A 48,943-nucleotide genomic window follows, 5' to 3' on the forward strand; every position below is an offset into this window, starting at 1 on the left:
GAGGCCTGCCAATCGATGGGCGGCGACCGGCTTGCGGAGCGCGCCAAGGTGCTTCTCGGGATCGATTTCCATGAGACGACGCCGGACGGCGCCGTGACGCTTGAGCCGGTCTACTGTCTCGGACTCTGTTCCTGCTCGCCGTCGGCGATGCTCGACGGCGAGGTTCATGCGCGCCTCGACGAAGCAGAGCTCGAGGCGCTGGTTGCGGAGGCGCGCCGATGACCGTCAGGATCTACATTCCCCTGGATGCGGCGGCCATTGCGCTTGGCGCCGAAAAGGTGGTGGAGGCGATGGCCGGCGAGATCGCCGCACGCGGGCTCGACGTCACGATCGTGCGCAACGGCTCGCGCGGCATGCACTGGCTGGAGCCGCTGGTCGAAGTCGAAACGGCCGCAGGGCGCGTCGCCTACGGCCCGGTGAAGGCGCGCGATGTCGCCTCGCTTCTCGATGCCGGGCTGATTTCGGGTGGCGCGCATCCTCTCTGCCTCGGCAAGACCGAGGAAATTCCGTTTCTCAAGCGACAGACCCGGCTTACCTTTGCCCGTTGCGGCGTCATCGATCCTCTCTCGCTCGAAGACTATCGCGCCCATCGGGGCTTGCTCGGTCTCGAGCGGGCGATCGCAATGCAACCGGCGGCGATCGTTGCCGAGGTCACGGAAAGCGGCCTTCGCGGCCGCGGCGGCGCCGGCTTCCCGACCGGCATCAAATGGAAGACCGTCCTGGAAGCACGAGGGCCGCGGAAATACATCGTCTGCAATGCCGACGAGGGCGACAGCGGGACCTTTGCGGACCGGATGATCATGGAAGGCGATCCCTTCGTGCTGATCGAGGGGATGGCGATCGCCGGTATCGCGACCGGTGCGACCAAGGGCTACATCTATACCCGTTCGGAATATCCGCATGCGATCGCGGTGATGAGCGCGGCGATCGAGATCGCCCGTGCCGCCGGTGTGCTCGGTGCGTCGGTGCTCGGCTCGGCGCACGCCTTCGACATGGAAGTGCGCACCGGCGCCGGCGCCTATGTCTGCGGCGAGGAGACCTCGCTCCTGAACAGCCTCGAAGGCAAGCGCGGGCTCGTGCGCGCCAAGCCGCCGCTGCCGGCACACAAGGGCCTTTTCGACCGCCCGACCGTCATCAACAACGTCATCTCGCTCGCTTCCGTGCCGGTGATCCTCGACAGGGGCGCCGGTTACTATCGCGATTTCGGCATGGGCCGGTCGCGCGGAACGATCCCGCTGCAGATCGCCGGCAACGTCAAGCATGGCGGCCTCTTCGAGACCGCATTCGGCCTGACGCTCGGCGAGATCGTCGACGGGATCGGCGGCGGCACGGCGAGCGCCCGGCCGGTCAAGGCCGTCCAGGTTGGCGGCCCGCTCGGTGCCTATTTCCCGCGGGCGCTCTTCGATACGCCTTTCGACTACGAGGCATTTGCCGCCAGAGACGGGCTCATCGGTCATGCCGGCATCGTCGTCTTCGACGACACGGCCGACATGTTGAAACAGGCGCGTTTCGCCATGGAGTTCTGTGCGGTCGAAAGCTGCGGCAAGTGCACCCCATGCCGTATCGGTTCGACGCGCGGCGTCGAGGTGGCCGACAGGATCGCCGCCGGCATCGAGCCGGAGAAGAACCGCGAACTGCTCGCCGATCTCTGCAACACGATGAAGTTCGGCTCCCTCTGCGCCCTTGGCGGCTTCACGCCCTATCCGGTGATGAGCGCCATGACGCATTTTCCGGAGGATTTTTCACCGGTGCCGGTCGTGGAGGCTGCGGAATGATGGCTGCGATGGCACTTGAATTTTTGCCCCTCACCCTAACCCTCTCCCCGCAGGCGGGGAGAGGGGACCGGAAGGGCACGGCATATCCCTTCTCCCCGCGAGCGGGGAGAAGGTGGCGGCAGCCGGATGAGGGGCGGAAGCCGGTATCGGCGGCGGCGCGTACCCCCCTCTGGCCTGCCGGCCATCTCCCCCACAGGGGGGGAGAATGGATGCGGCGCGCTCGGCGTCTTGACCGGAGCGCCCCACGTGCAGAAGCGTTTGTTTTGGAGCGAGTGGCCGGCCACGATTCGATCTCCCCGCTTGTGGGGGAGATGCCCGGCAGGGCAGAGGGGGGTGAAGCCGCCCCCTTGAACGCAATTTCTCAGGAGGCCCGCTAATGTCTCTCATTCACGAAATCGACTACGGCACCCCTGCCTCCAAGTCCGAGAAGACGGTGACGCTGACGATAGACGGGCGCGAGATCACGGTTCCGGAAGGCACGTCGATCATGCGTGCGGCAATGGAAGCGGGCATCGAGGTGCCGAAGCTTTGCGCTTCCGACATGATGGATGCCTTCGGCTCCTGCCGGCTCTGTCTCGTAGAGATCGAGGGACGCGCCGGCATGCCGGCCTCCTGCACGACGCCGGTGGCGGCAGGCATCAGCGTTTCGACGCAGACGCAGCGGCTGAAGGATGTCCGCCGCGGCGTCATGGAGCTCTATATTTCCGACCATCCGCTCGACTGCCTCACCTGCGCAGCCAATGGCGATTGCGAGCTGCAGGACATGGCCGGTGCCGTGGGCCTGCGCGACGTGCGCTACGGCTATGACGGCGAGAACCATGTGACGGCGCGCAACAATGGCGAGATCAACGCAAAATGGGCGCCGAAGGACGAGTCGAATCCGTATTTCACCTATGATCCGGCGAAGTGCATCGTCTGTTCGCGCTGCGTGCGGGCCTGCGAGGAAGTGCAGGGCACCTTCGCGCTGACGATCAGCGGCCGCGGCTTCGATTCGCGCGTCTCCGCCGGCATGAACGAGGATTTCGTTTCCTCCGAATGCGTCTCCTGCGGCGCCTGCGTGCAGGCTTGCCCCACGGCGACGCTGACGGAAAAATCGGTGATCGAGATCGGCCAGCCGGAGCACTCGGTCGTCACCACCTGCGCCTATTGCGGCGTGGGCTGCTCGTTCAAGGCGGAGATGCGTGGCGAGGAGCTGGTGCGCATGGTGCCCTGGAAGGACGGCCAGGCGAATCGCGGCCATTCCTGCGTCAAGGGCCGCTTCGCCTATGGTTATTCCAACCACAGGGACCGCATCCTCAATCCGATGGTTCGCGAGAAGGTCACCGATCCCTGGCGCGAGGTCACCTGGGAAGAGGCTTTCGCGCATATCGCCTCCGAGTTCCGCCGCATCCAGTATCAGTATGGCCGCGATTCGGTGGGAGGCATTACGTCTTCGCGCTGCACCAATGAGGAAACCTTTCTGGTGCAGAAGCTGGTGCGCGCCGGTTTCGGCAACAACAATGTCGACACCTGCGCTCGCGTCTGCCATTCGCCAACCGGTTACGGCCTCAACCAGACCTTCGGCACCTCCGCCGGTACGCAGGATTTCGACAGTGTCGAACACACGGATGTTGCGGTCATCATCGGTGCCAACCCGACCGACGGCCACCCGGTCTTCGCCTCGCGGCTGAAGAAGCGGCTGCGCCAGGGCGCCAAGCTGATCGTCATCGATCCGCGCCGAATCGACCTCGTCCGCTCCGCCCATGTCGAAGCGTCGTACCACCTGCCGCTGAAGCCCGGCACCAACGTTGCCATCTTGACGGCGATTGCGCATGTCATCGTCACGGAAGGCCTTGCCAACGAAGCCTTCATTCGCGAGCGCTGCGACTGGTCGGAATTCGAGGATTGGGCGGCCTTCGTGGCAGAGCCCCATCACAGCCCGGAAGCAACCGAAGCCTATACCGGCGTTTCACCGGAACTTGTGCGCAGGGCTGCGCGGCTTTACGCCACCGGCGGCAACGGCGCGATCTATTACGGCCTTGGCGTCACGGAGCACAGCCAGGGTTCGACGACGGTGATGGCGATCGCCAACCTCGCCATGCTCACCGGCAACATCGGCCGGCCGGGCGTCGGCGTCAATCCGCTGCGCGGCCAGAACAACGTCCAGGGCTCCTGCGACATGGGATCCTTCCCGCACGAGCTTCCCGGTTACCGACATATTTCGGACGATGCGACGCGCGAGATCTTCGAGAAGCTCTGGGGCGTGACGCTCAATCACGAGCCCGGCCTGCGCATCCCCAATATGCTCGACGCGGCCGTCGAGGGCACCTTCAAGGGCCTCTACGTGCAGGGCGAGGACATCCTGCAGTCGGATCCGGACACCAAGCACGTCGCCGCCGGCCTTGCGGCGATGGAATGCGTCGTGGTGCACGATCTCTTCCTCAACGAGACGGCTAATTACGCCCATGTCTTCCTGCCCGGATCGACCTTCCTCGAAAAGGACGGAACCTTCACCAATGCCGAGCGCCGCATCAACCGCGTCCGGCGCGTCATGCGGCCGAAGAACGGCTATGCCGATTGGGAGGTGACGCAGAAGATGGCGCAAGCCATGGGGCTTGCCTGGAACTATCGCCATCCGTCCGAGATCATGGACGAGATCGCGGCGACGACGCCGAGCTTTGCCATGGTCTCCTACGACTATCTGGACAAGATGGGCTCGGTGCAGTGGCCGTGCAATGAGAAGGCGCCGCTCGGCTCGCCCATCATGCATGTCGACGGTTTCGTGCGCGGCAAGGGCAAGTTCATCCGCACCGAATACGTGGCGACCGACGAAAGGACCGGTCCGCGCTTCCCGCTGCTTCTGACGACCGGCCGTATTCTCAGTCAGTACAATGTCGGCGCCCAGACGCGTCGCACGGAGAACGTCGTCTGGCATGCGGAAGACCGGCTGGAAATCCACCCGCACGACGCCGAGCAGCGCGGCATCCGCGACGGCGACTGGGTCAGGCTCGCCAGCCGCTCGGGCGATACGACGCTCCGCGCGTTGATCACCGATCGCGTCGCGCCGGGTGTCGTCTATACGACCTTCCATCACCCCTCGACTCAGGCGAACGTCATCACCACCGACTTTACCGATTGGGCGACCAACTGCCCGGAATACAAGGTGACCGCGGTGCAGGTCTCGCCGTCGAACGGTCCTTCCGACTGGCAGCGCGACTATGACGAGCAGGCTCGCCGGTCGCGTCGCATTTCCGGCAAGCTGGAGGCGGCGGAATAGGAGCGAGAATGGCGGGCAAGCGAGTTTCGTCCTCTCCATCCGGAACGACGGCGACGGTGCCGGAGGCTGCAAGGCGGGGCGGCATCCTCGTCGCGCAGTCGCGCGTCGTGCCCGAGGAAACGCCGGTTGCCTTCACCTATGGTGGTTCGACGCATGCGGTGATGATGGCGACACCTGCCGATCTCGAGGATTTCGCCATCGGCTTCAGCCTGACCGAAGGGATCATCACCCGTCCAGAACAGATCGACGACATAGACATCGTCGTCGAGGACAAGGGCATCGATCTGCAGATCAGGCTCGAGGACGAACAGAACGATATTCTGCGCCTCAGACGTCGCCACATGGCCGGGCCGGTCGGTTGCGGTCTCTGCGGTATAGAGTCGATCGAGGAGGCCGTTCGCCCGACGCCCGATGTCTCCGCCTCGCTGCTTCGCCTTTCCGATCAGGACGTGGTGGACGCAGTTGCGCTTCTCAATGGACAACAGCCGCTGCATTTCGAGACACGGGCGGTGCACGGTGCCGCTTTCTACGTGCCCGGACGCGGACTGATCGCGGTCCGCGAGGATGTCGGGCGTCACAACGCGCTGGACAAGCTGACCGGAGCGGCCGCGCGCGCCGGGTTCAGGGGCGCTCAGGGCGCGGTTGTCGTCACGTCCCGGGTATCGGTCGAGATGGTGCAGAAAACCGCGATCGTCGGGAGCCCGGTGATCATTGCCATTTCTGCGCCGACGGCGCTCGCCATCCGCACGGCGGAAGGGGCGGGCATGACCCTCATCGCACTTGTCCGCGGCGACGAGTTTGAAATCTTCACCCATGCGGAGCGCATCATCCGGAATGACGAGGAGCCTGCGTCCTTGTCCGCCCGCGTGCCGCTATTCTGAATGCGGAGCAATCGTCCATGTCTGAAAACCACCCCAACGCCAAGCTCGTCTATATGGCGAACCAGATTGCCACCTTCTTCCTGACCCAGCCGGCGGAGGGGGCGGCCGAGGGCGTGGCCACGCATATCAACAAATATTGGGAGCCGCGCATGCGCCGCAAGCTCTTGGAGCATATCGCGCATGGCGGTGAAGGGTTGAACCCGCTGGTGCTCGAGGCGGCTGAGAAGATCCGCCGTCCGGAGGCGGTTTAAGGCCTGTTGGTCTGGCTGGATTCCTGTGACAAGCACAGGAATGAGGAAATCAAACAAGCGGCGGCGGGTGGCCCGAATCTCGACACGCCCTTAGAGCGCTTCCAGGAAGTTTGTCCTTCGATCCTCGTTCCTGTGCCTTCACAGGAATCGAGCCAGCCCAAGTCCTTGGGCTGGAAAAGACCCTTTCCGCCCCGCAGGCGCGTCGCTGCCCTCATCCCGGTGACAGGTAGAGGAGGGAGAAGCTTGTGCTCTTCCCGACGGGAGCCGTTGCGTTCGAAGAAGAGCGCGGGCGGGAGTGCGGTCAGAAATTCTCCCAGTTGTCCGAAGCGGGAGCGAGCGCGAGATTGGACCTCGTGCCGCTACGCAGCGCCTTTGCAGTTGCGTGCAGACGCGTGGGCGAATGGGGCGCTTCCATCCTGTTGTCGCTTGCGGGCGAAGCGTTCCGTCCGATGCGGAACTGACGCAGCAGGGCGTGCAACGCGTCCGCCTCCTGCGACATCCGATGGCTCGCGGCCGTGCTTTCCTCCACCATGGCGGCGTTCTGCTGCGTCGTCTGATCCATCGCATTGACCGCCTGGTTGATTTCCTTGAGACCGGTCGACTGTTCGCGGGCGGCTTCCACGATCGCCGAGACGTTGTGATTTATCTCCTGCACCTGCGCCAGGATGGTTTCCAGGGCGGTGCCGGTCTGGCCGACCAGCGATACGCCGTTCCTCACATGCTCGCCTGAAGCGGTGATCAGGGATTTGATGTCCTTTGCCGCGCTGGCCGATCGCTGCGCCAGTTCGCGGACCTCCTGGGCCACGACGGCGAAGCCCTTGCCGGCTTCTCCGGCACGCGCCGCCTCGACACCGGCATTGAGGGCCAGCAGGTTCGTCTGGAAGGCGATGTCGTCGATGACGCCGATGATGTTGCTGATTTCGCGCGAGGATTGCTCGATCTGGCCCATGGCGCCGATCGCGCTTTTGACGACAAGTCCGGAGCGCTCGGCGCCATCCTTCGTCTTTGCGACCAGATTGCCCGCTTCCTCGGCACGGCGGCTGGAATCCGCGACGGTCGTGGTGATCTCGTCCAGCGCTGCGGCCGTTTCTTCGACGGAGGCCGCCTGCTGTTCTGTGCGTTTCGACAGATCGTCGGCTGCAGACCGGATCTCGCGTGCGCCGCCGGCGATCGCGCTGGCATTTTCGCCGACCGTCTGCATGGCCCGACAGAGGCGGACAAGCGCTTCGTTGAAGTCCTTGCGCACCGTTTCCATGCTGGGAACGAAGGGCGTGTCGAGCGATTGTGCCAGATCGCCGTCGGCAAGCGCTCGCAAGCCGGCTCCGAGCGCATTGATCGCGGCCATGCGTTCGGTAACGTCTGTCGCGAATTTGACCACCTTGTAAACCCGGCCGTTCGGATCGCGAATGGGGTTGTAGGCGGCCTGGATCCAGACCTCCTTGCCGGCCTTGCCATAGCGCACGAATTCGTTGGAGATGAATTCGCCCTGGGCCAGGCGCTTCCAGAAATCGGCATATTCGGCCGTGCCGGTATAACCGGGCTCGCAGAACATGCTGTGGTGCCGGCCCTGGATTTCGGAGAGCTGATAGCCGAGCGTGTTGCAGAAGTTCTCGTTGGCTGTGAGCACCTCGCCGGCAGGCGTGAACTCGATCATCGCCTGCGAGCGGGAAATGGCGTCGAGCTTGCCCGCATCTTCCGTGGCCCGCATCTTGACGGCGGTGATGTCGGTTGCGAACTTGACCACCTTGTAGGGCTTGCCGTTTCGGGAGACCGGGTTGTAACTCGCCTGGATCCAGATCTCCCGTCCGCCCTTGGCGAGGCGCCGGTAGCTGTTGCTGTCGAATTCGCCGCGGCCGAGGCGTGCCCAGAACTCACGATACTCCTCAGTCGCCACGTATTCCGGCGCGCAGAAGATGCGATGGTGCTGTCCGACGATTTCCTCCAGACTATAGCCGAGCGCCTTGCAGAAGTTCTCGTTGGCGTCGAGGACGTTGCCGGCGAGATCGAATTGAATGATGGCCTGCGATTTGGACAAGGCTTCGATGATCTGCCGTGCGTCACGGCTTCTGGTAAATGAAAACATGATCCCCTCTGAAATTTTCGCGTAAAACGGCCGCGGAGCGGGCGTTTGTGATCTGCTTCGCCGTCCTTCAGGAAAGGGCGGCTGGCGGTTGCTGGGGAGATTTCGAAATCACGAAGGGCTTCATGCCGCTGTGCGATAAATTAGTAAAGCGAGCTTAAAATCGCGTTAAAATAGAATTTTTGCTTACATACTCGTAATAAGATGTGGTCCTTTGCAGCACAGAGCGACTCAACTGTTTCAAGGAAATAGTGAGTCGCTCCCGATATGCAGATGCGCAGGCTCAGGCCGCCAGTTCTTCGGTTTCCCGCTCCTTGAACATGCGGGCGAGATTGAGGAAGCAGATCATGCCCGATTCATTGGCGATGATGCCTTCCGCAAAGCTCTTGTCGAAGGATGCGGTGACTTCAGGCACAGGCTGTACCTGACTGCCCTGCACGGTCAGAATGTCGGAAACGCGGTCGACGACGAGACCGATGACCATGTTGTGGACCTCGGCGACGACGATCGCGCTGCGTTCGTTGGTGACGGTCGATTTCATGCCGAGCTTATGGGCGAGATCGATGATCGGGATCACCGTCCCGCGCAGGTTCATCACGCCGATCACTTCCGGCGGGGCATGCGGGATGGGCGTCGAGGGGGCCCAGCCGCGTATCTCGCGGATCGTCGTGGTCTTGACGCAAAATTCCTGATCGTGGAGGCGAAACGCTATGATTTCGAGCGTCTCGCCGTCGAATCCGGTTGCTCTCTGCGTGCTTGTCATCGAAGGTCCTTCCAGCTTTCCGGTCGTGGTGGTCCGCCGATGACATCCGGCGAGGCGCAAGCCGCTTCATGCGCGGAAAATCCGCCTTGCGCGCTGTATGCCTATACTAGGCGCGGATTCGTTAAGCCTTTGCTGAACGTTCCCCCCTCGCAGGAGAGCGGGCGGAGCGTGGCTTCAGGCCGCGCGTGTCGGCCGGTCGAGGATACGGCGTCCGAAGAGGCTTGCCGTCAGTTCGACCAGAATGCGCGCGCTCTTGCCCCGGTCGTCGAGGAACGGGTTGAGCTCGACCACATCGAGGGAAGAGACGAGGCCGCTGTCGCACAACACTTCCATGATGAGGTGAGCCTCGCGGAAGGTCGCGCCGCCCGGGACCGTCGTCCCTACGCCGGGGGCAAGTTCCGGATCCATGAAATCGACGTCGAGGCTCACATGCAGCAGACCGTTGGCCGCGCGAACGTCATCGACGATCTGGCGGATGATATGGGCCATGCCCATCTCGTCGAGGGTCCGCATATCGAAGACATTGACGCCGTGCTCGGCAATTTCCTCGCGCTCACGTGCGTCGACCGAGCGGATTCCGACCTGATAGACCTTCTTCGGGTCCACCAGCGGCCGGTCCTTCGGGAGGATCGGAGCGAACTCCGCTTCGCCGCAGAAGAAGGCGACGGGCATGCCGTGCATGTTTCCGGAGGGCGAGGTCGCCGGCGAGTTGAAGTCGGCATGCGCGTCCAGCCATAGGACGAAGAGGGGCCGGCCGACGTCCTGGGCATGACGCGCCATGCCGGAGACGCTGCCCATCGAGAGCGCGTGGTCGCCGCCGAGAATGATGGGGAAATGTCCCTTGCGCGCGGTTTCATGCACGGCTTCGTCGAGCGCGCGCGCGAAAGCTGCGACGGATTGCAGATTGTTGGCGCCGGGATGATTGGCGAGATCGCGTGCCGGCAGCGGCCTCAGATCCCCCTCGTCATTAACCGTATGGCCGAGTTCGGCGAGGACCGTGTCTATGCCTGCGATTCTGAGCGCCGTCGGCCCCATGGCCGCGCCGCGGCGGCCCGAGCCTTCCTCGATGGGTGCGCCGATCAATGTGATGGTTTTCATGTCCGCCTGGTCCCTTCGCCCGGTTGCCGGGAAGCTCGGTTCCCGTGAAGTTCGGCGGATTATCGTCAAAAAGCGTGGCGGCAAAAAGATGGAAAACTGTCGATTGGGAAGATAAGATGCGCAAAGTGTAAGGTCCCTTTGACGAAGTGATAAGATGGATGATCTCGATCAGGCGCTCATCGGCGCTCTCCGGCAAAATTCCCGTATGCCCGTCTCCGCGCTTTCGGCGATGACCGGCGTCTCGCGTGCCACGGTCGCTGCGCGCATCGACCGGCTCGTCGCGAATGGGACCATTGCCGCTTTCACCATCCGCACAGGCGCGGAAATCCCCGCCTCCGGAGTCAGGGCCGTGGTGATGATCGAGGTTCACGGAAAGATGGCGGACCGCGTCGCCGAACAATTGCGCGGGCTGCCGCAGGTGCGGGCGCTGCATAGCACCAACGGAAGGTGGGATTTCATTGCCGAACTCGAGGACCGGGACCTCGCGAGCTTCGACGAGACCTTGCGGCGCATTCGTTTGATCGACGGCATCAACGTGACCGAAACGAACATTCTGCTGAAGACCAGCAAGTTGACCGGGTCTTCGTGAGGCGATCGCCGCGGCGCGAATTGGCGACGCACGGCTGCTTTTGTTCTTGATTTGTTCTTGTCTTCGGATAAGATGTTCCTCTCAGCAAACAAGAGAGGCATGAGCACGGGCGCGGTCTCCGCGGCATGCGGTCTCATTTTGAACGATGGCGTATTTGATCGCGGGTTCCACCCGCTCGACATCATTGCGATCCAGGGAGATTGCCATGGCTAGTTATTCCGGCGGCCCGTCGGTACGGCAGATCTGCATAAAGCTCTTCGTCAGGCATGGTGACGAGGAGCGGGCGATTGCGTTCTACCGCGATGTCTTCGGCGCCGAGCTGCTGCAGCGGCACGAGTGGAGCGGCATTCTGACGAGTGCCGACCTCTGCATCGGCGACTCGGTCTTCCGGGTGGCCGGCGCCAACCCACGCCGGGACGCCGAACCGAGGCTCGGCGGACCGCGATCGCCGCACGCGCTCGGAACAACCGCGGCGATCCTGGAACTGCACGTCGACGACGTGGACCGCGTGCTCGAAAGGGCGATGGGCTCCGGCGCCAGTCTGCGCAATGTCGCCGAAACGCTGCCGACCGGCGACCGGGTCGGCGCCCTCATCGACCCGTTCGGTCATATCTGGGCGCTCTTCACGGCAACGAACGAGAGCGAAGTACTGGATGAATTCGGGGTCGATCGCAATGCGGCGTGAAGGGGCGCTCCTTCACGCCTGACCCGAGCTCGCCTGTTCGCTTCAGAAAAATTCGTCCAGCAGCCGGTAAAGGGCGAATCGGATCATTTCACTGAGACAGCGAAATGATCCAGCCCTTGAGAGTACGCACTTCCGGACTGAAAACCGTTATACACTTTTCCTGGAAGTGCTCTGACCATTTGATCCAACGCACTTCCGGACGGAAAACCGTTATACACTTTTCCTGGAAGTGCTTTGGAAGCGGGTGAATCCCGCAAGTGGTTTCATGATGTGTCCGCGGCCGTCGCCGAAGAATTGGGATAGGCCGGCTGCGACCTCGTCGCTCGGATTGCCGTAAATCTCGAACTTCTCGACGCTGCAATGCTTCGATACCGCTCGGATGTGAGGGTCCGATATTTCCCAATGGCGCAGAACGTCTTCGCAATTCCGATAGAGCTGAAAGCTGACCGCACGCATCTCCTGCTCGTCGATGAATGTCTGGACCATGAGTTGAGGTCCGTTTCGCTCGACGAACTCGATCGCTTGCTTCACCGCTTCGCGAAAGGGTTCCAGACTGCCTTCCGTGATCTTCATCACGTTCCGGAAGAGTATCTGCTCAATCATGTCGTACCTCCGTGTCCGTTACACGGAGTGATTTCTGCAACCTCAACCGTGCTTGAGGTCAAGACTCCGGTTCGAAAAATAATGGGACGGCCGAGATGATGAACCCGTCCGCCGGATCGGCCGGCGGGCGGCATCGTCAGGCATCAATATTCCCTCTCGAAGAAGATGCCTCCGGCGGCCGAGCCGTCGCCGGCCGCTTCTCCCTTCAGCTTCACGCCGCGGCCGATGTCGAGGTTGATGACCGCCTTGCTGGACGCGGAGTCCGAGCCCTGCTGCAATTCGAGATAGGTGCGGTCGTTGAGATATTTGCCGGCGCGGACCTGGGCGCCGCCGCTCTCGTCGGTCGTGATGTCGAGATCGTCGACGCCGAGCTTGTTGCGCAGGCCGTCGAGCAGCGACGTCGATCCGCCGCCGGCAAGCTGGCCCACGGCCGAGGCGAGCTGCGCGATCTGGAAGGCGGAGAGATTGTTCAGCGACCGGTTGAAGATGAGCTGCGCCAGGATCTCGTCCTGCGGCAGGGCCGGCGACGAGGAGAAGGTCACCGTCGGGTTGTTGGCCGGGCCTGCAACGTTGACCGTGATCGTCGTCGATCCGGCGCTCGAGGTCGCGTCGAGATCGAGCGTCGGGATGAGGTCACCGCCAAAGCCGATGTGACCGTCGGTGAAGGTCAGGCGCTTGCCGAGGATCTCCAGGCGCCCGCGACGCATGTCGAATCCACCGGAAACGATCGGCTGGACGGCGGTGCCGCGGATGGTCAGATCGCCGCCGAGTTCGGCATCGATGCCGCGACCGCGTACGAAGAACTGGCCCGGGGAATTGACGGCGAGGTCGAAGGCGATCGCGCCGCTTGCCTCGGCGCCGGCGGACGTATCCCGGCGCAGATCTTTCGTCATCCGCTGCACGCGTGCCGGGGCGTTGCGGTGCTTGATGTCGATCTGCGAGAGCGAGGCCGGCAGCTTCTCCGGTATGGTGATCGCGGCCCTGCGGATCGTCAGCCTTCCGCCAAGCACGGGCGTCGAGACGAGCGGCCCGTTGAGCGTCAGGTCGCCTGCAAGGTTGGCGGTGAACAGCGTGCCGTCCACATAGGTCGCATCGTTGAGCCGGATTCTGAGATCCGCCGGGAAGCCGGAATCGGGAACGATGCCCACGGTGCCGCTCGCCTCGATCGATCCGCCGCTTGCCAGATTGGCCGAGAGCCGAGAGATCGTCGCCTGCCTGCCGTCCAGTGCGACATTGGCGGTGAGGTCGTTGAGGGCGAGATTGCGGCGAACGTCCACGAGCCGGGCGCCGGCGGTCGAGACCGTGCCGGCGATCTGCGGCGCCTTGGCCGGGCCGGAGAGCGAAAGGTCGACCTTGGCCGATCCGGTCAGGGTGAAGCCCTGTTGCGCCATGATATTGGCGAGCAGCGCGAAAGGTACGTCGCCGGCGAATTTCATCGAGATCGGCATGTCGCCGCCAAGCTCGACATTGCCGCCGCCTCGGAAGGAAAGGTCTCCGGGGCCGGAGACCGTGGCATCGACGGTGACCCTGTTGTCGGCGAAGCGCCCCTTTGCAGCAATCGCCAGCGACGATACGCCGGCGCCGCGCGCCGCTGCGACCGAGGCGTTGCTCCATCTGAGGTCGTAGACGACCACCGGAGCCGCCGCAGTTCCGTCCACGTCCACCGTCCCGGCGATCGTGCCTTCCGCCCCGAGGGTCGGGGCGAAGGTGTTGATCAGTGCGGCAGGCAGCTCGTTGAGTCTTGCCGAAATATCGAGCGTCGGTCCGGCAGAACCGGCGACCGTGATCGTTCCCCTCGAAGCCTCGATGGTCAGGGCATCGAGGAGCACCGTGCCGTTCTCGATCGCGACGACGGTCGGGCGTGCAAGCTTCAGCGGTATCCGCTTGGGCGTTGCCGCGAAAGAGGCGAGGCGGACTTCGGTGCGCCCGCCGCTTGCGACCATGTCGCCTTTGGCCGAAAGAGGGCCGCCGTCATATCTGCCGTCGACGGTGAAGCCGGTCCTGCCGCCCTGCTGATCGAAGGTGAGATTGAAGCCGGTGACACGGTTTTGACCCTGAGCGACGTTTTCCGCCTTGACGCTTCCCCGGATCGCGAGTGCCGCCACATCGGCGATGCTGATATCGGCAACCGGCTTTGTGATCGTCAGATCGCCGCGCTTGATTCCGCTGCCGTTCGCTTTCAGCGAAAGGGAGGTCACACCGCCCGCCGTTTTGATCGCTGCCGAGCCGGAGAGGTCTCCCGAGACCTTCTCGCCGGCCATGGCGGCAAGAAGGCCGAGATCGGGCAGATTGAAGTCGATGGTGCCCTCGGGCTTGAAGTCTGCCGTCAGATCGATCGCACCCGTCAATCTGTTGTCGCCGACCTTCGCCTCCAGGGTCGGGATCGAGGTGCGGCCGTCCTTCGAGACCACCTCGGCCTTCACGTCGATCGCCTGGCCGTCCAGAGCTCCCGTCGCCGTCAGCTTGGCCTGCGGACTGCCGGGTTTCGCCGTCGCATCGGCGGTGATCACGAAGTCCGAAAGCGTGCGTCCGGCGAGGACCGCGCCGCTGGAGGTCACTTCCGCCTTGACGCCGAGCGCGTCGAGCGGCCCGGACAGGTCGGCGCTGAAGGCTGCCTTGCCTTCTGCCTCGGCGAGCAGCTTGCCGAGATCCGGTAATGCGCCCTTTATCTTGGCCGTCAACGCGCCCTCGGCAAGGGCGGCCGAACCGGTGGCGTTGACCGTCCCGGATTTGACTTCGAGTGCGCTCAGTTCGACGGCGCCGCCGGCCCCTGTCTCGACCTTGCCGGAGACGGTGATCGGCGCATCGAATTTTGCGCCGATGCCGGGCGGCAGCGCGGCGGGTTCGGCAACGAACCGGAAATTCGCCTCGGCCGTGTCGCCGGCGCGGTCGAGGCTAGCCGTCACATCGCCGCGAAAGCCGGCGCGTTCGATGACCAAGGGATCGAGGCGGATGGTGTCGTCAGCGACGGTCACGGTTCCCTTCGCCAACAGGTCTTCCGCCGTTATGCCGGCCGACCGCACGGAGGCGATCGAGGCGCCGCTCCAGGTGAGATCGTAGCGGACGACCGGTGCCGCGCCGTTCCCGGCAATGTCCACCTTGCCCGCAATCGTGCCCTCGGCCCCGAGCGTCGGTGCGACGGTGTGGATCAAGGTGGCTGGCAGCTCGCTGATATCCGCCGAAATATCAAGCGTCTCGCCTGCCGTACCGGTGACGGCGACCGTACCCGTCGATGCCTGGATCGTCAGCCCATCGATATGCACGACGCCGTTCTCGATGGCGATGACGGTCGGCCGGGCAAGCTGCAAGGGGATGCGCTTGGCTGTCGCCGAGGCCGATGCAAGGCTTATCTCGGTCCGGCCGTCACGGCTCGCCAGATCGCCGGTCGCTGCGAGCGGAGAGCCCTCATATTCGGCACCGACCGAGAAGCCGGTTCTTTCCGCCTGTTGCTCGAAGGCGATATCGATGTCCGTCAGGCGGTTTTCGCCTTGGACGACGCTTTCGGCCCTGACACCGCCCTTGATCGCCAGGCTGGCAAGATCGGCGACGTCGACGTCGACCACCGGCTTGGCAATGGTCAATGCGTCCCGCCTGATGCTTTCGCCGCGGGCCGTCAGCGCGAGCGACGTGACGCCGTCGGCGGTCCGGATTGTCGCGGAGCCGGCAAGGTCGCCCGATGCCTGCTGCCCGGCCATGGCGGCAAGGAGGCCGAGATCGGGCAGGTTGAAGTCGATCGTCCCGTTCGGCTTGAAGTCGGCTGTAAGCTCCATCGCACCGGTCAGGCGGTTTTCGCCGATCTTTGCCTCGAGGGCGGGGATCGAGGTGCGGCCATCCCGGGTGACGACGTCGGCGCGGACGTCGATCGCCTGGCCGTCGAGGGTACCGGTTGCCGTCAGCTTCGCTTCGGGGCTCCCCGGCGTCACGGTAGCGTCGGCATTGACGACGAGATCGTCCAGTGTGCGGCCAGCGAGCGTCGCTCCGCTTGAGGTTATCTCTGCTTCGATACCGAGCTTGTTCAGAGGACCGGAGGCGACCGCGTGGAAGGCGGCCGAGCCCTTCGCATCGGCGAGCAGCCGTCCGAGATCGGGCAGCGTCCCCTGGATGTCCGCAGTCAATGTGCTTCCGGCAAGCGCAACGGAGCCGGAGGCGTCGAGCGCACCGGACTTTATGTCGAGTTCGCTCAACCGGACGCTGCCGTCCTGTTCCACGACCGCATTGCCCGCAAGAGCGATGGTCCTGTCGAACTTGTCGGCGAGCCCCGGCGGCAGGACCTCTCTGACGGCAAAGGCCTTGAATGCCGCCTCGAGCGTCGTTTCTACGCGATCGAAGCTGCCGGTGACGGTGCCGCCGATGCTCGCGCTTTCGATCTCCAGCGGGTCGAAACGGATGTCTTCCGGAGTAACGGCGATGGTGCCGTCGAGCTTCAGGGGCGCCTGCACCGCCCGATCGAGATCGGCATTTGCAAAGCGGCTCTCGGCGATTTCTACGGTCGTCTTCAGGGGACCGGACCGGGTCGCCAGATTGAAGGCGTCGCTCTGTGCCGACAGCCGGATGCCGCCCAATCGTCCCGGCGGCAGGTTCACGGAGGGCACATTGGCGGCGATGTCGAGGATTGCCGACTGCCCGTCGCCGATCAGCGACAGGTTTGCGGTCTCGACGAGCGCCTGCAACTCGCCGTCTTTCAGCGGCCAGCGGAAATCGAAAGGTCCGCTCGTACCGGCGAGCCTTGCCTGGAGGTTGTTCTCGCCGCGGCTGTCGACCGTGCCGGAGATATCGAGCGTCATGGCGCCGGTCGAAATCTTGCCCGCATCGATCCGGACCTTGCTCGTGCCGTCGAAGGCGGCCCTCAGGTCGATCCTGCTCTCCCCTTCGAAGAGCGGCCTGAAGGCCGGCGGCGTCAGCGTGGCGAAAGCGCCGCCGCCGGATACGGTAAGCATGTGCATTCCGTCGGCCGCGAGCACGTGCTGCCCGTCGAGCCGAAGGATCTCGCTTTCGTCGAGCGTAACCGTGCCCGAGCCCGCCCAATCGGAAAGCGGTCCCTGTCCGGTCACGGTCATGTTGACGGCAGGTTCTCCCGGCAGGCGGAGCAGCCTCGCCAGAAGGCCGCCCTTCGGCTCCGCGAGCTCGGCTTCAAGCTTCAGCTGGTTGCCGGCCGGGTTGAAGACGAGATCGGCTGTCGCGCGCGCATCAGGGCGGTCCCGTTCGGCGGCATCGAGCTCGAGAGCGATGCTGGAATTCGTCGCGTAGAGCTTGCCCTTGGCCGTCAGGAAATGATCTTCGCCGGCGATCTGTTTGCCGAGCACGATTTCCTTGAGGTCGAAGGCATCGATCTTCACGTCCACCGGAAGGGCAAATGTCGAGCGCACTTCCTGGGTCTCGGTCGAGGGGACGGGCAACCGTTCGACGCGGACCGTGCCGGCCGAAATCCTGCTGGCGTCGAAGCGAAGCGAGAATAGTTCTGCGGGCGTCCAGTCCACCGAAAGGTCGCGGACCTCCGCATAAATGCCTTCGCCATCGAAGAGCGTAATGGTGCCGGCCGTGAAGTCGCCGGTCAGAAGCGCGCCCGGGTCGGCGATGCGTACGATCTGGTCGGGGGTTGCCGCATATTTCTCGATCGCCCAGGCGACGACGCGGGCGCCGGGCACCGTGAAGCCCAGAAAGCCGACGAGCAGGAGGAGCACGACCACGAGCGTGCCGAGGGCGGCGAAGAAGTACCGCAGCGCAGATCGAAGGAAAAAGGTGACCTGATTCATGTCCTATCCATAGTCCATGTTGCGCCGCTCTGGAATCGGTAGAGTGCTGGCACATCGCCCGGCAGGCGGGACTTCGCTCATCTTACCACGGTGTCGCGCGCATGCAGCAAATAGTCCGGGCATTAGAAGGACTGGCCGATACCGGCATAGATTCCGTAAGTGGTGCCCCCCGGATATTTGTTGAGCGGCACGGCGAAGTCGAGCCGGATCGGGCCGAAGGGCGTCGCATAGCGCAGACCGATGCCCGCGCCGGCCCGGATGTCGGAGAAATTGGGCGCCGTGTTTTCCGAAACGGTTCCGGCGTCGATGAACGGCACGATGCCGATCGTATCGGTGACGGCGATGCGGGCTTCGAGGGAGCCGCTCACATAGGAGCGTCCGCCGGTCAGTTCGTCATCGGCGTCGCGGGGGCTGATCTCCTGATAGGAATAGCCGCGCACCGAGCCGCCACCGCCGAGGAAAAACCGCCGGGTCGCGGGAATATCGGAGAGTTCGTCGCCACCGACGAGCACGCCGGCGCCGAGCTTGCCGGCCAGCACGAAGCGCTTTTCCGTTCCAAACGCGTAATAGCCGGACGCGGAAGCTTCGAAGGAGCTGAAAAAGGTCTTTCCTTCGATTTCGTAGCTCGGTTTGGCATTGATCAGCGCCCGGTAGCCCTCCGTCGGGTTCAGCTTGTCGTCGCGTGCGTCGCGGACATATTCGAACGGGAGGGCGGCGGTGATATAGGAATTCGAACCGAAAGCGTCGTCGACATCCGCCCAGCCCACTTCCGCGCCGACGGAGAACGTGTCTTCGGGCGAAAGCTCGAAAGCGGCGCCAGCCGCAGCGGTAACCGTTTTGGCACTATAGGCGTCCGGATCGACGATCGCGGCCTTGACGCTTGCGGTAAAGGTCGATGCCGGTCCGAAGGCGCCAGGTTTCGCAAAGAGAATGCCGGCCGAATAATCGAGCCCGGCGACATCGGTGGTCTCGCCGAGGCGGTCGACCGAGCCTTCGATTCGAAGCGATTCTGCGCGTCCGAAGAGATTGCGGTGTCCCCAATAGCCCTGAAGGCCAAGGCCGTCCGTGGTCGAGACCTGTCCGCCGAAACCGAAATAGCGGTGCTTGCCTTCGGATACCTGGATGTTCATCGGGATCGTGCCGTCGGGCGCGAGCCCGTCGGCTTCGTTGATGGTGACGCTGGAAAAGACGTTCAACTGCCGCAGCCGCTCGGCGGCCTTGCGAATATTCTCCGGCGAATATGGGCGGCCGTGGTTCAGGCGGGAATAATCCTTGACGAATTCCGGGTCGACCGTTCTGGCGCCGCTGACGGTCAGGTCGCCGACGGGCGCGACCGGCCCGCCATCGGCACGGATCGTTACATCGACCGTGGAAGTCGCGTGATCGGCAACGACGCTGCGCTCGGCGAGCTTTGCCAGCGGCCTGCTCTGTTCCTTGAGATCGTTCACGATCTGCTCGCCCGCCTTGATAATCAAGGTCGAGTCGGCGCGGGCGCCACGCTTGAGGTCGTAGGCGGCTGGGTCGAGCCGCGCGGCGTCTCCCTCGAGCCTGACCGAGCCCAGCGTGAATGCCGCCCCGGGAGCAACGCGAACCACGACCGGTACGGGTTGGCCGTCGGGGAAAGACGGGTCCGGGGGGAGGCTGTCGATGTCCTGGCCGTTGACCAGAATGCTGACCGTGCCGCCGTAACGCGCCTTTTCGTAGAGGACGGCGAGGAGCCGATCGCGGTCGTCGCGCGCCTTGATCGCCAGGCCAAGATCGCCCGAGACCGGTTCCTCCTGATCCTGAACGAGCCGCGAGCCGTTTTCCAGCGCCTCCCGGAGCTCCTCGTCATCCGTTCCCGGCTCGAAAGTCAGCGTATAGCGAACCGGGTCTATGACCTGAACTTCTTCTTCCGCGCTTTCGAAGAAGCGCATGCCGAAGATCTTGAACGCGTGGGCCTGCTCGACGGAAACCGGGCCGAGCACGGCCGATGCCACGATTGCGAGCGCGGTCGCTGTCTTCCAGTGCGCAATACTCGATCGTGGTGGAGACATTCCTCTCCGCATCCCGTTTCAGGCGACTCTGTACCAACTGCCTGCATACGCGGCGTCGGCCAAGCTAGCAGGACATAGTTTTCCATCTGTTAACGATGACCGCTCGCCGCATCCACCCCGAAGCGGCGATTCGAAGACGATTTTTTGGCAGAAAGGACTCGTCTGTGGTGCTTCAGGCACAACGGAAATGCTTTTAAGCGGCAAGCGGCTTCTGCCACGAAGCAGGCCGGTCGACGCTCAGCTTAAGTAGGAAGCGAGGGCGTCATTTTGCCAAAGCGCGCGAGAGGAAATCTCGGCAGAGGGAGACGACCTCGGACAGGTTGGTCTCCAGCAACCAGTGGCCGCCGTCGATGAGATGCAGTTCGGCATCCGGCAGGTCGCGGAGATAGGCTCGGGCGGAGGCCTCGGGCATGTAGCCGTCCTGCGGACCCCAGACGATCAGCGTCGGCGGTCGATGTTCGCGCAGGTAACTCTGGTAGCGATCGAACCAGGCGAGATTTTCCCGCAGCCCCGCGATTACGTCTATGGCGATCTCACGCCGCCTGGCCGTTGTCATGGACCAATGGAGCTTCCACAGGTCGGGAGAAATCCGCTCGGCAAGCTCGGGCCGGACGTCGTTGAGGTACTCGTCGCGGTATCCTTCTTCGCTTACGGCTTCGCCGAGTTTGGCCCGGCCCTCCGGCGTGGGATTGCGGAAATACTCCTGCAACGGTGCGTATTTAGGTCCGAGCTCATCCTCGTAGATGTCGCCGTTTTGAATGATCAGTGCGGAAATGCGCTCCGGCCGGCGAATGGCCAGCCGAAGGCCGATCTGAGAGCCGAAGTCATGTAGATAAAGTGCGAAACGATCGAGGCCCAGGCGCCGAATGAAGGCTTCGAGAAAATCTGCGAAGCCGTCGAAGCCGTAGGCGAAGTCGTCCGGCGTGTCGCTGTATCCGGATCCGGGGAAATCCGGAGCGACAAGCCTCCACCGGTCGGCCAGCAGGGGCATGAAATTGCGAAACTCGTAGGATGAGCACGGGTAGCCGTGGGGAAGGAGCACGATCGGCGCGTCCGGCGGTCCTGCCTCGCGGTAGAAGACCCGGATGCCGTCCAGATCGAGGAAGCGGTGTTTCACGGAGCCTGGAGAATTGATCATAGGAGCACCTCGCATGCGCTGACCAGTGCCGAACAATGAGCGCATGCGATGGTTCCATGCCTGTCGGCAGGCGGCTCCGCAGCTTCTTTTCAAGTGGATGCTAATTTAGATAGGCGATCACGTCAGGGTGCTATAGAATCGCCCTGGACCGCTTGAACCCGGGAGTCCGGAAGAAGGTGCTCCCGCCAAACGTTTGTTGGCAAACCGATGGAACAGAGACTAGCTGCAGTGCTGGCAGCCGATATGGCTGGCTATAGCCGCCTGATGGAGGCCGATGAAGCCGGTACGATCGCCCGCCTCAGGACACATCGGATTGAACTGATCGATCCGGCCATTGCGAAGAACAAGGGCCACCTCATCAAGACCGCGGGCGACGGCATGCTGGTCGAATTCCAGAGCGTGACCGACGCGGTAAAATGCGCCGTCGAGATCCAGAGCCGCATGAAGCGGCGCAATGCCGACGTGGCGCAGGACCGGCGAATCGAATTCAGGATCGGCATAAATCTCGGCGACATCATCTTCGAGGAGGACGACATCTTCGGCGACGGCGTGAACATCGCCGCCCGTATCGAGCAGCTGGCCGATGTGGGCGGCATCTGCGTGACGGCTGCGGTGGCGACGCAAGTCGCCGACCGGATCGATGTCCCCATCGAGGATCTGGGCGAAAAGATGCTTAAGAACATCAGCCGCCCGATTCATCTCTTCCGAGTCGGGATCGAGGGGCCTGTCCTGCCATCCTTCCCGGAGGCCACGGATGCGCCGCGCTCCGTTTCCAAACCTTCGATCGTGGTGCTGCCGTTCGACAATATGAGCGGCGATCCCGACCAGGAGTTTTTCGCAGACGGCCTGACGGAGGACATCATCACCGAGCTGTCCCGCCGGCACGAGCTGTTCGTCATCTCGCGCAACTCCAGCTTCGTCTACAAGAACCAGCCGGTAAACGTGCGCGAGGCGGCCGAGAAACTCGGAGCGCAATATCTGGTGGAGGGCAGCGTCCGCAAGATCGGCGACCGGGTGCGCGTGACGGTCCAGCTCATCGACGCGGTCAACGACGCTCATATCTGGGCCGACAAATACGACCGGAGACTGGACGACATCTTCGCCATCCAGGACGAGGTGACGGCGGCGATAGCGGCAACGCTCCCGGGGCGCGTCGAGGCCGCGCAGCGGGACCTGCTCGCCCGCACGAAGCCGGCCAATATGGCCGCCTACGAATGTGCCCTTGCCGCCAAGGTGCTGCATCACCGGAGCACGGTTGCGGATAACGAGCAGGCCCGGGCCCTCATCGACAGGGCTGTCGCGCTCGATCCCGACTATGCGCATGCCCATGCCTGGCGGGCCTGCATCCTCGGCCAAGCCTGGGTCCACGGCTGGTGCGAAGACAAGGATGCGGTCTGGGCCGAGATCGTTGCGGAGCTGGACCGGGCGCTGGCGCTCGACGACAACGACGCCGACGTGCATCGCATCCTCGCGGCGGTAAACGTGAACAACAATGCGCTGACGACGGCGCGCTACCATCAGGAGCGGGCCCTTTCCCTCAATCCCAATTACGACCTGGTTGTGGTTCAGCAGGGCGAACTGCTGACCTGGCTGGGGCGACCGGAAGAGGGCGTCGAGTGGATCCGCAAGGCCATGCAGCTCAATCCTCATCATCCGGAACGCTTCTGGAGCCACCTCGGCAAGGCTCATTTCGCCGCCCGGCAGTATGGAGAGGCGGTCGAGGCCTTCATGCACCTCTCGGTGATGGACCACGTCCAGCATGCATTCGTCGCGGCCTGCTACGGCTGGCTCGGGGATGACATTGCGGCTCACGCCCATATGGAGAAGGTCCGGGCGCTCGCCCCGGACTTCGACCTCGACGCGTTTCTAGCCACGCAGCATTACGTCCAGGAATCGGACCTGCAACACCTCAGCGAAGGGCTTGTCAAAGCGGGAGTGAAGGGCGGATCGGCGGCGGCGAACGGGATCGCAGCGCAATAGCGCACCTTCGGTAACATTCCGGCGGACATGAAGGGCCCCGGATCGTTCCGGGGCCGTCGATCCGGCCGTTGCGGCACTCAGCAGCGGTCGATGTAGCGGCGGCCGTAGCGGTCGCGGTAGTAGCACTGGCCCGGCTGGTCGGTGACGTGGCCGATCACGGCGCCGGATACGCCGCCGATCGCCGCGCCGACAGCCGCGCCGCGGACGTCACCGGTGACCGCGCCCCCGATGATTGCGCCCGATACGGCGCCGATACCGGCACCCTTTTCGGTTTGCGTGCAGCTCGCGACCGACAGGGCGACCAACACAAGCGCGATGGCTTTCTTCATGATGTCCTCTCCGATTTCGACGGATTCAGCGTCCGCCTCGTCCGTCCTATAGTGATGGGAGGGTGCGAACCGCGGCCCTCCACTTGAACTTGCATTCGGAACATAACCCGCCGCCGAGGAAAATGCACGGATACGGCGAGATTGTTCTTATGCCACATAATGCGATCTTTCCTGAACGGAACATGAAGGCGCTGTTGCCGGGGTTACATGCGCGCTCGCATTTTTTTGCCCCTTGTGGCGCGAAACGGTTGCGGCAGCCCGAAAAAAAGACAAATGTTACAACGTCGCCACGCGGGCTCGGGAGGAGTGGACCGCTGGCGGAAGGGCAATCGATATCGGTCGGCGCGTACTTCGAGTCGCGTGAACGCATCTCACCCGATTTGAAGCCGCGCTCGACTCTGGACCGACCCGGAGGAGCGAAATGGCGAAAATAACGATGACGGTCAACGGCCGCCAGGTAAGTGGTACCTGCGACGACCGAACGCTGCTGGTGCACTTTATCCGCGAAAATCTCGGCCTGACCGGGACGCATGTCGGCTGCGACACGACGCAGTGCGGCGCTTGCGTCATTCACATGGACGGGCAATCGGTGAAAAGCTGTTCCATCCTTGCCGCCCAGGCGGCCGGCTCGACGATCACGACGATCGAGGGCCTGGCGTCGAACGGCGAGCTTCACCCGGTTCAGGCGGCTTTCAAGACGTATCACGGACTGCAATGCGGCTTCTGCACGCCGGGAATGGTCATGACCGCCGTCGACATGATCCGTCGACATGGCGGCAATCTTGACGAGGCGACGGTACGCGCCGAGCTGGAAGGCAACATCTGTCGCTGCACCGGCTATCACAACATCGTCCAGGCGATCCTGGCCGCCGCGGCCGGGGCGGGCGGCGTTCGCCAGGCGGCAGAATGAGGAAACCCAAAGGGAGCGCGATGCCAGGCAAGCATCGCACGTGATTTTCGTCATTCCGCTCGAGCGGAAATTCGTTGCAGGACTTCGGGAGGAGATAGGCAATGGGCGTTGAAGGCATCGGCGCGCGGGTGGCGCGCAAGGAAGACAAGCGCTTTCTGACCGGCAAGGGGCGTTATACGGACGACATGGTCGTGCCCGGCATGAAGTATGCGGTTTTCGTGCGCAGCCCGCATGCGCATGCGACCATCAGGAGCATCGACGCGACGTCGGCCAAGGCGATGCCGGGCGTTGTCGACGTGCTCGACGGCAAGCAACTGCTGGCGGATGGGATCGGCAATCTCATTTGCGGTTGGATGATCCACTCGAAGGACGGCTCACCGATGCGCATGGGCGCATGGCGGCCGCTTGCCCACGAGACCGTGCGCTATGTCGGCGACGCGGTGGCGATCGTCGTCGCCGACAGTGTCGCGCAAGCCCGCGACGCGGCGGAAGCGGTGGTCGTGGATTACGAAACCCTGCCGGTCGTCACCGATACGCTCCAGGCTCTGGGCGAGGGCGAGCCGCAGATCCATCCGGAAGCGCCGGGCAATCTGATCTTTGATTGGGAGCTTGGCGACGCGGGTGCGGCCGACCAGGCGATCGCTGCTGCGGCGCATGTCACGGAACTGAAGGTCATCAACAACCGCCTGTCGCCGAATGCGATGGAGCCGCGCGCGACGCTCGGGATCTATGATGCCGGCGACGACCATTTCACCTGCTATACCACCAGCCAGAACCCGCATCTTGCCCGGCTGGTGATGAGCGCCTTCTACAATGTCGCGCCGGAGAACAAGCTCCGGGTGATCGCTCCGGACGTCGGCGGTGGCTTCGGCTCCAAGATTTTCATCTATCCGGAAGAGATCGTCTGTCTGTGGGCCTCGAAGCGTACCGGCGTGCCGGTGAAATGGACCGCGGACCGCACCGAGGCCTTCCTGACGGACGCGCACGGCCGCGACCATGTATCGACGGTGAAGATGGCATTCGACAGCAGCAATCGGATCACCGCGCTGAAGGTCGACACCATCGCCAATCTCGGCGCGTATATGTCTCTCTTCTCCTCCTGCGTGCCGACCTATCTCTATGCGACGCTCCTCTCCGGGCAGTATGCGATCCCGGCGATCCATGCCAATGTCCGCACCGTCTATACCAATACGGCGCCGGTCGACGCCTATCGCGGCGCCGGGCGGCCGGAGGCCACATACCTGCTGGAGCGCACGATCGAGACGGCCGCGCGCGAGCTCGGCGTTTCCCCTGCGGAACTCAGGCGCATCAACTTCATCCGCACCTTCCCCCATCAGACGCCGGTGATCATGAACTACGATGCGGGCGATTACGAAGCGTCGCTCAAGGGGGCGATGGAGGCGGCCGATTGGGACGGCTTCGCCGCGCGCAAGGCGGAAGCCGAGCGGCGGGGAATGAAGCGCGGCATCGGCATGAGCTGCTATATCGAAGCCTGCGGACTGGCGCCTTCCGCCGCCGTCGGATCGCTCGGCGCCGGCGTCGGCCTGTGGGAATCGGCCGAAGTCAGGGTCAACGCGGTCGGCACGATCGAGGTGATGACCGGCTCGCACAGCCACGGCCAGGGACACGAAACGACCTTCGCCCAGGTGGTTGCGGAGCGTTTCGGCGTGCCGATCGACCGCGTCAATATCGTCCATGGCGATACCGACAAGGTGCAGATGGGCATGGGCACCTATGGTTCCCGCTCCGGTGCCGTCGGAATGTCGGCCGTCTTCAAGGCGCTCGACAAGGTCGAGGCCAAGGCAAAAAGGATTGCGGCCCATCTGATGGAGGCGGACGAGAGCGACATCGTCATCGAGGACGGCGCGCTCAAGGTGGCCGGCACCGACAGGTCGGTCCCCTGGTCGCAGGTGGCGCTTGCTTCCTATACCGCGCATAACCTGCCGCCCGGCATGGAGCCGGGCCTCAAGGAGGGCGCCTTCTACGATCCCAGCAACTTCACCTTCCCGGCGGGTTGCTATATCTGCGAAGTGGAAGTGGATCCGGAAACCGGCCAGACGAAGATCGTGCAGTTCGTCGCGGCGGACGATTTCGGAAATATCATCAATCCGCTGATCGTCGAGGGCCAGGTGCATGGCGGGCTGGCGCAGGGCATAGGCCAGGCGCTGCTCGAAGGGGTGCATTACGACCAGAGCGGGCAGCTGCTGACGGCGAGCTACATGGACTACGCCATGCCGCGCGCCGACGACCTGCCTTCGTTCACGGTGACGACCTCGAACACGCCCTGCCCGAGCAACCCGCTCGGCGTCAAGGGCTGCGGCGAGGCGGGGGCGATCGGCTCGCCGCCGGCGCTGATCAACGCCATCACGGACGCGATCGGCACCAACGAGCTCACCATGCCGGCGACCTCGCAAAAGGTCTGGGCCGCGGTGCATAGCGCGCATTGATCGGGAGGACTTGAGATGTATGAGACCAACTATCATCGGGCCTCCTCGGTCGAAGAGGCAGCGAAGCTGATGGGGACCGCCGCGGAGGGAAAATATCTCTCCGGCGGCATGACGCTCATCCCGACGATGAAGCAGCGGCTCGCCGCCCCGAGCGACCTTGTCGATCTCAGGCACATTGCCGAGATGAAGGGTATCACCGTCGACGGCCGGTCGGTCAGGATCGGCGCGGCGACGACGCATGAGGAGGTCGCGACCTCCGCCGCGCTCGCCGCGGTCTGTCCGGCCATTTGCGGGCTTGCCAGCCACATAGGTGATCCGCATGTCCGCCACATGGGTACGATCGGCGGCTCCATCGCCAACAACGATCCGGCGGCGGACTATCCGGCCGCGATGCTGGCGCTCGATGCGGTGATCGTCACCGACAGGCGCGAGGTCAAGGCCGAAGACTTCTTCACCGGTCTCTTCGAAACGGCGCTCGAAGACGGTGAGATCGTGACCGCCGTCCGCTTCGAAGCGCCGGCGAAGGCGGCCTATCGGAAGTTCCCCAATCCGGCATCGCGCTATGCGATGACCGGCGTCTTCGTCGTCCGTCGCGACGATGGCGCAGTGCGCGTTGCCGTGACCGGAGCCGGGTCGGACGGCGTCTTCCGCCATCGGGACCTCGAGGCGGCGCTTGCCGCCAACTGGTCGCCGGGTGCCGTCGACAATGTCAAGGTGGACGATTCGGACCTGCTTTCCGATATTCATGCAAGCGCCGCCTATCGCGCCAATCTCGTCAAGGTGATGACGAAACGCGCCGTGGCGGCCGCCTGACGGACCAACTTTGGTATCGAAAAAGGGCGGCAGCGGCCGTCCTTTTTCCGCAATTGCTTGACTTCGATCGATGTTCGGGAGAATGAAGTTTTGCTAGCCATTTTGGAATGGTTCAAAACTGGACTCTCGGACTCCGTGTTGAGGTCGAGCCTGATTACCGCGGAAAGGTTTGAAAATGTGTCGTCATTTTCCATCGCCTTTCCCGCTTGCCAGGCACGACACGCGCCGCGCAGAATAACCGGGGTCTGGGGGCCGAGAGGCCTTTTGCCGCAGCCCGCGCGTCGGAGCCTGTCCGGGGTTGACCACTGATCGCTTTGTAGGAAGAAAGGCGACAGGGCACTGGAGATGATGATGGATTTCGAGAGTTTCTTCAAAAACGAGCTGGACGGGCTGCATCAGGAAGGCCGTTACCGGGTTTTCGCCGATCTCGCCCGCCATCGCGGCAGCTTCCCCAAGGCGACGCGCTACACGGACGATGGCGCCCAGGAAGTGACCGTATGGTGCTCGAACGACTATCTCGGCATGGGCCAGTGTCCCATCGTCACCGAGGCGATGAAGAACGCGATCGACGAATGCGGCGCCGGCGCCGGCGGCACCCGCAACATCTCCGGCACCAACCATTACCATGTGCTGCTCGAGCGCGAGCTCGCCGACCTGCATGGCAAGGAATCGGCTCTTCTGTTCACCTCCGGTTACGTTTCGAACTGGGCCGCGCTCGGGACGCTCTGTTCCAAAATTCCCGGCGTTATCGTCTTTTCGGATGCCGGCAACCACGCTTCGATGATCGAGGGCATCCGCCATTCGAAATGCGAGCGGGTCATCTTCAAGCACAATTCGGTGGCGGACCTCGAGGCCAAGCTTGCAGCCGCCGATCCGCGCGCGCCTAAAATCATCGCCTTCGAATCCGTCTATTCGATGGATGGCGACATCGCGCCGATCGAGGAATTCTGCGATCTCGCCGACAAATACGGCGCGATGACCTATCTGGACGAAGTTCATGCGGTCGGCATGTACGGCCCGCGGGGCGGCGGCATTGCCGAGCGCGAGGGGCTGATGCACCGGCTGACGGTCATCGAAGGAACGCTCGGCAAGGCCTTCGGCGTCATGGGCGGCTACATCACCGGATCGGCGGCGCTCTGCGACTTCATCCGCTCCTTCGCTTCCGGTTTCATCTTTACGACGGCGCTGCCGCCCGCGCTCGCCGCCGGGGCGCTCGCCTCCATTCGCCACCTGAAGGAAAGCCAGGTCGAACGCTTCGCGCATCAGGAGCGCGTGCGCCGGCTTCGTTCGCTGCTCGACCAGCGCGGTATTCCGCATATGGTCAATCCGAGCCATATCGTGCCGGTCATCGTCGGCGACGCCGCCAAGTGCAAGTGGATCTCCGACCTGCTGCTCGACAATTTCGGCATCTACGTCCAGCCGATCAATTACCCGACCGTGCCGAAGAAGACCGAGCGCCTGCGCATCACGCCGACCCCCCTGCATTCTGACGCCGATATCGACCATCTGGTCGGCGCGCTGCATTCGCTCTGGTCGCGCTGTGCGCTGGCGAGGGCCGTGGCGTAAGCTCCGGCGATCTCTGGCGGGGAGAGGGACTTCCTCGCCCGAACCTCTGTTTCGTAGCAGCGCTCGTGTGGTGCAAGGCGCTGCCACTTGTCCCCTTCGCCCCGCCTACGGGCCAGCAGGCTGGATGAGGGCGGATTCACCCGCAACAACTCTCTACCGGATCATCTCGGCAGCCGCCCGCCGCGCTTTTTCATCCGCGGCAAAGACGTCGTCCATGCTCGTCGCGGCCGGCAGGCCGGCAAGCGCGTCCATCACTCTCTCGACGATTTCCGCCATGGCCAGGAAGCCGATGCGGCCTTTGATGAACGCCTCGAGTGCGGTCTCCTTGGCGCCGTTCAGCACGGCACCCTGGACGCCGCCTTCCTCCATGGCGCGGCGCGCGAGCCTCAGCGCCGGGAAGCGGACTTCGTCCGGGGCTTCGAAATCGAGCCGGGCGAGCCTGGCGAAGTCCAGGCGCTCGACCGGCAGACTGCAGCGCTCGGGGTAGGAAAGCGCATAGCCGATGGCCGTGCGCATGTCGGGGCAGCCGAGTTGGGCGAGGACGGACCCGTCCGTATAGCCGACCATCGAGTGGACCACGGATTGCGGGTGGACGATCACCTCGATCTGCTCCGGCCTCAGGCGGAAGAGGTGGCGCGCCTCGATCATCTCGAGCGCCTTGTTGAACATGGAGGCGCTGTCGATCGAGATCTTGAGGCCCATCGACCAGTTCGGATGGGCGCGGGCCGTATCCGCCGTCACATGCCGCATTTCGTCGAGGGTGCTGGTGCGGAACGGACCGCCGGAGGCGGTGAGCACGATGCGCTCGACGGCATGGCGCTGGTCGTTCTCCAGCACCTGGAAGATCGCATTGTGCTCGCTGTCGACCGGCAGCAGCCGTCCGCCGCCCGCGCTGACGGCTTCGATGAAAAGGCTGCCGGCGGAAACGAGGCATTCCTTGTTGGCGAGTGCGATGTCGGCGCCGCGGCGGGCGGCGGCAAGTGTCGGACCAAGACCGGCATTGCCGACGATCGCCGCCATAACCCAGCCGGCGTCCCGTTCGGCCGCCTCGATCAGGCCGCTGCGCCCGGCGGCGACGTCGATACCGCTGCCGCTCAGCGCCTCCCTGAGTTCGCCGTAGCGATGCTCGTCGGCGGTGACTGCGAGCTCCGCGCCGACGCGGCGGGCCTGCTCCGCAAGCAACGGGATGTTGCCGTTGCCGGTCAGCGCGGCAACGGCGAATCGATCGCGCCCGCCGAGCCGTTCGACTACGTCGAGCGTATTGGTCCCGATCGATCCGGTGGAACCCAGTATCGTCAGACGGCGCTTGAAATCATCGCCGGATGCCATGCCAAAATCCCGTATTCTTCTCGTTCTAATGATTTTACTAGGCTCTACAGCCGAATACTGCCGGCAACAAGGGTGAAGTCATCGCCCTTCTCCAAGAGGCAGTGCTCGGGTAAGAATCGATGACACCGTCGAACGATGATTTGTCTGAGGAGTTTTCGATGCTGCAAGCCCTGACCGCCGCATCTTGCGCCTGCGTGCTGATCGAGGTTGCCTCCGTGCAGACGGTGGCCGCTGAAAAGGTGCCGGAGGCGCTCGTCGGCTCGTGGCTGGCCGAGGACATAGGCGGCCGGGGCGTGATCGACGATCTTCAGACGACGCTCGAGATTCGTGAGGACGGCACCTATGGCGGCATGGCCGGCTGCAATCATTTCACCGGGACGTTCGGCCTCTCCGGCGCGACGATCACCTTCGGGCCGGCTGCCGCCACCCGCAAGATGTGCGTACCGGCTGTCATGGACCAGGAGCGGAAGTTCTTCGAAGCGCTGAAGACGGAGCTTGCCTGGCGAATAGAGGGATCCAAGCTCTTTCTCGGCGGGCGAAACGAGAAGAGTGTGCTGCAGCTAACCTCGATGCAGTCGCGGAACGGCAACCGCGCAGAACTGACGATCGAAATTCCCGACGCCGGCGCAGTCGACCGGCGGACGGTTCGCTATGCCTGCGGCGACAAGACGATCGAGGCCGAATACATCGACGCCGGGTCCGCGTCGCTCGCGACCTTCACCATCGAGGGCACGTTCATCGTGGCATCGAACGTGATTTCCGGATCGGGCGCCAGATATGCCGGCGGCCGGTATGTCTGGTGGACGAAGGGTGGCGAGGCGACGCTTTTCGATAGGATGAAGGGCGAGGAGGACCCGGGGATAGCATGCAAGGAAGTGGAATAGCGGGGCCGCCTCGACACAGGCCGGACGGGTTTGTACGTCCGAACCATGCTGCATTGGCTCGACATCGATTACCGCACGCTATTTCGCTTGGGAGATGGAGGCCGGATAGAAGGGGAGAACGATCCGGAGGGATCGCCCCGGCAACGGCGACGGCCTTCAGGGGGCAGGGCTTCGGAGCAGCCGCTACCGCCGGTTGGTCGGGCTTGCCTGAACTGCGCTCTCGTACCCTGTTCTACGGCACGGATCGAGAAAATCACGCATCGCGGCGCGTTGCCGCCCGCCTCGGCCTTCGGCTTCGAGGAGCAAGCTTGAGGGTTGGGTAGAGCCTTTCTCCGAATCGCGGAAACTCTCTAACCCTTTGTTTTCCGCAATGCCGGGGCGGAAAACCGCTCGGCACGGGGCATCATGCGGAACTCACGCGCTGCTGTTTGTGTCGCTACCTTCGTCCAATTCATGGAATTGGATAAAGCCATATTGCTCCAGCCACTCGCGAAGGATGAGGCGGATTATTTCGTCCCGGGTCATCTGGAGTTCTTCGCAGGCCAGAGCGAGGGCCAACTCAACGTCATCCGCGAAGATCATCGCTTCACCTGCATAGTACAACCACGAGATCGAAGGGTCTCACAGCACAGGTTGCAGTCAAGGATTACGGAGCGTGCTCAATGGGATAAGCCAAAATGGGCTAAGACTATCGCCCATTTAATCTCGGACTTAAGTCTCAAAGGAACGCACCGCGCGTCGGATACGCGCGGTGCTCGAACTTTCATCCGCCTCGATCAGGCGAAGAGAAAATCGGCGCTGCTGAAGTGCGAGGCAGCGAGGGTATTCGTCGGATCGTCGACATGGATCGACAGCGCATTGCCTGTCGAATCGTAGCCTTTCAACATCACGTCTCCGCTGGCGTCATCATACGCGAAAATCGTACCGGCCGTGCCGGAGCTCGAATATTGCTTGATTCCGAGGTTCTCCAGGACAAGCAGATCGGTGCCGTCCTGAAAGTCCATCACGGAGTCCCGTCCGACGAGCGAACCTGCGCCCTTGAAGACGAAGCGGTCGGCATCGGCGCCACCCCACAGGATGTCGCTTCCCGCGTCGCCAAGCAGGGTATCTCTGCCCGCGTCGCCGCGAAGCGTGTCGTTTCCGTCTCCGGCAATGACAAGGTCGTTGCCGAGGCCGCCAGCAAGCACGTCGTCGCCAGCTTCGCCCGTCAGGATATCGTCCCCGGCATCCCCGAATGCCCGATCGTTGCCGGCGCCTGCGGCAATCCGATCGTTACCGTTACCGCCGTGGGCTTCGTCGATGCCGCCCTCGGAGTCGAGCACGTCATTCCCATCACCGCCATCGAGGTAGTTGTTCCCGTCGCCGCCATCGACGATGTCGTCGCCGATGCCGCCATAGACCCGATCGTTTCCGGATTGGCCCTTCAGGGCGTCGTTGCCCTCTTCGCCGTAGATCGTATCGTTGCCGGCACCACCACTGACCGCCTGCTGCGTCAGCTTGCCCGTTGCGGGATCAATGCGGTTGTTGAAGCCATCGTTTCCAGAGCCGGCATAGATGATGTCGTCTCCCGCTCCGCCGTCGATGTATTCCTCGCCGGCGCCCCCATAGATCCGGTCGTTGCCGGCGTCTCCGAGGATATGGTCATGGCCATCGCCGCCGTTGATGATGTCGTTGCCGTCTTCGCCGGAAAAGATATCGTTGCCGAGCCCGCCGATCAGCGTGTCGGCGCCGGCGCCGCCGTCGAAGCTGTCATTGCCGTCGCCGCCTTCCGCGTAGTCATCGCCCGCTCCGGCCTTGAAAAAGTCGTTGCCAAGCCCACCATAGAGCAAGTCGTTGCCAAGCCCGCCGTCGAGATAGTCGTCACCGGCATTACCCCAAATGGAATCACTGCCATCATAGCCGCGGATCGTGTCCGCAAGATTCGTACCCATGAGCTTGTTGGCGACGTTGGTTCCATTGATGTTCATTCGTTTACTCCCTGCTGTTCTGACGGCAGGGGTGGTGAAGTTCGAATGAGGCGTAACGGTGACACGCCTTACGCCGGAATTGCGCGCGTGGAACAAGCTGTTGTTTACGCGAAAGGAAAAGGGCGGCAGTTGTGTGGATAACGTTTTTTCCCGCCTCCTCGGAGAGCTTTCAGCTACCGGGAAGTTCGGGAGCAAGCGCAAGCCCTGTCCCTTTAACGAGTGCCGAAAGGCTTGGCCGATTGCGGATTAATGCTTCGCAAGCGTAACGGTCATAAGGCTCTTTCCAGTCCCGCCGTAACCGGACTTGGGCATGCAAGACCTCATCGAAGGCGGCAGGAGGCAACAGCCGCGGCAGGACGTAAGACCAGACCGTCAGGTAAGTGTGCGGGAGAAGTAAGCTAGCCGGCCTTCTTCAGCCCGGCGGCCTTTCTAAGGTCGTCATTCATTCGGCTCTGCCAGCCTTTGCCGGTCGCCTTGTAGTGTTCCACGACATCAGGATCGAGGCGGATTGTGACGGGAGTCTTGGTCGTGTCCGCCTTCGGACGGCCGCGAGCCTTCTCGATCTTCTCCGCGAGGTCGGGAAAGACCTCCTTGAATGGACGCGCCTGTTTCAGTTCCTCCTCGGTCAAAGGGGGATTGTCGGAAACCGCGTCCCAGTCCTCTTTGGAGTAGCCGCGCCCGGGCTGGAACTCTTCCTGGCGCCTGTATTTGCTAACCATCAGAGCAGGCTCCTTTCATCTTTCCGGGCCGGGCGCATCGATATTACCGACAGCGCCTCGGAGCCGAGGGTGACGAAGATCACGACGACCGTTCCGTCTTGAAGGCGACCGACAGCTTGGAACGGCCATTCTTTGCCGGGACGACCAGAGAGGCAAGGAAGAATTCGAGCGACAGGTCGGTGAAGTCCAGGCCGTGCTTTTCGACATTGGCGATGCGCTTCGGTTCGTCCCAGATGATCTTCATAAATTGTACGTACAATAATTAGGCAAGCGGCGCAAGAAAATAATGTATGTACGGAAATTATTTTTGTACATACGGAAATGGTATGGAGCGACGACAGACAGAGTTCTGGAGGCGGCAGACGGTTAGCGGCGCTCTGCAAGTGGCCGCATCAACTCTTGTCCGCCAGATGGTGATCCCGGCGCGATTCGAACGCGCGACCCCCAGATTAGGAATCTGGTGCTCTATCCTGCTGAGCTACGGGACCACTCGGAATAGACCCATACAAAAGCGAGGCTCTTTCGCCAAGTGTTTTTCGGCGATCGCAGCGGATTTGCAGGCGCTCCCCAAGATCGGGAGCATATCCCGATGAATTTAGGTTGGGCCGACTCGAAATCATGAACGCGATCGATTCAAGTCGTTTGAGCGGCATGCGGGCGGCAAACCACACACAGTTTTCCTCATCCCACTAGCGTCCCCGATACGGTGGATGCTAAGCAAGGCCCGCGGCGCCGGAGGAGAGGCTGCCGCGTTTCTCGCCAACGATCTTTATCCCAAAGACCAGATATATGTTTATCGGAATTGACTGGGGCGGCACGAAAATGGAGGTCATCGCGCTCGATCGCGACGGCGAGACGCGTGCCCGCCATCGTGTCCCGACACCCACCAGCGGCTATGAGGATTGCGTCCGTGCCGTCGTAGAGCTCGTCGCCTCGGCCGAAAGCACCGCCGGCGAGCGCGGCTCGATCGGCATCGGCATACCCGGCAGTCCCAATCCGCGCACCGGCATCGTGCGCAATTCCAATGCGGTGCTCATCAACGGCAAGCCGCTCGGGCGGGATCTTGCGGCTGCGCTCGGACGTGAGGTGCGCCTGGCCAACGACGCCAATTGTCTTGCGGTCTCCGAAGCCGTCGACGGGGCGGGCAAGGACGCGGGCGTCGTCTTCGGCGTGATCGTGGGTACGGGCCATGGCGGGGGTCTGGCGATCGGCAAGAAGGTTCACGCCGGCTTTCAGGGCGTCGCGGCCGAGATCGGCCATTATCCGCTGCCCTGGATGACGAAGGACGAATATCCGGGGCACAGGTGCTGGTGCGGCAAGCTCGGTTGTCTCGACATGTATGCCTGCGGCACCGGTCTGGAACTCGACTACCGCATGACGACCGGGACGGACTGGCGCGGGCGGGACATCATCGAGGCGAAGCGCGCGGGCGATCCGGTGGCAATCGGTGTCTACGAGCGCTTCGTCGACCGGCTGGCCCGCAGCCTCGCGCTGTTGACCAACATCGTCGATCCCGACGTCTTCGTGCTCGGCGGCGGCATGTCCAATGTCGACGAGATTTACGGCGAGTTGCCGGCATCGATCACCAGATATCTCTTCGGCGACAGTTTCGAGACGCCGATCTGCAAGGCGGTGCACGGCGACAGTTCCGGCGTGCGCGGCGCCGCATGGCTTTGGAAGGATTAATCGCCAGGCGGGGGAATTTTGCAGGATAGCGCATCGCACTCGTCCAGTTCGACCACTGACCAAGCGGAGGCATTATGAACATAGACAATGATCTGCGCCGGATTGCGCTGCAGGAGCAGCAATTGCAGTTCGACCGCTTCGATCTCGAGACGGCCTGGAAGCTGGGCGCAACGCTTCGCCGGATGGCCGCGGAACGCAAGCTCGGCTGCGTCATCGACATCACGCTCTTTTCCATGCAGGTCTTCTATGCGGCCCTCGATGGGGCGACGCCGGACAATCCGAACTGGGTGCGCCGCAAGCGCAACACGGTGTTCCGCCTGTTCAAGAGCAGCTACGCCACCGGGCTCAGCCTCCTCAAGCAGCAAACGAATTTGCAGGCGAAGCTCGGCCTGCCGGATGCCGAGTTTGCCGCCCATGGCGGCAGCTTCCCGATCGTCGTCAAAGGAACGGGCTGCATCGGCACCGTCACCGTTTCCGGCCTGCCGCAGCGGGAGGACCATAACCTCGTGGTCGAGGCGCTGGCAGAACTTCTCGGCGTGGATCACGACCCGCTGAAGCTGGAAAGCTGACGGAGAGCGGATGGGCATGGATATTCATCTCCAGGCAGGCGAACTCGCGGGCTGGCTGAACGATGCTGCCTTGCCGCTCTGGCGGCAGAAAGGCTTCGACGGGGAGGGTGGCGGCTTCGTCGAGACGATCGACATGAAAGGCGAACCGACGCGAGCCGACCGCCGCTCCCGCGTGCAGCCCCGGCAGGTCTACTGCTTCGCCGCGGCCGGCCGGCGTGGCTGGAATGGAGACTGGCGCACCGCCGCCGAAGGCGGCCTTCTTTATTTCGACCGCGTCTACGGACAGCCGGGCGGCTTTTACGGGGCGCTGGCGAATGCCGACGGCAAGCTCATCGACGCTTCCTTCGACCTCTACAACCAGGCTTTTGCCTTGCTTGCCTTCGCCCATTTGGCGGAAGTCCTGCCGGAGCGCGGAGCCGAGATGGTGGGGCGCAGCGACAAACTCAGGCGGCGGCTCGAAGCCCGTTGCAAGCATCCGCTCGCCGGCTTCGAGGAGGACGAGCCGCCGCGCCTGCCGCTCGGCTCCAATCCGCACATGCATCTCTTCGAAGCCTGCCTCGCAAGCGAGGAGGCGGAGGGATTCGACCGCGTCGCCTGGGCCAATCTCGCCGACGAGATTGCGCAGCTGGCCATGGACCGGTTCATCGACGCCGAGAGCGGGGCGCTGCGTGAGTTCTTCGACCACGACTGGGCGCCGTTCCCCGGCGAAAAGGGCCGTATCGTCGAGCCGGGGCATCATTTCGAATGGGCATGGCTGCTCCTGCGCTGGGCGGAACGGCGCGGCAATGCGCAGGCGATCGTCGAGGCCCGGCGGCTTTTCGATATCGGCGAGAAATATGGAACATGCCCCGAGCGGGACGTGATCGTGATGACGCTCCTCGACGATTTCTCCGTTGCCGATCCGACAGCGCGGCTTTGGCCGCAGACGGAGTGGCTGAAGGCGGCGATCCGATTTGCGGCGTTGACCGAAGGTGCGGAGAAAGAGCGCTATCTCGCTTCGGCTGGACGCGCCATGGGGGCGCTGCAGCGCTTTCTGGACGTGCCTGTCCGCGGCCTCTGGCGCGACAAGCAGAAGGCGGATGGCACCTTTGTCGAAGAACCGGCGCCAGCAAGCACCTTCTATCATATTCTTTGCGCGATCTATGAACTGGAAGATTGCCTGAAGCGGATGTGACCGGCGGACGACCGCACACACTTCTCCTCATCCCGCTCTCTTATCGGCCCCCGCACCCGCGGCGGGCCGCTTTTTATTCACCCATCTGCAATTGTGACCATCACGTATGTTGACATAAACATATCTTTATGTGAGTAAATCGATAATTCTTTGTCGTTTTCAGAACGGGAGATCTCCCATGTCCGCCGCCGACGCCCTCTTTGGAAACGTCTCGCCCAAGCCGGATGGTTCGGAAATTTTCCGGCAGCTCGCCCGGGCGGCGGCTGAACGCATCCTCATCATGGATGGCGCCATGGGAACGGAGATCCAGCAGCTCGGTTTCGTGGAGGATCACTTCCGCGGCGAACGCTTCGGTGGGTGCGCCTGCCATCAGCAGGGCAACAACGACCTCCTGACGCTCACTCAGCCGAAGGCGATCGAGGACATTCATTACCACTACGCCATCGCCGGCGCCGATATCCTCGAAACCAACACCTTCTCCTCAACGCGGATCGCCCAGGCCGATTACGGCATGGAGGACATGGTCTACGATCTCAATCGCGACGGCGCGCGGCTGGCGCGGCGGGCGGCGAAGCGGGCCGAGGCGGAGGACGGCCGGCGGCGCTTCGTGGCAGGCGCGCTCGGCCCCACCAACCGCACTGCGTCTATCTCGCCGGACGTCAATAATCCCGGCTATCGGGCCGTCAGCTTCGACGATCTGAGGCTCGCCTATGCCGAGCAGGTGCGGGGCCTCATCGACGGCGGTGCCGACATCATCCTGATCGAGACGATCTTCGATACGCTGAATGCCAAGGCGGCGATCTTCGCCACGCAGGAAGTCTTTGCCGAAAAGGGGGTCCGCCTGCCGGTGATGATCTCCGGAACGATCACCGATCTCTCCGGCCGTACCCTCTCAGGCCAGACGCCCACGGCCTTCTGGTATTCGGTGCGCCATGCGGAGCCGTTTACGATCGGGCTCAACTGCGCGCTCGGCGCCAATGCGATGCGCGCCCATATAGCCGAGCTCTCGGCGGTTGCCGACACGCTCGTCTGCGCCTATCCGAATGCCGGCCTGCCGAACGAGTTCGGCCGCTATGATGAAAGCCCCGAGCAGATGGCGGTGCAGGTCGAGGGCTTCGCCCGCGATGGTCTCGTCAACATCGTCGGCGGCTGCTGCGGTTCCACGCCGGCCCATATCCGCGCCATCGCCGAAGCGGTCGCCAAATATCCACCGCGCCGGGTGCCCGAGATCGATCGCCGCATGCGGCTTTCCGGCCTCGAACCCTTCACGCTTACCGACGAGATCCCCTTCGTCAACGTCGGAGAACGCACCAACGTCACCGGCTCGGCGAAGTTCCGCAAGCTGATCACGGCCGGGGACTACGCCGCCGCACTCGATGTGGCGCGCGATCAGGTTGCGAACGGCGCCCAGATCATCGACGTCAACATGGACGAAGGCCTGATCGATTCGAAGCGCGCGATGGTCGAGTTCCTGAACCTCGTCGCCTCCGAGCCGGATATCGCCCGCGTACCGGTAATGATCGACTCGTCCAAATGGGAGGTGATCGAAGCCGGGCTCAAATGCGTTCAGGGCAAGGCGCTGGTGAATTCCATCTCGCTCAAGGAAGGCGAGGAGGCTTTCCTGCACCATGCGCGCCTCGTGCGCGCCTATGGCGCCGCTGTGGTGGTGATGGCGTTCGACGAGAAAGGCCAGGCCGATACGAAGACCCGCAAGGTGGAAATCTGCCGGCGGGCCTATCGCCTGCTGACGCAAGAGGTTGGCTTCCCCCCGGAGGACATCATCTTCGACCCGAATATCTTCGCGGTCGCGACCGGCATCGAGGAGCATAACAATTACGGCGTCGACTTCATCGAGGCGACGCAAGAGATCATCGCGGCACTGCCGCATGTCCACGTCTCCGGCGGCGTGTCGAACCTCTCCTTCTCCTTCCGCGGCAACGAGCCGGTGCGCGAGGCGATGCACGCCATCTTCCTTTATCACGCGATCCAGGCCGGCATGGACATGGGCATCGTCAATGCCGGACAGCTTGCCGTCTATGACGCGATCGACCCGGAGCTGCGCGAAGCCTGCGAGGACGTGGTGCTCAACCGCCGGGCCGATTCGACCGAGCGCCTCCTGGAGATCGCCGAGCGCTATCGCGGGAAGGGCGGGAGCCAGGGCAGGGAGAAGGACCTTTCCTGGCGCGAATGGCCGGTGGAGAAGCGGCTCGAACATGCGCTCGTCAACGGAATTACCGAATTCATCGAAGCCGATACGGAAGAAGCCAGGCTTGCCGCCGAGCGGCCGCTGCATGTCATCGAAGGGCCGCTGATGGCCGGGATGAACGTCGTGGGCGATCTCTTCGGTTCCGGGAAGATGTTCCTGCCGCAGGTGGTCAAGTCCGCCCGGGTGATGAAGCAGGCCGTTGCGGTGCTGCTCCCCCATATGGAGGAAGAGAAGCGCGCCAATGGCGGCGGCGAGGCACGCGAGAGTGCCGGCAAGATCCTGATGGCGACCGTCAAGGGCGACGTGCACGACATTGGCAAGAACATCGTCGGCGTCGTGCTCGCCTGCAACAATTACGAGATCATCGACCTCGGCGTCATGGTGCCCTCGGCTAAGATCCTTGAGGTGGCGCGCGAACAGAAGGTCGACATCGTCGGTCTTTCCGGCCTCATCACGCCGTCGCTGGACGAGATGGCACATGTCGCTTCCGAGCTCGAACGGGAGGGCTTCGATGTCCCGCTGCTGATCGGCGGGGCGACGACCAGCCGCGTGCACACGGCGGTGAAGATCAATCCGCGTTACAGCCTCGGCCAGACTGTCTATGTCACCGACGCCAGCCGCGCGGTCGGCGTCGTGTCGAGCCTGCTCTCGCCGGAAGTCCGCGACTCCTACAAGAAGACGGTCCGCGCGGAGTATCTCAAGGTTGCCGACGCACATGCCCGCAACGAAGCCGAGAAGCGCCGTCTGCCGCTTTCGCAAGCGCGGGCGAATGCCCTTCGGATCGACTGGGATGCCTACCAGCCGAAGGTGCCGTCCTTCCTCGGCACGCGTATTTTCGGGGGCTGGGACCTCGCCGAACTGGCCCGCTATATCGACTGGACGCCGTTCTTCCAGACCTGGGAGTTGAAGGGGGTGTTCCCGAAGATTCTCGATGACGAACGCCAGGGGGCTGCCGCTCGCCAGCTCTTCGAGGATGCGCAGGCGATGGTCGAAAAGATCGTGGCCGAGGCATGGTTCGCCCCGAAGGCCGTGATCGGCTTCTGGCCGGCCGCCGGCATGGGCGACGACGTCCGCCTCTTTACCCACGAGGTGCGCGAAGCCGAGCTTGCCACCTTCTTCACGCTGCGTCAGCAAATGGTGAAGCGTGACGGCCGGCCGAATGTCGCCCTTGCCGACTTCGTCGCACCGGCGGCGAGCGGCAAGCGGGACTATGTCGGCGGTTTCGTGGTGACGGCCGGCATCGAGGAGGTGGCGATCGCCGAACGCTTCGAGCGGGCGAACGACGACTATTCCTCGATCATGGTGAAGGCGCTTGCGGACCGCTTCGCAGAGGCCTTTGCCGAGCGCATGCATGAATATGTCCGCAAGGAGCTGTGGGGCTATGCTCCGGACGAAGCCTTCACGCCGCAGGAACTGATCGCCGAACCCTATGCGGGCATCCGCCCTGCGCCCGGCTACCCTGCGCAGCCCGACCACACGGAGAAGGAGACGCTTTTCCGGCTCCTGGATGCGGAAGCCGCTATCGGCGTCAGGCTCACCGAAAGTTTTGCGATGTGGCCGGGTTCTTCGGTATCGGGCCTCTATGTCGGCCATCCCGATTCCTATTACTTCGGTGTCGCAAAGATCGAGCGCGATCAGGTGGAGGACTATGCCGATCGCAAGCGCATGAGCGTCCGCGATGTCGAGCGCTGGTTGTCGCCGATCCTCAATTACGTGCCGATGCCGGAGACGGAAGCGGCGGAGTAGGCCGCAGAATTCATCCGTCCGGACGTGCGTCGTTTCCAGGTGTCCGCTAGGGCATTTCAAGGTTTATGGAAACGCTGAAATGCCCAACCATTTAATCCAACGCACTTCGGACGGAAAACCGTTACACACTTTTCCTGGAAGTGCTCTAGCGGCCCCCGGCCAGTATCATCTGAGCCGCCTTCTCGGCGATCATGATCGTCGGAGAATTGGTGTTGCCGGAGGTGATCGTCGGCATGATCGAGGCATCGGCGATGCGCAGGCCGGCAATGCCGCGCAGCCGCAACTCGGGATCCACGACGCTATCGGGGTCGCCACCCATGCGGCAGGTACCGACGGGATGGAAGATCGTCGTGCCGATGTCGCCTGCCGCGCGTTTCAACTCCTCGTCCGTCTCGCAGTTCGACCCGGGCTTGAACTCGACGGGATTGTAGCGGGCGAAAGCGGGCTGCGCGACGATGCGGCGGGTGAGCCGGATCGACTTCACGGCCACGTCCCGGTCGGCCTCGGCCGTCAGGTAGCGCGGGCGGATGTCCGGCGCCGCGGCGAAATCCGGCCCTTTCAGATGTACGGAACCGCGGCTTTCCGGCCGCAGATTGCAGACGCTCGCGGTGATGGCGGGAAAGGGGTGTACCGGCTCGCCGAATTTTTCGAGCGTCACCGGTTGTACGTGATACTGCAGGTCCGGCGTTTCCTTCTCCGGGCCCGATCGCGTGAAGATACCGAGCTGGCTCGGCGCCATGGCCATCGGGCCGGAGCGGCGGACAAGATATTCGAGGCCGATCGCGGCCTTGCCGAAAAGTGAAGTCGCCTTTTCGTTGAGCGTCGGGACGCCGGTCACCTTGTAGGCGAGACGCAATTGCAGATGGTCCTGCAGGTTTTCGCCGACACCGGGCAGCGCGTGGCGGACCTCGATGCCGTTTTCGCGCAGCACGTCGGGCCGGCCGATTCCGGAGAGTTCGAGGATATGCGGCGAGCCGATCGCCCCGGCCGAAAGCACGGTTTCGCGGCGCGCCCGGGCGCTCTTCGTGATTCCGTCATGCTGGAACTCGACGCCGGCGATGCGGCCGTCTTCGAGAATGAGCCGGCGGACATGGGCTTTCGTCAGGATCGTAAGGTTCCGCCGGTTCCTGGCAGGTTTCAGGAAGGCCTTGGCCGTATTCCAGCGGATGCCGGACCGCTGGTTGACGTCGAAATAACCGGAGCCCTCGTTGTTGCCGCGGTTGAAATCGTCGGTCTCCGGAATGCCCGCTTCGGTCGCAGCCTTCTGGAAGGCGTCGAGCACCGCCCAACGGACGCGCGCTTTCTCGACCCGCCATTCGCCGCTTGCGCCGTGCATGTCGTCGGCGCCGCGGTAATGGTCCTCGGATTTCCTGAAGAACGGCAGCACGTCGTTCCAACTCCAGCCGGGGCAGCCGAGCTGGCGCCAGAGGTCGTAATCTCGCGCCTGCCCGCGCATGTAAATCATGCCGTTGATCGAGGAGCAGCCGCCGAGCACCTTGCCGCGCGGGTAACCGAGAGACCGGCCGTTGAGACCCTCCTCCGCCGCCGTGGTGAAGCACCAGTCGGTGCGCGGATTGTTGATGCAATAGAGATAGCCGACCGGAATGTGGATCCAGTGATAATTGTCGCTGCCGCCGGCCTCGAGCAACAGCACGCGGTGGTCCGGGTTTTCCGACAGGCGGTTGGCGAGCACGCAGCCGGCGCTGCCCGCTCCGACGATGATGAAGTCGAACGTGTCCATTGGTTTTCTCTATGTCGAGGCCCGACGTGGTTCGGACCGATGCATGGTCAATGCTTGTGGCGATGCTCGAAGCCGAGCCTGCGGCCGAGCCGGGAGTTGTAGAACTCGCCGACGATGCCGCGGCGGAACAGAAGCACGCAGACCATGAAGACGATGCCGGTTATGATCGTGACCGGAAATTCCGACGTCGCCAGATAGTTCTGCAGCGTCACGACGAGACCCGCGCCGAAGAGCGGCCCGATCAGCGTTCCGATGCCGCCGAGAAGCGTCATCAGGATGACCTCACCGGACATCTGCCAGCTGACGTCGGTCAGCGTCGCGAACTGGAAGACGAGTGCCTTCAGACCGCCGGCGAGCCCGGTAAGCGCCGCCGACATCACGAAGGCTGCGAGCTTGTAGTTCCTGACCGAGTAGCCGAGCGAGATCGCGCGCGTCTCGTTCTCGCGGATCGACTTCAGGATCGTGCCGAAGGGCGAATTTATGATCCGCCAGATCATGGCGATGCCGATGACGAAGACGGCGAGCACGAAATAATACATGTTCGTCGGCTGCGAGAGATCGATGAAACCGAGGAGATGGCCGCGGGGCACCGACTGGATGCCGTCCTCGCCGCGGGTGAACCCGGCCTGGAGGCAGAAGAAATAGAACATCTGGGCCAGCGCCAGCGTGATCATGGCGAAGTAGATGCCCTGCCGGCGGATCGCGAAGAAACCGACGACCGCGCCGAGAAGTGCAGCGCCGACGACGCCGAAGAGGACGCCGAGTTCGGGCGGCACGCCCCATTCCTTGACGGCATGCGCGGTGAAGTAGGCCGCGCCGCCGAAGAAGGCGGCATGGCCGAAGGAGAGCAGCCCGGTATAGCCGAGCAGCAGATTGAAGGCGCAGGCAAAGAGCGCGAAGCACAGGATCTTCATGAGGAAGACGGGGTAGAAGAACAGGGGCGCAAGCAGCAGGCAGGCAAGGCCGACGCCGAGAAACACCGTCTGAACGATGGCCGGCGAGCGTTCCTTCTGCTTCGCGAGTTCGAGTGTCAGCGTCATATCAAGCATCCCGACCGAAGAGACCCGCGGGCCTCAGCAGGAGAACGATGGCCATGATCACGAAGATCACGATGTTGGAGGCCTCCGGATAGAAGACCTTGGTCAGTCCTTCGGCGATACCCAGCAGATAACCGGTGACGATCGCGCCCATGATCGAGCCCATGCCGCCGACGACGACCACTGCGAAGACGACGATGATGATGTTCGATCCCATCAGCGGCGAGACCTGGTAGATCGGTGCCGCGAGAACTCCGGCAATTGCGGCGAGCGCCGCGCCGAGCCCGTAGGTCAGCGTCAGAAGAAAGGGCACGTTGATGCCGAAGGATTGCACCAGGACCGGATTTTCCGTAGCGGCGCGCAGATAGGAGCCGAGCTTGGTCTTCTCGATCATGAGCCAGGTGCCGAGGCAGATCACCAGCGAAAAGACGATGACCCAGCCGCGATAGATAGGCAGGAACATGAAGCCGAGATTGGCCCCGCCCGTCAGCAGCGCCGGCGTCGCATAGGGCTGGCCGGACGCGCCGTAGAGATAGCGGAAGGTGCCTTCGATGGTGAGTGCCAGGCCGAAGGTGAAGAGGAGGCCGTAGAGCGGATCGAGCGTATAGAGCCGCCTCAGCATCGTGCGCTCGATAACGGCGCCGATAAGGCCGACGAGAAGGGGCGCGAGAATGAGCGCCGGCCAATAGCCGATGCCGAAATAGGATAGCAGCAGCCAGGCCATGAAGGCGCCGAGCATATACTGCGCGCCGTGGGCGAAGTTGATGACGCGCAGGAGCCCGAAGATGATGGCGAGGCCGAGGCTCAGGAGCGCATAGAAGGAGCCGTTGATGAGCCCGATCAGCAGCTGCCCGAGGAAGGCCTGGAGTGGAATTCCGAAAATCATCGTCATGGTCTACACCCCGAGCACATCATGCAGCATGTCCATGCGCGCGGAAAGCTCCGAAACCGGAAACTCGCCGGCCACACGCCCATGGTCCATCAGGTAGAAGCGGTCCGCGACCTTGCTCGCGAAACGGAAGTTCTGTTCCACCAGGAGAACGGTGATGCCGCGTTCCTTCAGCTTCTTCAGGACCTCGCCGATGCGCTGCACGATCACCGGGGCAAGCCCCTCGGTCGGCTCGTCGAGCAGCATCATCCGGACGCCGGTCCGCAGGATGCGGGCGATCGCCAGCATCTGCTGCTCGCCGCCGGAAAGCTTGGTCCCGGCGCTGTTGCGGCGCTCGTGCAGATTGGGAAAAAGCTCGAAAATCTCGTCGATCGTCATGCCGCCCTTCGCGACCGCCGGCGGCAGCAGGAGATTTTCGTAGACGGTAAGCGTCGAGAATATGCCGCGCTCCTCGGGGACGAATCCCAGGCCGCGATGGGCGACGCGGTGGAGGGGCACGTGGATGAGGTCCTCGCCGGCGAAGCTGATTTCACCTCTGCGCTCGCGCACGATCCCCATGATCGCGCGCAGGGTCGTCGTCTTGCCGACGCCGTTGCGGCCGAGCAGCGTGACCATTTCGCCTTCGCCGACGGTCATGTCGACGCCATGCAGGACGTGGCTTTCGCCGTACCACGCGTTAAGGCCGGCCACCTTGAGAAGCGGTTTCATCTGGAGGCCTCCTCCGTGCCCATATAGGCTGTGCGGACGCGCGGATCCTCCGAGACCGTCGCATAGTCGCCTTCCGCGAGGATCTCGCCGCGCTGCAGGACGGTGACGTGATGGCAGAGCGTCGCGACGACCGAGAGGTTGTGCTCGACCATCAGCACTGCGCGCTCGCGCGCCACTTCGCGGATGATCTCGGCGACCATGCCGACGTCCTCGTGCCCCATGCCGGCCATGGGCTCGTCGAGGAGCAGCACCTTCGGCTCGAGCGCCAGCGTCGTGGCGATTTCGAGTACGCGCTTGCGACCGTAGGAGAGGTCCGCGGCGAGGGCGTTCGCCTCCCTGTCGAGACCGACGGAACGGATCAGCTGCTCGGCCTTGCCGTTGAGGGTGTCGAGCGACGATAAGGATTTCCAGAACTGCGTCGCAAGGCGATTCGGCCGTTGCAGCGCGACGCGGACATTGTCGAGCACGGTCAGGTGTGGGAACACCGCCGAGATCTGGAACGAGCGTACCAGACCCATGCGGGCGACCTTGTCGGGCGCGGTCCTGGTGATGTCCTCGCCGAGCAGGGTGATCGTGCCATGGGTCGGCTGCAGGAACTTCGTCAGGAGATTGAAGACGGTGGTCTTGCCGGCCCCGTTCGGGCCGATCAGCGCATGCACGCGGGCATGATGGATATCGAGGTCGACGTCCTTGACGGCGGTGAAGCCGCCGAAGTCGCGGCGGAGCCCGCGGGCGGACAGTACCACCCGCGGCGCTCCATTCTCCAAAGGCATGGCGACGGTCATCGTCTTGCCGATCAGGACTTCACGAGCTCGCAGCCGCTCTGGGCCGGGTCGATGAAGGCTTCCTTCCCGGGAATGGTCGCGAGAACCTTGAAGTAGTCCCAGGGCTCCTTGCTCTCGTCCGGCTTCTTGACCTCGAGAAGATACATGTCGTGGATCATCCGCCCGTTCGGCGCGACCGTCCCGTTCTTTGCAAAGACGTCGTCGACCGGAAGAGCGTGCAGCTCTTTGGCGACAGCTTCCGTCTCGTCCGTTCCGGCCTTCTCGATCGCTTTCAGATATTGCAGGACGGCCGAGTAGGTGCCGGCATGAACCATATTAGGCATTTTGCCGGTGCGCTCCATGAAGCGCTTGCCGAACTTGGCGCTCTCCTCGTCGCGGTTCCAGTAGAAGCCTTCGGTGAGCGTCAGCCCCTGCGCCGCATCGAGGCCGAGACCGTGGACCTCGGCCAGCGTGAAGAGCAGGGCCGCCAGGCGTTGCCCGCCCTGGACGATGCCGAACTCGGCCGCCTGCTTGATGGCGTTCGAGGTGTCGAGACCGGCATTGGCAAGACCGATCACCTTGGCTCCCGAGGACTGGGCCTGCAGCAGGAAGGAGGAGAAATCGGTGGTTGCAAGCGGATGGCGGACGGCTCCGACGACGGTGCCGCCGTTCTCCTTGACATAGTTGCCGGTATTCTCTTCCAGCGAATAGCCGAAGGCATAGTCGGCGGTCAGGAAGAACCAGCTGTCGCCGCCCTGCTTGACCAGCGCGCCGCCGGTGCCGACCGCGAGCGAGTGGGTGTCATAGGCCCAATGGAAGCCGTAGGGGCTGCACTGCTTGCCGGTGAGCTCCGTCGTTGCGGCCCCGGTGACGATGTCGATCTTCTTCTTTTCTTTCGAGATCGCCTGCACGGCAAGCGCAACGGAGGAGGTGGTCAGCTCCATGATGCTGTCGACCTGCTCGGTGTCGTACCATTGCCGCGCAATGTTGGAGGCGATATCGGGCTTGTTCTGATGGTCGGCGGTCACCACCTCGACCGGGACGCCGAGCACTTTGCCGCCAAAGTCTTCGACGGCCATCAGCGCCGCCTCGTAGGAGGATTTGCCGCCGAAATCGGCATAGACACCGGATTGATCGTTGAGAATGCCGATCTTGACCTTGCCGTCGGATGCGTCGGCAAGGGCGGCGGTGCTGCCGGCGAGCACCATTGCGAGCGTGGCGATCAGTTTCTTGTGCATTTGTCCTCCTCCCAAAGGTTCTATGTTTTAAAGGGCGATGCGAAGCCGCCGTGCGGATACACATAGGGCTCGGCCGTGCCCTTTCGAGACCTCGGCCGCCTCCCCACATCGCTCTGTTCAAATTTGACCAGACATGCTCCTCAAATGTCGGCCGCGATGTTTACCATCCAGAAAATTCTGCTTGGAAGCAAGTCGGTCGACCCTTAAATTGCAAACAGCATCTGTTCATTTTTGAACAGAAGGGGAGGGACATGAATCCGAATTTTACCTGGGACGATCTGCAGTTCTTCCTCGCGGTCGCGCGAACGGGCCAGCTCTCGACGGCAGCGCGACGCCTGCGGACGAGCCACGCGACCGTCTCGCGCCGCATCGACCGGCTGGAATTCGCACTCAAGGTCAAGCTCTTCGAGCGCAACCCCCGGGGCTACGTGCTGACGACCATGGGCCAACGCTTCGTCGAAACGGCCGAGCGCATGGAGCGGGAGACGGAGCAACTGCAGCTCGACATCAGCGACGGCATGACGGCGCAACGCGGTGTCGTACGGCTGAGTACGCTCGAGGGTTTCGGCAACTTCTTCCTCGCGGACCGGCTTGGGGAGTTCGCCGAGCGCTATCCGAACATCTCGCTCGAGCTCGTGGCGATCCAACAGATCATGTCGTTGTCGCGCAAGGAGGCGGATATCGCGGTGGCGCTTGCCGCACCGAAAGCCGGAGCTTACCATGCCGAAGTGCTGACGCCCTATACGCTGCATGTCTATGGGGCACGCAGCTATCTCGCCGGGCAGCCGCCGATCCGCACACGCAGCGATCTCGGCTCCCACCGCTTCGTCGGTTATATCGACGACATGATCTTCACGCCGGGACTCGATTATCTGGGCGAGATACAGCCGGGGCTGCGCGCCCATTTTCAAAGCTCGAGCATCCTCACCCAGTTGAAGGCGGTGCGCCAGGGATTAGGTCTTTGCGTGCTCCCGCACTTCATGGCGCAGGATGAACCCAACCTCGAGATTGTGTTGCCGGATGAAATCGAGCTGAAACGGACCTATTGGCTGATTTGCCACCGCGATCTGATCGCGATACCCCGGGTGAGGGCCGTACGGGATTTCCTGGTGGATGCCGCGACCGAAAACCGAGGCTGCTTCCTGCGTGAGACGCCGCTCGCATCGACGGGTCCGCGACGGGTTCTTGAACGTCAATAGCTCGTTAACCATATATGAGAGGCAAACGCAGGGCCTTTCCCGGCGCGAGGGTCCCAAAATGGATGCCCCGCCTGCCGGTTTCCGGCCCGGTTTGCAGACGCAGGAATAAACACCCTTTAAAAACAGTCACTTAT

General features: G+C 63.3%; 36 protein-coding genes, 1 tRNA gene and 1 pseudogene (1 of these 38 only partly in view). 18 read left to right on the forward strand and 20 right to left on the reverse strand.

Going from position 1 to position 48,943, the window contains the following annotated elements; genetic code table 11:
* The 5 genes from AC6CIG_RS25665 to AC6CIG_RS25685 form a co-directional block, all read left to right on the forward strand.
* Positions 1-222: the final stretch of a formate dehydrogenase subunit gamma gene (locus tag AC6CIG_RS25665; RefSeq protein WP_127710660.1), read on the forward strand. The gene continues 258 nt to the left of window position 1, outside the view; 222 of the gene's 480 nt are visible here — the last part of the coding sequence; its start codon lies beyond the left edge, outside the window; it ends in the stop codon at positions 220-222.
* Positions 219-1,775 (forward strand): formate dehydrogenase beta subunit, encoded by a 1,557-nt coding sequence (locus AC6CIG_RS25670; protein WP_127710662.1) that lies wholly within the window; start codon positions 219-221, stop codon positions 1,773-1,775. Before AC6CIG_RS25665 ends, AC6CIG_RS25670 begins: the two co-directional genes overlap by 4 nt.
* Positions 1,776-2,151: 376 nt before the next feature.
* Entirely contained in the window at positions 2,152-5,031 is a 2,880-nt protein-coding gene (gene fdhF, locus AC6CIG_RS25675; RefSeq protein ID WP_018097252.1) for a formate dehydrogenase subunit alpha, read from the forward strand.
* Positions 5,032-5,039: 8 nt separating this feature from the next.
* Positions 5,040-5,912, forward strand: coding sequence for a formate dehydrogenase accessory sulfurtransferase FdhD (gene fdhD / locus AC6CIG_RS25680; protein ID WP_102761819.1), 873 nt, complete (start codon positions 5,040-5,042; stop codon positions 5,910-5,912).
* A 17-nt stretch (positions 5,913-5,929) separates the two neighbouring features.
* Entirely contained in the window at positions 5,930-6,163 is a 234-nt protein-coding gene (locus tag AC6CIG_RS25685) for a formate dehydrogenase subunit delta (RefSeq protein ID WP_127710666.1), read from the forward strand.
* A 301-nt stretch (positions 6,164-6,464) separates the two neighbouring features.
* Here the strand turns inward: AC6CIG_RS25685 and AC6CIG_RS25690 are convergent, their stop codons facing one another.
* The 3 genes from AC6CIG_RS25690 to rocF all read right to left on the reverse strand — a co-directional run bounded on the left by AC6CIG_RS25690 (position 6,465) and on the right by rocF (position 10,104).
* Complete coding sequence (locus AC6CIG_RS25690) at positions 6,465-8,246, reverse strand: methyl-accepting chemotaxis protein (protein WP_127710670.1); 1,782 nt, start codon at positions 8,244-8,246, stop codon at positions 6,465-6,467.
* Positions 8,247-8,526: 280 nt separating this feature from the next.
* Positions 8,527-9,006 carry a chemotaxis protein CheW gene (locus AC6CIG_RS25695; RefSeq protein ID WP_127710672.1) on the reverse strand — a complete coding sequence of 160 codons (480 nt, stop codon included), beginning with the start codon at positions 9,004-9,006 and terminating at the stop codon, positions 8,527-8,529.
* A gap of 174 nt (positions 9,007-9,180) precedes the next feature.
* Complete coding sequence (gene rocF / locus AC6CIG_RS25700) at positions 9,181-10,104, reverse strand: arginase (RefSeq protein ID WP_437412428.1); 924 nt, start codon at positions 10,102-10,104, stop codon at positions 9,181-9,183.
* 154 nt (positions 10,105-10,258) lie between these two features.
* On the opposite strand from rocF, the gene AC6CIG_RS25705 reads away from it, so the two are divergent.
* A complete protein-coding gene (locus tag AC6CIG_RS25705; protein ID WP_100674603.1) occupies positions 10,259-10,693 on the forward strand; it encodes an Lrp/AsnC family transcriptional regulator in 435 nt (144 codons plus the stop codon).
* A gap of 205 nt (positions 10,694-10,898) precedes the next feature.
* A complete protein-coding gene (locus AC6CIG_RS25710) occupies positions 10,899-11,378 on the forward strand; it encodes a VOC family protein (RefSeq protein WP_018097246.1) in 480 nt (159 codons plus the stop codon).
* A gap of 210 nt (positions 11,379-11,588) precedes the next feature.
* Here AC6CIG_RS25710 and AC6CIG_RS25715 read toward each other — a convergent pair whose 3' ends face one another.
* The 4 genes from AC6CIG_RS25715 to AC6CIG_RS25730 form a co-directional block, all read right to left on the reverse strand.
* Positions 11,589-11,981, reverse strand: a complete 393-nt coding sequence (locus AC6CIG_RS25715; RefSeq protein ID WP_127710675.1) for a hypothetical protein — start codon at positions 11,979-11,981, stop codon at positions 11,589-11,591.
* A 143-nt stretch (positions 11,982-12,124) separates the two neighbouring features.
* Positions 12,125-17,734, reverse strand: coding sequence for a translocation/assembly module TamB domain-containing protein (locus AC6CIG_RS25720; protein ID WP_127710677.1), 5,610 nt, complete (start codon positions 17,732-17,734; stop codon positions 12,125-12,127).
* Positions 17,735-17,856: 122 nt separating this feature from the next.
* Positions 17,857-19,770, reverse strand: a complete 1,914-nt coding sequence (locus AC6CIG_RS25725) for an autotransporter assembly complex protein TamA (RefSeq protein ID WP_127710679.1) — start codon at positions 19,768-19,770, stop codon at positions 17,857-17,859.
* Positions 19,771-20,032: 262 nt separating this feature from the next.
* On the reverse strand, positions 20,033-20,908 hold the full coding sequence (locus AC6CIG_RS25730) for an alpha/beta fold hydrolase (protein WP_127710681.1): 876 nt from the start codon (positions 20,906-20,908) through the stop codon (positions 20,033-20,035).
* A 207-nt stretch (positions 20,909-21,115) separates the two neighbouring features.
* Between AC6CIG_RS25730 and AC6CIG_RS25735 the strand changes: the two genes are divergently transcribed.
* A complete protein-coding gene (locus AC6CIG_RS25735) occupies positions 21,116-22,888 on the forward strand; it encodes an adenylate/guanylate cyclase domain-containing protein (protein ID WP_127710683.1) in 1,773 nt (590 codons plus the stop codon).
* A 77-nt stretch (positions 22,889-22,965) separates the two neighbouring features.
* Here AC6CIG_RS25735 and AC6CIG_RS25740 read toward each other — a convergent pair whose 3' ends face one another.
* A complete protein-coding gene (locus tag AC6CIG_RS25740; protein ID WP_003528572.1) occupies positions 22,966-23,217 on the reverse strand; it encodes a YMGG-like glycine zipper-containing protein in 252 nt (83 codons plus the stop codon).
* Between the two features lie 421 nt (positions 23,218-23,638).
* Here AC6CIG_RS25740 and AC6CIG_RS25745 point away from each other — a divergent pair, with 421 nt between their 5' ends.
* From AC6CIG_RS25745 to hemA, 4 genes are all read left to right on the forward strand, one after another.
* A complete protein-coding gene (locus tag AC6CIG_RS25745; protein ID WP_018097241.1) occupies positions 23,639-24,127 on the forward strand; it encodes a (2Fe-2S)-binding protein in 489 nt (162 codons plus the stop codon).
* A 101-nt stretch (positions 24,128-24,228) separates the two neighbouring features.
* Complete coding sequence (locus AC6CIG_RS25750) at positions 24,229-26,574, forward strand: xanthine dehydrogenase family protein molybdopterin-binding subunit (RefSeq protein WP_437412426.1); 2,346 nt, start codon at positions 24,229-24,231, stop codon at positions 26,572-26,574.
* 15 nt (positions 26,575-26,589) lie between these two features.
* Entirely contained in the window at positions 26,590-27,387 is a 798-nt protein-coding gene (locus AC6CIG_RS25755) for an FAD binding domain-containing protein (RefSeq protein WP_127710687.1), read from the forward strand.
* A gap of 351 nt (positions 27,388-27,738) precedes the next feature.
* On the forward strand, positions 27,739-28,953 hold the full coding sequence (hemA, locus tag AC6CIG_RS25760; RefSeq protein WP_437412425.1) for a 5-aminolevulinate synthase: 1,215 nt from the start codon (positions 27,739-27,741) through the stop codon (positions 28,951-28,953).
* A 153-nt stretch (positions 28,954-29,106) separates the two neighbouring features.
* Here hemA and dxr read toward each other — a convergent pair whose 3' ends face one another.
* Complete coding sequence (dxr, locus tag AC6CIG_RS25765) at positions 29,107-30,282, reverse strand: 1-deoxy-D-xylulose-5-phosphate reductoisomerase (RefSeq protein ID WP_127710691.1); 1,176 nt, start codon at positions 30,280-30,282, stop codon at positions 29,107-29,109.
* A 158-nt stretch (positions 30,283-30,440) separates the two neighbouring features.
* Here dxr and AC6CIG_RS25770 point away from each other — a divergent pair, with 158 nt between their 5' ends.
* On the forward strand, positions 30,441-31,166 hold the full coding sequence (locus AC6CIG_RS25770; RefSeq protein ID WP_127710693.1) for an META domain-containing protein: 726 nt from the start codon (positions 30,441-30,443) through the stop codon (positions 31,164-31,166).
* A 414-nt stretch (positions 31,167-31,580) separates the two neighbouring features.
* Here AC6CIG_RS25770 and AC6CIG_RS25775 read toward each other — a convergent pair whose 3' ends face one another.
* From AC6CIG_RS25775 to AC6CIG_RS25795, 5 genes and pseudogenes are all read right to left on the reverse strand, one after another.
* Positions 31,581-31,748 carry a hypothetical protein gene (locus tag AC6CIG_RS25775; RefSeq protein WP_018097235.1) on the reverse strand — a complete coding sequence of 56 codons (168 nt, stop codon included), beginning with the start codon at positions 31,746-31,748 and terminating at the stop codon, positions 31,581-31,583.
* 194 nt (positions 31,749-31,942) lie between these two features.
* Positions 31,943-33,133: a calcium-binding protein gene (locus tag AC6CIG_RS25780; protein ID WP_127710695.1), complete on the reverse strand. Its 1,191-nt coding sequence runs from the start codon at positions 33,131-33,133 to the stop codon at positions 31,943-31,945.
* Positions 33,134-33,531: 398 nt separating this feature from the next.
* On the reverse strand, positions 33,532-33,852 hold the full coding sequence (locus tag AC6CIG_RS25785; protein ID WP_127710697.1) for a BrnA antitoxin family protein: 321 nt from the start codon (positions 33,850-33,852) through the stop codon (positions 33,532-33,534).
* Positions 33,852-34,096, reverse strand: a pseudogene (locus AC6CIG_RS25790) (BrnT family toxin). Before AC6CIG_RS25790 ends, AC6CIG_RS25785 begins: the two are co-directional and overlap by 1 nt.
* 167 nt (positions 34,097-34,263) lie before the next feature.
* Positions 34,264-34,340: transfer RNA gene (locus tag AC6CIG_RS25795), tRNA-Arg, on the reverse strand.
* Between the two features lie 301 nt (positions 34,341-34,641).
* On the opposite strand from AC6CIG_RS25795, the gene AC6CIG_RS25800 reads away from it, so the two are divergent.
* The 4 genes from AC6CIG_RS25800 (at position 34,642) to metH (ending at position 41,233) form a co-directional block, all read left to right on the forward strand.
* Positions 34,642-35,538 (forward strand): ROK family protein, encoded by an 897-nt coding sequence (locus tag AC6CIG_RS25800; RefSeq protein ID WP_498324063.1) that lies wholly within the window; start codon positions 34,642-34,644, stop codon positions 35,536-35,538.
* Positions 35,539-35,612: 74 nt separating this feature from the next.
* Positions 35,613-36,107 (forward strand): heme-degrading domain-containing protein, encoded by a 495-nt coding sequence (locus AC6CIG_RS25805; protein WP_127710701.1) that lies wholly within the window; start codon positions 35,613-35,615, stop codon positions 36,105-36,107.
* A 10-nt stretch (positions 36,108-36,117) separates the two neighbouring features.
* Complete coding sequence (gene pmi, locus AC6CIG_RS25810) at positions 36,118-37,281, forward strand: mannose-6-phosphate isomerase Pmi (RefSeq protein ID WP_437409536.1); 1,164 nt, start codon at positions 36,118-36,120, stop codon at positions 37,279-37,281.
* A gap of 178 nt (positions 37,282-37,459) precedes the next feature.
* A complete protein-coding gene (gene metH, locus AC6CIG_RS25815; RefSeq protein WP_437409535.1) occupies positions 37,460-41,233 on the forward strand; it encodes a methionine synthase in 3,774 nt (1,257 codons plus the stop codon).
* A 145-nt stretch (positions 41,234-41,378) separates the two neighbouring features.
* On the opposite strand, the gene AC6CIG_RS25820 is transcribed toward metH, so the two are convergent.
* The 6 genes from AC6CIG_RS25820 to AC6CIG_RS25845 are packed head-to-tail and all read right to left on the reverse strand — an operon-like array spanning position 41,379 to position 47,610.
* Complete coding sequence (locus tag AC6CIG_RS25820) at positions 41,379-42,974, reverse strand: GMC family oxidoreductase (protein WP_127710707.1); 1,596 nt, start codon at positions 42,972-42,974, stop codon at positions 41,379-41,381.
* Positions 42,975-43,021: 47 nt separating this feature from the next.
* Positions 43,022-44,014, reverse strand: coding sequence for a branched-chain amino acid ABC transporter permease (locus AC6CIG_RS25825; protein ID WP_127710709.1), 993 nt, complete (start codon positions 44,012-44,014; stop codon positions 43,022-43,024).
* Between the two features lies 1 nt (position 44,015).
* The gene (locus tag AC6CIG_RS25830) at positions 44,016-44,903 is read right to left on the reverse strand and encodes a branched-chain amino acid ABC transporter permease (RefSeq protein WP_018099717.1); all 888 of its coding nucleotides are present in this window, start codon (positions 44,901-44,903) and stop codon (positions 44,016-44,018) included.
* Positions 44,904-44,906: 3 nt separating this feature from the next.
* Positions 44,907-45,608, reverse strand: coding sequence for an ABC transporter ATP-binding protein (locus AC6CIG_RS25835; RefSeq protein WP_100674581.1), 702 nt, complete (start codon positions 45,606-45,608; stop codon positions 44,907-44,909).
* Positions 45,605-46,393: an ABC transporter ATP-binding protein gene (locus AC6CIG_RS25840; protein ID WP_127710711.1), complete on the reverse strand. Its 789-nt coding sequence runs from the start codon at positions 46,391-46,393 to the stop codon at positions 45,605-45,607. The genes AC6CIG_RS25835 and AC6CIG_RS25840 overlap by 4 nt, the downstream gene beginning before the upstream one ends.
* Before the next feature lie 11 nt (positions 46,394-46,404).
* On the reverse strand, positions 46,405-47,610 hold the full coding sequence (locus AC6CIG_RS25845) for a beta-hydroxybutyrate-binding protein (protein WP_004435262.1): 1,206 nt from the start codon (positions 47,608-47,610) through the stop codon (positions 46,405-46,407).
* Between the two features lie 251 nt (positions 47,611-47,861).
* On the opposite strand from AC6CIG_RS25845, the gene AC6CIG_RS25850 reads away from it, so the two are divergent.
* A complete protein-coding gene (locus AC6CIG_RS25850) occupies positions 47,862-48,809 on the forward strand; it encodes a LysR family transcriptional regulator (protein ID WP_127710713.1) in 948 nt (315 codons plus the stop codon).
* Positions 48,810-48,943: the final 134 nt, after the last annotated feature.

The organism is Sinorhizobium sp. GQ132, from assembly GCF_059758575.1.

Excerpts from the sequence above, each read along its gene's own strand:
- hemA (WP_437412425.1), top strand. The coding sequence starts at position 27,739 with ATGGATTTCGAGAGTTTCTTCAAAAACGAGCTGGACGGGCTGCATCAG.
- AC6CIG_RS25785 (WP_127710697.1), bottom strand. The coding sequence starts at position 33,852 with ATGGTTAGCAAATACAGGCGCCAGGAAGAGTTCCAGCCCGGGCGCGGC.
- AC6CIG_RS25740 (WP_003528572.1), bottom strand. The coding sequence starts at position 23,217 with ATGAAGAAAGCCATCGCGCTTGTGTTGGTCGCCCTGTCGGTCGCGAGC.
- AC6CIG_RS25735 (WP_127710683.1), top strand. The coding sequence starts at position 21,116 with ATGGAACAGAGACTAGCTGCAGTGCTGGCAGCCGATATGGCTGGCTAT.
- AC6CIG_RS25745 (WP_018097241.1), top strand. The coding sequence starts at position 23,639 with ATGGCGAAAATAACGATGACGGTCAACGGCCGCCAGGTAAGTGGTACC.
- AC6CIG_RS25780 (WP_127710695.1), bottom strand. The coding sequence starts at position 33,133 with ATGAACATCAATGGAACCAACGTCGCCAACAAGCTCATGGGTACGAAT.
- AC6CIG_RS25705 (WP_100674603.1), top strand. The coding sequence starts at position 10,259 with ATGGATGATCTCGATCAGGCGCTCATCGGCGCTCTCCGGCAAAATTCC.
- AC6CIG_RS25845 (WP_004435262.1), bottom strand. The coding sequence starts at position 47,610 with ATGCACAAGAAACTGATCGCCACGCTCGCAATGGTGCTCGCCGGCAGC.
- AC6CIG_RS25770 (WP_127710693.1), top strand. The coding sequence starts at position 30,441 with ATGCTGCAAGCCCTGACCGCCGCATCTTGCGCCTGCGTGCTGATCGAG.
- fdhF (WP_018097252.1), top strand. The coding sequence starts at position 2,152 with ATGTCTCTCATTCACGAAATCGACTACGGCACCCCTGCCTCCAAGTCC.
- AC6CIG_RS25725 (WP_127710679.1), bottom strand. The coding sequence starts at position 19,770 with ATGTCTCCACCACGATCGAGTATTGCGCACTGGAAGACAGCGACCGCG.
- AC6CIG_RS25730 (WP_127710681.1), bottom strand. The coding sequence starts at position 20,908 with ATGATCAATTCTCCAGGCTCCGTGAAACACCGCTTCCTCGATCTGGAC.
- rocF (WP_437412428.1), bottom strand. The coding sequence starts at position 10,104 with ATGAAAACCATCACATTGATCGGCGCACCCATCGAGGAAGGCTCGGGC.
- dxr (WP_127710691.1), bottom strand. The coding sequence starts at position 30,282 with ATGGCATCCGGCGATGATTTCAAGCGCCGTCTGACGATACTGGGTTCC.
- AC6CIG_RS25695 (WP_127710672.1), bottom strand. The coding sequence starts at position 9,006 with ATGACAAGCACGCAGAGAGCAACCGGATTCGACGGCGAGACGCTCGAA.
- AC6CIG_RS25820 (WP_127710707.1), bottom strand. The coding sequence starts at position 42,974 with ATGGACACGTTCGACTTCATCATCGTCGGAGCGGGCAGCGCCGGCTGC.
- AC6CIG_RS25715 (WP_127710675.1), bottom strand. The coding sequence starts at position 11,981 with ATGATTGAGCAGATACTCTTCCGGAACGTGATGAAGATCACGGAAGGC.
- AC6CIG_RS25750 (WP_437412426.1), top strand. The coding sequence starts at position 24,229 with ATGGGCGTTGAAGGCATCGGCGCGCGGGTGGCGCGCAAGGAAGACAAG.
- AC6CIG_RS25720 (WP_127710677.1), bottom strand. The coding sequence starts at position 17,734 with ATGAATCAGGTCACCTTTTTCCTTCGATCTGCGCTGCGGTACTTCTTC.
- AC6CIG_RS25775 (WP_018097235.1), bottom strand. The coding sequence starts at position 31,748 with ATGATCTTCGCGGATGACGTTGAGTTGGCCCTCGCTCTGGCCTGCGAA.
- AC6CIG_RS25800 (WP_498324063.1), top strand. The coding sequence starts at position 34,642 with ATGTTTATCGGAATTGACTGGGGCGGCACGAAAATGGAGGTCATCGCG.
- AC6CIG_RS25850 (WP_127710713.1), top strand. The coding sequence starts at position 47,862 with ATGAATCCGAATTTTACCTGGGACGATCTGCAGTTCTTCCTCGCGGTC.
- metH (WP_437409535.1), top strand. The coding sequence starts at position 37,460 with ATGTCCGCCGCCGACGCCCTCTTTGGAAACGTCTCGCCCAAGCCGGAT.
- AC6CIG_RS25840 (WP_127710711.1), bottom strand. The coding sequence starts at position 46,393 with ATGACCGTCGCCATGCCTTTGGAGAATGGAGCGCCGCGGGTGGTACTG.
- AC6CIG_RS25825 (WP_127710709.1), bottom strand. The coding sequence starts at position 44,014 with ATGACGCTGACACTCGAACTCGCGAAGCAGAAGGAACGCTCGCCGGCC.
- fdhD (WP_102761819.1), top strand. The coding sequence starts at position 5,040 with ATGGCGGGCAAGCGAGTTTCGTCCTCTCCATCCGGAACGACGGCGACG.
- AC6CIG_RS25690 (WP_127710670.1), bottom strand. The coding sequence starts at position 8,246 with ATGTTTTCATTTACCAGAAGCCGTGACGCACGGCAGATCATCGAAGCC.
- AC6CIG_RS25685 (WP_127710666.1), top strand. The coding sequence starts at position 5,930 with ATGTCTGAAAACCACCCCAACGCCAAGCTCGTCTATATGGCGAACCAG.
- AC6CIG_RS25830 (WP_018099717.1), bottom strand. The coding sequence starts at position 44,903 with ATGACGATGATTTTCGGAATTCCACTCCAGGCCTTCCTCGGGCAGCTG.
- AC6CIG_RS25835 (WP_100674581.1), bottom strand. The coding sequence starts at position 45,608 with ATGAAACCGCTTCTCAAGGTGGCCGGCCTTAACGCGTGGTACGGCGAA.
- AC6CIG_RS25670 (WP_127710662.1), top strand. The coding sequence starts at position 219 with ATGACCGTCAGGATCTACATTCCCCTGGATGCGGCGGCCATTGCGCTT.
- AC6CIG_RS25710 (WP_018097246.1), top strand. The coding sequence starts at position 10,899 with ATGGCTAGTTATTCCGGCGGCCCGTCGGTACGGCAGATCTGCATAAAG.
- pmi (WP_437409536.1), top strand. The coding sequence starts at position 36,118 with ATGGGCATGGATATTCATCTCCAGGCAGGCGAACTCGCGGGCTGGCTG.
- AC6CIG_RS25755 (WP_127710687.1), top strand. The coding sequence starts at position 26,590 with ATGTATGAGACCAACTATCATCGGGCCTCCTCGGTCGAAGAGGCAGCG.
- AC6CIG_RS25805 (WP_127710701.1), top strand. The coding sequence starts at position 35,613 with ATGAACATAGACAATGATCTGCGCCGGATTGCGCTGCAGGAGCAGCAA.